The sequence below is a fragment of the Streptomyces sp. NPDC001868 genome (genome assembly GCF_040297125.1).
Taxonomy (GTDB): Bacteria; Actinomycetota; Actinomycetes; order Streptomycetales; family Streptomycetaceae; genus Streptomyces.
Genome location: NZ_JBEOYO010000009.1, coordinates 1 through 57,671, shown reverse-complemented (window position 1 = coordinate 57,671; position 57,671 = coordinate 1). Strand labels below are relative to the sequence as shown.

The 57,671-nt window shown below is 72.2% G+C and carries 48 protein-coding genes (1 of these 48 running past the window's edge); 22 read left to right on the top strand and 26 right to left on the bottom strand.

Translation table 11 applies throughout. The features are described 5' to 3' along the window. Positions 1-64, top strand: partial view of an acyl-CoA dehydrogenase family protein gene (locus ABT147_RS13635; RefSeq protein ID WP_351405614.1) — the end only. Its footprint begins 1,109 nt before the window's first position; 64 of the gene's 1,173 nt are visible here — the last part of the coding sequence; its start codon lies off the left edge, out of view; it ends in the stop codon at positions 62-64. Here the strand turns inward: ABT147_RS13635 and ABT147_RS13630 are convergent. Both ABT147_RS13630 and ABT147_RS13625 read right to left on the bottom strand, forming a co-directional pair. Next, positions 27-326, bottom strand: coding sequence for a hypothetical protein (locus tag ABT147_RS13630; RefSeq protein ID WP_351405305.1), 300 nt, complete (start codon positions 324-326; stop codon positions 27-29). The genes ABT147_RS13635 and ABT147_RS13630 overlap by 38 nt on opposite strands. Before the next feature lie 137 nt (positions 327-463). Beyond that, the gene (locus tag ABT147_RS13625) at positions 464-907 is read right to left on the bottom strand and encodes a hypothetical protein (protein ID WP_351405302.1); all 444 of its coding nucleotides are present in this window, start codon (positions 905-907) and stop codon (positions 464-466) included. A 269-nt stretch (positions 908-1,176) separates the two neighbouring features. Between ABT147_RS13625 and ABT147_RS13620 the strand changes: the two genes are divergently transcribed. The 4 genes from ABT147_RS13620 (at position 1,177) to fxsA (ending at position 5,365) form a co-directional block, all read left to right on the top strand. Next, on the top strand, positions 1,177-1,617 hold the full coding sequence (locus ABT147_RS13620) for an Lrp/AsnC family transcriptional regulator (RefSeq protein ID WP_033532524.1): 441 nt from the start codon (positions 1,177-1,179) through the stop codon (positions 1,615-1,617). Between the two features lie 90 nt (positions 1,618-1,707). After that, on the top strand, positions 1,708-3,312 hold the full coding sequence (locus ABT147_RS13615) for an amidohydrolase (RefSeq protein WP_351405299.1): 1,605 nt from the start codon (positions 1,708-1,710) through the stop codon (positions 3,310-3,312). A gap of 594 nt (positions 3,313-3,906) precedes the next feature. Beyond that, positions 3,907-4,722 carry a polyprenol monophosphomannose synthase gene (locus ABT147_RS13610; RefSeq protein ID WP_351405297.1) on the top strand — a complete coding sequence of 272 codons (816 nt, stop codon included), beginning with the start codon at positions 3,907-3,909 and terminating at the stop codon, positions 4,720-4,722. Positions 4,723-4,780: 58 nt separating this feature from the next. After that, positions 4,781-5,365: an FxsA family membrane protein gene (gene fxsA / locus ABT147_RS13605; RefSeq protein WP_351405295.1), complete on the top strand. Its 585-nt coding sequence runs from the start codon at positions 4,781-4,783 to the stop codon at positions 5,363-5,365. A 361-nt stretch (positions 5,366-5,726) separates the two neighbouring features. Here fxsA and ABT147_RS13600 read toward each other — a convergent pair whose 3' ends face one another. The 4 genes from ABT147_RS13600 to yczE form a co-directional block, all read right to left on the bottom strand. Next, the gene (locus ABT147_RS13600) at positions 5,727-6,101 is read right to left on the bottom strand and encodes an RNA polymerase-binding protein RbpA (protein ID WP_003977404.1); all 375 of its coding nucleotides are present in this window, start codon (positions 6,099-6,101) and stop codon (positions 5,727-5,729) included. 266 nt (positions 6,102-6,367) lie between these two features. Next, the gene (locus tag ABT147_RS13595; RefSeq protein ID WP_351405292.1) at positions 6,368-7,723 is read right to left on the bottom strand and encodes an MFS transporter; all 1,356 of its coding nucleotides are present in this window, start codon (positions 7,721-7,723) and stop codon (positions 6,368-6,370) included. Positions 7,724-7,764: 41 nt separating this feature from the next. Then, positions 7,765-8,532 carry a glycerophosphodiester phosphodiesterase family protein gene (locus ABT147_RS13590; RefSeq protein ID WP_351405290.1) on the bottom strand — a complete coding sequence of 256 codons (768 nt, stop codon included), beginning with the start codon at positions 8,530-8,532 and terminating at the stop codon, positions 7,765-7,767. After that, positions 8,529-9,266: a membrane protein YczE gene (gene yczE / locus ABT147_RS13585; protein WP_502983086.1), complete on the bottom strand. Its 738-nt coding sequence runs from the start codon at positions 9,264-9,266 to the stop codon at positions 8,529-8,531. Before yczE ends, ABT147_RS13590 begins: the two co-directional genes overlap by 4 nt. A 99-nt stretch (positions 9,267-9,365) precedes the next feature. Between yczE and ABT147_RS13580 the strand changes: the two genes are divergently transcribed. After that, positions 9,366-10,862, top strand: a complete 1,497-nt coding sequence (locus tag ABT147_RS13580) for an SCO1417 family PLP biosynthesis transcription factor (RefSeq protein WP_351405287.1) — start codon at positions 9,366-9,368, stop codon at positions 10,860-10,862. Between the two features lie 204 nt (positions 10,863-11,066). Here the strand turns inward: ABT147_RS13580 and ABT147_RS13575 are convergent, their stop codons facing one another. Next, positions 11,067-12,617, bottom strand: coding sequence for a hypothetical protein (locus ABT147_RS13575; RefSeq protein ID WP_351405286.1), 1,551 nt, complete (start codon positions 12,615-12,617; stop codon positions 11,067-11,069). A gap of 38 nt (positions 12,618-12,655) precedes the next feature. Continuing rightward, positions 12,656-12,850, bottom strand: a complete 195-nt coding sequence (locus tag ABT147_RS13570; RefSeq protein WP_351405611.1) for a hypothetical protein — start codon at positions 12,848-12,850, stop codon at positions 12,656-12,658. Positions 12,851-13,120: 270 nt separating this feature from the next. Between ABT147_RS13570 and ABT147_RS13565 the strand changes: the two genes are divergently transcribed. The 5 genes from ABT147_RS13565 to ABT147_RS13545 all read left to right on the top strand — a co-directional run bounded on the left by ABT147_RS13565 (position 13,121) and on the right by ABT147_RS13545 (position 18,509). After that, a complete protein-coding gene (locus tag ABT147_RS13565) occupies positions 13,121-13,513 on the top strand; it encodes an ankyrin repeat domain-containing protein (protein WP_351405284.1) in 393 nt (130 codons plus the stop codon). 302 nt (positions 13,514-13,815) lie between these two features. Further along, entirely contained in the window at positions 13,816-15,234 is a 1,419-nt protein-coding gene (locus tag ABT147_RS13560; RefSeq protein WP_351405282.1) for a HEAT repeat domain-containing protein, read from the top strand. Between the two features lie 139 nt (positions 15,235-15,373). Beyond that, on the top strand, positions 15,374-16,504 hold the full coding sequence (locus tag ABT147_RS13555) for a glycosyltransferase family 4 protein (RefSeq protein WP_351405280.1): 1,131 nt from the start codon (positions 15,374-15,376) through the stop codon (positions 16,502-16,504). Then, positions 16,501-17,661 carry a glycosyltransferase gene (locus tag ABT147_RS13550; RefSeq protein WP_351405277.1) on the top strand — a complete coding sequence of 387 codons (1,161 nt, stop codon included), beginning with the start codon at positions 16,501-16,503 and terminating at the stop codon, positions 17,659-17,661. Before ABT147_RS13555 ends, ABT147_RS13550 begins: the two co-directional genes overlap by 4 nt. Then, positions 17,658-18,509: an SGNH/GDSL hydrolase family protein gene (locus ABT147_RS13545; protein ID WP_351405275.1), complete on the top strand. Its 852-nt coding sequence runs from the start codon at positions 17,658-17,660 to the stop codon at positions 18,507-18,509. Before ABT147_RS13550 ends, ABT147_RS13545 begins: the two co-directional genes overlap by 4 nt. Positions 18,510-18,534: 25 nt before the next feature. Here the strand turns inward: ABT147_RS13545 and ABT147_RS13540 are convergent, their stop codons facing one another. From ABT147_RS13540 to ABT147_RS13520, 5 genes are read right to left on the bottom strand one after another with little or no spacing between them, the layout of a single operon-like run. After that, a complete protein-coding gene (locus ABT147_RS13540) occupies positions 18,535-19,407 on the bottom strand; it encodes a 5-oxoprolinase subunit C family protein (protein ID WP_351405273.1) in 873 nt (290 codons plus the stop codon). Further along, positions 19,404-20,015 carry a 5-oxoprolinase subunit B family protein gene (locus ABT147_RS13535; protein ID WP_351405271.1) on the bottom strand — a complete coding sequence of 204 codons (612 nt, stop codon included), beginning with the start codon at positions 20,013-20,015 and terminating at the stop codon, positions 19,404-19,406. The genes ABT147_RS13540 and ABT147_RS13535 overlap by 4 nt, the downstream gene beginning before the upstream one ends. After that, positions 20,012-20,770: a LamB/YcsF family protein gene (locus tag ABT147_RS13530; RefSeq protein ID WP_351405268.1), complete on the bottom strand. Its 759-nt coding sequence runs from the start codon at positions 20,768-20,770 to the stop codon at positions 20,012-20,014. Before ABT147_RS13530 ends, ABT147_RS13535 begins: the two co-directional genes overlap by 4 nt. Before the next feature lie 46 nt (positions 20,771-20,816). Beyond that, positions 20,817-21,671 carry a putative hydro-lyase gene (locus ABT147_RS13525; RefSeq protein WP_502983085.1) on the bottom strand — a complete coding sequence of 285 codons (855 nt, stop codon included), beginning with the start codon at positions 21,669-21,671 and terminating at the stop codon, positions 20,817-20,819. Next, positions 21,668-22,987 carry an MFS transporter gene (locus ABT147_RS13520; protein ID WP_351405266.1) on the bottom strand — a complete coding sequence of 440 codons (1,320 nt, stop codon included), beginning with the start codon at positions 22,985-22,987 and terminating at the stop codon, positions 21,668-21,670. Before ABT147_RS13520 ends, ABT147_RS13525 begins: the two co-directional genes overlap by 4 nt. A gap of 130 nt (positions 22,988-23,117) precedes the next feature. Here ABT147_RS13520 and ABT147_RS13515 point away from each other — a divergent pair, with 130 nt between their 5' ends. From ABT147_RS13515 to ABT147_RS13500, 4 genes are all read left to right on the top strand, one after another. Next, a complete protein-coding gene (locus ABT147_RS13515) occupies positions 23,118-23,813 on the top strand; it encodes a GntR family transcriptional regulator (RefSeq protein WP_351405264.1) in 696 nt (231 codons plus the stop codon). A gap of 120 nt (positions 23,814-23,933) precedes the next feature. After that, positions 23,934-25,457: a hypothetical protein gene (locus ABT147_RS13510; protein ID WP_351405262.1), complete on the top strand. Its 1,524-nt coding sequence runs from the start codon at positions 23,934-23,936 to the stop codon at positions 25,455-25,457. 121 nt (positions 25,458-25,578) lie between these two features. After that, positions 25,579-26,457, top strand: a complete 879-nt coding sequence (locus ABT147_RS13505) for a hypothetical protein (RefSeq protein ID WP_351405260.1) — start codon at positions 25,579-25,581, stop codon at positions 26,455-26,457. Between the two features lie 124 nt (positions 26,458-26,581). Further along, on the top strand, positions 26,582-31,432 hold the full coding sequence (locus tag ABT147_RS13500; protein ID WP_351405258.1) for a hypothetical protein: 4,851 nt from the start codon (positions 26,582-26,584) through the stop codon (positions 31,430-31,432). Between the two features lie 89 nt (positions 31,433-31,521). Here ABT147_RS13500 and ABT147_RS13495 read toward each other — a convergent pair whose 3' ends face one another. The 4 genes from ABT147_RS13495 to ABT147_RS13480 all read right to left on the bottom strand — a co-directional run bounded on the left by ABT147_RS13495 (position 31,522) and on the right by ABT147_RS13480 (position 37,264). Continuing rightward, entirely contained in the window at positions 31,522-33,072 is a 1,551-nt protein-coding gene (locus ABT147_RS13495) for a GMC family oxidoreductase (RefSeq protein WP_351405255.1), read from the bottom strand. 84 nt (positions 33,073-33,156) lie between these two features. Beyond that, complete coding sequence (locus tag ABT147_RS13490; RefSeq protein ID WP_351405253.1) at positions 33,157-34,749, bottom strand: APC family permease; 1,593 nt, start codon at positions 34,747-34,749, stop codon at positions 33,157-33,159. A gap of 161 nt (positions 34,750-34,910) precedes the next feature. After that, the gene (locus ABT147_RS13485; RefSeq protein WP_351405251.1) at positions 34,911-36,377 is read right to left on the bottom strand and encodes an aldehyde dehydrogenase family protein; all 1,467 of its coding nucleotides are present in this window, start codon (positions 36,375-36,377) and stop codon (positions 34,911-34,913) included. Positions 36,378-36,703: 326 nt separating this feature from the next. Further along, positions 36,704-37,264, bottom strand: coding sequence for a hypothetical protein (locus ABT147_RS13480; RefSeq protein ID WP_351405608.1), 561 nt, complete (start codon positions 37,262-37,264; stop codon positions 36,704-36,706). A 420-nt stretch (positions 37,265-37,684) separates the two neighbouring features. Here ABT147_RS13480 and ABT147_RS13475 point away from each other — a divergent pair, with 420 nt between their 5' ends. The 4 genes from ABT147_RS13475 (at position 37,685) to ABT147_RS13460 (ending at position 42,090) form a co-directional block, all read left to right on the top strand. Further along, positions 37,685-40,561 carry a sensor histidine kinase gene (locus tag ABT147_RS13475; RefSeq protein WP_351405249.1) on the top strand — a complete coding sequence of 959 codons (2,877 nt, stop codon included), beginning with the start codon at positions 37,685-37,687 and terminating at the stop codon, positions 40,559-40,561. Next, a complete protein-coding gene (locus ABT147_RS13470; protein WP_351405247.1) occupies positions 40,558-40,995 on the top strand; it encodes a roadblock/LC7 domain-containing protein in 438 nt (145 codons plus the stop codon). The genes ABT147_RS13475 and ABT147_RS13470 overlap by 4 nt, the downstream gene beginning before the upstream one ends. Positions 40,996-41,004: 9 nt before the next feature. Beyond that, entirely contained in the window at positions 41,005-41,400 is a 396-nt protein-coding gene (locus ABT147_RS13465; RefSeq protein ID WP_351405245.1) for a DUF742 domain-containing protein, read from the top strand. An 87-nt stretch (positions 41,401-41,487) separates the two neighbouring features. Beyond that, positions 41,488-42,090 (top strand): GTP-binding protein, encoded by a 603-nt coding sequence (locus ABT147_RS13460; RefSeq protein WP_351405242.1) that lies wholly within the window; start codon positions 41,488-41,490, stop codon positions 42,088-42,090. 155 nt (positions 42,091-42,245) lie between these two features. On the opposite strand, the gene glpK is transcribed toward ABT147_RS13460, so the two are convergent. The 5 genes from glpK to ABT147_RS13435 form a co-directional block, all read right to left on the bottom strand. Further along, positions 42,246-43,766, bottom strand: a complete 1,521-nt coding sequence (glpK, locus tag ABT147_RS13455; RefSeq protein WP_351405240.1) for a glycerol kinase GlpK — start codon at positions 43,764-43,766, stop codon at positions 42,246-42,248. A 99-nt stretch (positions 43,767-43,865) separates the two neighbouring features. After that, entirely contained in the window at positions 43,866-44,651 is a 786-nt protein-coding gene (locus ABT147_RS13450) for an MIP/aquaporin family protein (RefSeq protein ID WP_351405238.1), read from the bottom strand. A gap of 553 nt (positions 44,652-45,204) precedes the next feature. Then, positions 45,205-46,821, bottom strand: coding sequence for an EAL domain-containing protein (locus ABT147_RS13445; RefSeq protein ID WP_351405235.1), 1,617 nt, complete (start codon positions 46,819-46,821; stop codon positions 45,205-45,207). Positions 46,822-46,936: 115 nt separating this feature from the next. After that, positions 46,937-48,127 carry a lipid-transfer protein gene (locus tag ABT147_RS13440; RefSeq protein WP_351405233.1) on the bottom strand — a complete coding sequence of 397 codons (1,191 nt, stop codon included), beginning with the start codon at positions 48,125-48,127 and terminating at the stop codon, positions 46,937-46,939. Next, positions 48,124-48,549 carry a Zn-ribbon domain-containing OB-fold protein gene (locus tag ABT147_RS13435; protein ID WP_351405607.1) on the bottom strand — a complete coding sequence of 142 codons (426 nt, stop codon included), beginning with the start codon at positions 48,547-48,549 and terminating at the stop codon, positions 48,124-48,126. The genes ABT147_RS13440 and ABT147_RS13435 overlap by 4 nt, the downstream gene beginning before the upstream one ends. Before the next feature lie 343 nt (positions 48,550-48,892). Between ABT147_RS13435 and ABT147_RS13430 the strand changes: the two genes are divergently transcribed. After that, entirely contained in the window at positions 48,893-49,429 is a 537-nt protein-coding gene (locus ABT147_RS13430; RefSeq protein WP_351405231.1) for an NUDIX domain-containing protein, read from the top strand. Between the two features lie 29 nt (positions 49,430-49,458). Here ABT147_RS13430 and ABT147_RS13425 read toward each other — a convergent pair whose 3' ends face one another. Next, entirely contained in the window at positions 49,459-51,825 is a 2,367-nt protein-coding gene (locus tag ABT147_RS13425) for a glycoside hydrolase family 31 protein (protein ID WP_351405229.1), read from the bottom strand. A gap of 216 nt (positions 51,826-52,041) precedes the next feature. Between ABT147_RS13425 and ABT147_RS13420 the strand changes: the two genes are divergently transcribed. Together ABT147_RS13420 and ABT147_RS13415 are read left to right on the top strand one after the other, a co-directional pair. Further along, on the top strand, positions 52,042-54,009 hold the full coding sequence (locus tag ABT147_RS13420; RefSeq protein WP_351405226.1) for an acetoacetate--CoA ligase: 1,968 nt from the start codon (positions 52,042-52,044) through the stop codon (positions 54,007-54,009). A gap of 81 nt (positions 54,010-54,090) precedes the next feature. Further along, positions 54,091-54,999, top strand: a complete 909-nt coding sequence (locus tag ABT147_RS13415) for a DUF8829 domain-containing protein (protein ID WP_351405224.1) — start codon at positions 54,091-54,093, stop codon at positions 54,997-54,999. Positions 55,000-55,062: 63 nt separating this feature from the next. On the opposite strand, the gene ptsP is transcribed toward ABT147_RS13415, so the two are convergent. The 3 genes from ptsP to ABT147_RS13400 all read right to left on the bottom strand — a co-directional run. Beyond that, positions 55,063-56,733, bottom strand: a complete 1,671-nt coding sequence (gene ptsP, locus ABT147_RS13410; protein WP_351405222.1) for a phosphoenolpyruvate--protein phosphotransferase — start codon at positions 56,731-56,733, stop codon at positions 55,063-55,065. 79 nt (positions 56,734-56,812) lie between these two features. Continuing rightward, positions 56,813-57,262, bottom strand: coding sequence for a PTS sugar transporter subunit IIA (locus ABT147_RS13405; RefSeq protein ID WP_351405220.1), 450 nt, complete (start codon positions 57,260-57,262; stop codon positions 56,813-56,815). Positions 57,263-57,449: 187 nt separating this feature from the next. Beyond that, on the bottom strand, positions 57,450-57,671 hold a 222-nt coding region (locus ABT147_RS13400), incomplete at its 5' end, for a hypothetical protein (protein ID WP_351405218.1).

Sequence of the window (57,671 nt, the reverse complement as noted above, 5' to 3'; positions counted from 1 at the left end):
GGGCACCAATCAGATCCAGCGGATGGTCATCGCCCGTCACCTCGCGGGGCCCGAGTCACGCTGAAGGAGCCACGGAAGAAGTCGGGTGCGGCGAAGGGATCCGCGGTGGAGCCGAACTGGTCGAGGCCGCCCGGCGGCGTCGTCAGCCGCACCCACTCCGGATCGTGCCGCCCCGGCAGGGTGCGGCCCCGGTCGGCCCAGGTGCGCATCAGGGCGCGGTAGATAGGCGGGTCCTGATGCTGGGCCGACCCTTGCGGAAGCGATTCTGCCGAAGCCGGCACGAAGATGTGACGCCGACTCCCGGTCACCGAAAAAGTTGGGGTCATACCGGGCCCAACGCCTTCGTGGGCGAGCCGGTCACCGCTCCCGGGAATCGTGTCTGAGTTCGCGCCGGAACCGAACGGGGCAGGACGAGTCCTGCCCGCCGGGCGCGCGGACGGCGTGGGTCGAACGGGCCCTGGAATCAGGCGGCTTGGCGCTGGTCGGGCTGCTGACGCCGCATCACCGGCACGCGAATCGGGCGCGAGCCCGGGCCGCCGACGTGCGAGAAGGGCTGGGTCCGCCAGTCGAGGCCCTGCGGGAGCGTCAACAGAAGGGCGGTGTCCTGCTCCTGCGGCTCGAAGGACTCGTCCGCGGGCCGGGCGTCGCCGGCCGGACGGCCCGTACCGGCGCAGACCGTGAGCCCGAACGGGTTCCACGGCGACACGACCAGCGCGTGCTCGGGCAGGTTGTCCTCGTCGGACAGCAGGGCGATGGGCTGGGCGCAGTCCGGGCAGATCACCCGGTACATCTCGAAGGTGTCGTACGCGTCGAACTCGTCGTCCGGTTCGACGCCCTCCGGCTCGGGCTCGACGACCGCCTGGAGTCGCTTGGGTGCGGTACGACCAGGGCGCTTAAGACTCTGCATGGGATTCTCCCCCTCGGGCTGGGCCGTGAAGGCGCTGCGGCCTCCGACCACAGCAAGCACTTCCCGCCCCGTCTCGGCGGTAATCACGAGATCATCACGAAGCCTGTTCGGGTGCTGTGGTCTTCGTCACATGCCGCTCGCAGATGCCCGATACGGTGACGCTGTCACCCGTATGGCGCACAGGTGGCTCTCAGGCACATCACGAACCGGGCATGACCTGCGCCGCTCAGGTATCGGAGGAGATCAACCGCCCTGTAGGTTCTTGCGCCATGGAGGAGCTGGACCGACAGATCGTGCAGCTGCTCGTCGCGGACGGGCGGATGAGCTACACCGACCTGGGCAAGGCCACGGGCCTGTCCACGTCGGCGGTGCATCAGCGTGTGCGGCGACTTGAGCAGCGTGGCGTCATCCGGGGCTATGCCGCGGTCGTCGACCCGGAGGCCGTCGGGCTGCCGATGACCGCGTTCATCTCGGTCAAACCCTTCGACCCCAGCGCCCCCGACGACATCGCCGAACGCCTCGCCGGCGTCCCGGAGATCGAGGCCTGCCACAGCGTCGCCGGCGACGAGAACTACATCCTCAAGGTCCGCGTGGCGACCCCCCACGAGCTGGAGGAGTTGCTGGCGAGGCTGCGCTCCCTGGCGGGCGTCTCGACCCGCACGACGGTGGTCCTGTCCACTCCGTACGAGGCGCGGCCACCGAGGATCTGAGGGGGAGGGTGGGCACGGCCGACAGTGCCGGGTGCCTTGAAGACGCTGCCCTGGTGCACCGCGGCAACCCGCACACGCGAAACTGTCCCCATGAGTGATCGCACCGCCCCACCGAAAACCGTGTTGCTCCGCGGTGGAGAAGTCCACAGCCCCGCCGACCCGTTCGCCACCGCGATGGTCGTGGAACACGGCCAGATCGCCTGGGTCGGCTCCGAGGGCGCCGCCGACGCCTTCGCGTCCGGCGTCGACGAGGTGATCGACCTCGAAGGCGCCCTGGTCACCCCGGCGTTCACCGACGCCCACGTACACACCACGGCCACCGGCCTCGCCCTCACCGGCCTCGACCTGACCGCCGCCCCCACCCTGGACGCCGCCCTCGTTCTCGTACGGGAATTCGCGGCCGCCCGCCCGGCCGACCGCGTCCTCCTCGGCCATGGCTGGGACGCCGCCCGCTGGCCCGGCGGCCGCCCGCCGACCCGCGCCGAACTCGACGAGGCCACCGGCGGACGCCCGCTCTATCTGAGCCGGATCGACGTCCACTCCGCGGTCGCCACCACGGCCCTGCTCGACCTGGTCCCGGGCGCCGACGCCTTCGAGGACGGCCCGCTCACCCGCGACGCCCACCACGCCGTGCGCGCCACCGCCCTCGGCGCCATCACCCCCGTCCAGCGCACCGAGGCCCAGCGGGCGGCCCTCGCCCACGCCGTCTCCCTCGGCATCGGCTCGGTCCACGAGTGCGCGGGCCCCGAGATCTCCTCCGAGGACGACTTCACGGGGCTGCTCCGGCTCGCCGCCGAGGAGCCCGGCCCGCGCGTGGTCGGCTACTGGGCGGAGCGCGACGTGGAGAAGGCGCGCGCCCTCGGAGCGCTCGGAGCCGCGGGTGACCTCTTCGTCGACGGCGCCCTCGGCTCGCACACGGCCTGTCTGCACGAGCCGTACGCCGACGCCGAGCACACCGGCACCGCCTACCTGGACGCGGCGGCTGTCGCCGCCCATGTGGTCGCCTGCACCGAGGCGGGCCTCCAGGCGGGCTTCCACGCCATCGGGGACGCCGCGGTGGCCTCGGTCGTCGAGGGAGTGCGGGAGGCCGCAGAGAAGGTCGGCCTGTCCCGGGTGCGCGCCGCCCGGCACCGTGTCGAGCACGCCGAGATGCTCACCCCCGAGACCGTCGCCGCCTTCGCCGAACTCGGCCTCACCGCCTCCGTCCAGCCCGCCTTCGACGCGCTGTGGGGCGGCGACGAGGGCATGTACGCCCAGCGGCTGGGCGCGGACCGTGCCCGCACCCTGAACCCGTTCGCGGCCCTGCTGCGCGCCGGCGTACCCCTGGCCTTCGGCTCCGACAGTCCGGTCACCCCCCTCGACCCGTGGGGCACCGTCCGCGCGGCGGCCTTCCATCGCACGCCGGAGCACCGGGTGTCCGTGCGCGCCGCGTTCACGGCGCACACACGGGGCGGCTGGCGGGCGGTCGGACGGGACGACGCGGGCGTCCTCGTACCGGGCGCTCCCGCGGACTACGCGGTGTGGCGCACCGGCGAACTCGTCGTCCAGGCCCCCGACGACCGCGTCGCCCGCTGGTCCACCGACCCCCGCTCCGGCACGCCCGGTCTGCCGGACCTGAGCCCCGGCGCCGACCTGCCCGTCTGTCTGCGGACCGTGGTGGCCGGGCGAACGGTCTTCGTGCGGCCGGGCGAGTGATCTCCCGGGACGGCGCGGAACCGATCATGGCCCGTCGGCGCGCCGCGCGACCTGCGGATCCTCCCCTCCGACCAGGCACATGAGGGAAATTCCGCAGGTCACACGGCGGTTGACAGTTGGCCGCAGGAGACGGGTAGGTTCTGCCGGGTCCACCACCGGACGTCCGACCGGGGAACTTCCGCGCGGTCGTCGGAGCGCCGCTGGGTCAGGGGTGGTGCGCCGCACCGGCGTACCGCCACTGGCAGCCAGGCCCAGGGTTCGCGCTCCGGCGAGGGAACGTTCCGGCCCGGTCGGGTAGGTGTGACCCGGGTGGGGCCCGGACGCTCAGTAGACAACGGCTTTCGGTCGATCCGCAGCCAGCGGGTCCCAGGTCGGCCCGAAGGGTGTCGCGGGCCCCCATCCGCAGCGGACGACATCTGTACTCCGCCCGGGATCGGCACGAGAGTTGTGCTGTGGCGGCGCACGAACTACTCAGAGCGCGCTCCCGCACACCCCCTGTTGAATCGACACCCCTCTGGACACCGGACGACACTCCATCGCAGGCCGTGGCCACTATGGTGGTCCTCTGCGTACGGAGGACTTGAAGGGGCAGCAGTGAACGACGGCGACGGGACCCTCGCGGCGGAAGGCCAGGAGAGGCGGTTCGGCCCGCTCGGCACGGCCTTGGTGATCATCCCGACCTACAACGAGGCGGAGAACATCAAGGCGATCGTGGGCCGGGTGCGGAAGGCTGTTCCCGACGCGCACGTCCTGGTGGCCGACGACAACAGCCCCGACGGCACCGGCAAGCTCGCCGACGAAGTGGCCGCCGAGGACGACCGGGTCCAGGTGCTGCACCGCAAGGGCAAGGAAGGGCTCGGCGCCGCCTATCTCGCGGGCTTCCGCTGGGGCATGGAGCACGGCTACGGCGTCCTCGTCGAGATGGACGCCGACGGCTCCCACCAGCCCGAGGAACTGCCCCGGCTGCTGACCGCGCTCAAGGGCGCCGACCTCGTCCTCGGCTCCCGCTGGGTGCCGGGCGGGCGCGTGGTCAACTGGCCCAAGTCCCGTGAACTGATCTCCCGCGGCGGCAGCCTCTACTCCCGGGTCCTGCTCGACGTCCCCGTCCGTGATGTCACCGGCGGCTACCGGGCCTTCCGCCGCGAGACCCTCGAAGGGCTCGGTCTCGACGAGGTCGCCTCCCAGGGCTACTGCTTCCAGGTCGACCTCGCCCGCCGTGCGATCAAGGCCGGCTACCACGTCGTCGAGGTGCCCATCACCTTCGTCGAGCGCGAGCTCGGCGACTCCAAGATGAGCCGGGACATCCTCGTCGAGGCGCTGTGGCGGGTCACGGCGTGGGGCGTGGGGGAGCGGGTCGGCAAGGTCCTCGGGCGGGACGGCAAAGGGGCCGGGGAAGCCAAGCAGGGCTGACGCGGGGGTGATCATCCCCCTTATCCCGTGCTGAGCCCGGACCAGGCACACTGGGAGCATGACGACTGGCGCTCCGCCCCCGACGTATCCCGCCCGGCCCAGGCGCTCCCGGCTGCGCACGTTTCTGCCGTTGGGTGTCGCCGCGTGGCTGGTGCTGGAGATCTGGCTGCTCACGGTGGTCGCGAGCGCGGCCAGTGGCTTCACGGTCTTCCTGCTTCTCGTCGCCGGATTCCTCGTCGGGTCCGCGGTGGTCAAGCGAGCCGGGCGGCGGGCGTTCCGGGTGCTGTCCGAGACGCTGCAACAGCAGCAGGCGGGCGGTGCGGGGGCCTCCGGCGGGGGTGCGGGCAAGAGCGAGGGCAATGGGTTCCTGATGCTCGGTGGTCTGCTGCTGATGCTGCCGGGGCTGGTGTCCGACGCGGTGGGGCTGGTGTTGTTGGTTCCGCCGGTTCAGAGGGCGTTGGGGCGTTATGCGGAGCGGGCCTTCGAGCGGAAGATTCGGGAGGCGGGGGGTGGGGCGTTCGGGGACGCGTTTCAGCAGGCGCGTATGCGTCGGCCCGACGGCAAGGTGGTGCAGGGTGAGGTGATTCGGGACGATGCGGGTTCCGACGATGCCTCGGGGCCGCGTCCGCCGCTGAACCGCTGAGGCATTTGTCTCGCCCCCGCCGCCCCTACCCGTCCCATCCTCAAGGGGCTGCGCCCCTTTGACCCCCTTCGCGCTCCGCGCGGGGTGGGTGGGTGGGTGAGTGCGGGTTCGGTGGGGGCTGGTCGCGCAGTTCCCCGCGCCCCTGGAAAAAGCAGGGGCTGCGCCCCCGTGCTTTTTTCAACGGCCCGCAGGGGCCGTTGCTCTTTCAGGGGCGCGGGGAACTGCGCGAGAAGTCCCACGCACCCGCAGCCGACAACGCACCCCCCGGCCCACCAAAGACCGCAGGCGCCGTACATGTGCGTACGGCGCCTGCGGTCATCTGTTGGGCTGTGGTGCTCCGCTCAACCCCCGTGGGGGCGGGTCAGGCGGATTTGCGGCTGTCTCGCGGATGTACCGCGATGTTCATCGCGCCGGAGCGGAGAACCGCGAGGCGCTCTTCGAGGACCTCTTCGAGTTCCTCACGGGTGCGCCGCTCCATCAGCATGTCCCAATGCGTACGCGCGGGCTTGGCCTTCTTTTCCTCAGGGCCGTCGCCGTCCACGAGGAGTGCCTGGGCCCCGCAGACCTTGCACTCCCACTCCGGCGGAATCTCCGCCTCGACCGAGAAGGGCATCTCGAAGCGGTGCCCCTTCTCGCATGCGTACTCCACGGCCTGGCGCGGAGCCAAGTCGATGCCGCGGTCCGTCTCGTAGCTGGTCACCACGAGGCGCGTGCCGCGAAGAGCTCGCTCACTCATGAATCGTGCCTCCCGGGCTTGTCGCCCACAGGACAGGTGTCGCTGTCGTCGTCATCCGGTCAACGTCCGGTCGGCGGTAAAGATTCCCGTTGCGTGTCCCGTTCCGGGTCATGCGTCGCCGTCGTAGCCGCCCTTGTTGTACCCACCCGCGCCCGGTTTGTCACATCTGACAGCAGATGTCACCCAGCGTTTCGGCATCTTTGACGCGCAGTAACGGTACGCCTGGCAGGCCAAACGCGTACACTACAGCCCTTTCGCTCCCGGCGCTAAATCCTGTCCGGTACGGGGTTGCCCGCGTCGCTGATCGCCCGGCGCACCGGAACCCTCGCGAGCAGGGCGAATCCCAGGACGAAGAAGGCGACCAGGGAGATGATCGCGTCCCGATAACTTCCGGTCAGCTGGTATGTCACACCGAACAGCAGCGGGCCCAGCCAGCTCATGCCCCGGTCGCTCATCTCGTACGCGGAGAAGTACTCGGCCTCCTTGCCGGGCGGGATGAGGTGGGAGAAGAGGGAACGGGAGAGGGCCTGGCTGCCGCCGAGGACCAGACCGATGCCCGACGCGAGGACGAAGAACCACAGCGGGGCGCCCGCCGGGAGGAAGTAGCCGGCGGCGAGGATCAGCGTCCAGGCGACCAGGGAACCGAGGATCGTGCGCTTGGCGCCGTAGCGGCGGGAGAGCCGGCCCATGCCGAGGGCGCCGCCCACCGCCAGGATCTGCACCAGGAGCACCGCGACGATGAGCGTGGACTGTTCCAGGTCGAGTTCCTCGGAGCCGTACACCGAGGCCTGGGAGATCACCGTCTGGATGCCGTCGTTGTAGACGAGGTAGGCGAGGAGGAAGCCGAGGGTGAGCGGGTGGCGGCGCATGTCGCGGACGGTCTCCGCGAGACGGCGCAGACCGGGGGCGGTGGCTTCCCCGCTCTCGCCCGCCGGATTGCGGCGGTCGCGCAGGCGGCTGAGCGGGACCAGGGTGAAGGCGCCCCACCACAGGCCGGCCGAGGCCAGGCAGATGCGGACGGCCATGCCCTCGGAGATCCCGAAGGAATCGTGGGCGGTGAACAGGATCAGGTTCGCGACGAGGACCAGGGAGCCCGCCGCGTAGCCGAACGCCCAGCCCCGGGAGGAGACGGCGTCGCGTTCCTCCGGTGGCGCGATCTGGGGGAGATAGGAGTTGTAGAGCATCATCGCCACGGACTGCGCCGCGTTCGCGACGATCAGCAGGACGCCGCCGAGGAGGTAGCGGTCGCCGTCCAGGAAGAACATGCCCGCGGTCGCGGCGGCGCCCACATAGGCGGCCGCGCCCAGGAGGGGCTTCTTGCGTCCCGTACGGTCGGCCGCCGCGCCCACCAGCGGCATGATCACGACGGCGAGGATCACCGACAGGGACACCGAGTACGCGAAGAAGGAGCCCGCGCGGACCGGTATGCCCAGCGGGTGCACGTAACCGTCCGCGTCGGCGGCGGACTTGGCGACCTCGGTCAGATAGGGGCCGAGGAACACGGTCAGGACGCTGGTCGAATAGACGGAGCAGGCCCAGTCGTAGACGTACCAGCCCCGCTGTTCACGCCGCCTGTCCGCGGCCTCGTCGGCCTCGTCCGTCCGCACGGTGTCGGTGCCCACCCGTGCCCCTCGCTTCCCCGTGAACGGGCCGCGTGAGGGCGTCAGACCCAGGTCCCCCGGTCCTCAAGCACCTTGCGCAGCGTGTCGATGTGATCGGTCATGATGCCATCGACGCCGAGGTCCAGGAGCCGGTGCATACGTTGCGGTTCGTTCACGGTCCAGACGTGGACGTGCAGCCCGCGCGCGTGGGCGGCACGCACGAACCGGTGGTCGACCACGGGCACTCCCGACTGGGACTCCGGCACCTGCGCGGCGACCGGGGAGCGGCGCACCGTGGCGGGGATGCCCCAGGACCGCAGCCGCAGCCCCAGGACGCCGCTCGTGCCGTACGAGGTGGCCAGGCGCGGGCCGGCGAGGCGCTGGGCGCGGGCGACCCGGGACTCGGAGAAGGAGCCGACGCAGACGCGGTCCCACGACTCGGTGCGGGCGATCAGGTTGAGGAGCGGGTGGAGCGCGGGCTCCGCCTTGATGTCGACGTTCCAGCGGACCTCGGGGAAGGCTTCGAGGAGATCCGCGAAGAGGGGGACGGGCTCGACGCCCGCCACGCGCGCGTGCTGGATCTCCTTCCACGGCAGGTCGGCTATGCGGCCCGCCCCGTCGGTCACCCGGTCCAGGGTCGAGTCGTGGAAGGCGACGAGCTTGCCGTCGAGCGTGGCGTGGACATCGGTCTCGATGTAGCGATAGCCCGACTCCACCGCCCGCCGGAACTGGGCCATGGTGTTCTCCAGGCCGTCGGCCGCTCCGCCCCGGTGGGCGAAGGCGATCGGGCCCGGATGGTCGAGGTAGGGGTGGCGTATCGGGGCGGTCACCTGGGCAGTATGGCTCGCTTCGATGGACCGGTGGCAACGACCGTGCTGCCGGATTCCGAGGGGACGGCGAACACGCGCAGGAACAGCTGGGCGAGCGGGCCGATGGACAGGGCGTAGAGGAGCGTGCCCACGCCGACCGTGCCGCCGAGGGCGAAGCCGGTCGCCAGCACCGCCACCTCCACGGCCGTCCGCATCAGCCGGATCGAGCGTCCCGTACGGCGGTGCAGTCCCGTCATCAGGCCGTCGCGTGGGCCCGGGCCGAACCGGGCCGCGATGTAGAGACCGGTCGCCACGCCGTTGAGCACGATCCCGCCGACGAGGAGGGGAATCCGTACGGCCAGGGTGTGCGTCTCGGGCACCAGGGCCAGGGTGGCGTCCATCGCGATGCCGACCACGAAGACATTGGAGACCGTGCCGAGGCCCGGGCGCTGGCGGAGCGGGATCCACAGGAGCAGCACCATCGCGCCCACGATGATCGACACCACGCCGATGGTCAGGCCGGTCAGCTCCGCCAGGCCCTGGTGCAGCACGCCCCAGGGCTCCAGGCCGAGGCCCGCCTCCACGAGGAGCGCGGCGCTGGCGCCGAACAGCGCGAGGCCGGTGTAGAGCTGGGTGAGCCGTCGGCCCAGGCGGCGTGGTGGATGGTCCTCCGGGGCGGGTTGGGGGTCGTCCTGCTGCGGATTCCGCTGCGGGTCCTGCTGTGGTTCGCGCGGCGGCTCGTGCTGTGCGGGCAAGGCTTCCCCCTGGTGGTGCCGGTGGCCTGTCGCATGACACTCTGTGGCTTGGAAAGCGGAGCCATCCATGGCCAATTCGATGAAGGTGGACTGGAAATCATGGCGCAGTGGACTTCGGCGGTCGGAGCGGCTCAGCTCGCGCGGCTGCTCACCTCGCAGCAGGAGCGCCCCGCCGGCCCCGGCACCCGTCGCCCGCCCGCCTACCGTGCGCTCGCCGACGGCATCCGGCTGCTGGTGCTGGAGGGTCGGGTGCCTGTGGCCGCCCGGCTGCCCGCCGAGCGCGAGCTGGCCCTGTCCCTCTCCGTCAGCCGTACGACCGTCGCGGCGGCCTACGAGGCGTTGCGCGCGGAAGGGTTCCTGGAGTCCCGGCGGGGGGCCGGAAGCTGGACCGCCGTGCCGGCCGGGAAGCCGCTTCCCGCGCGCGGACTGGAACCGCTGCCGCCCGAGGCGCTCGGCTCGATGATCGACCTGGGCTGCGCGGCCCTGCCCGCCCCCGAGCCCTGGCTCACCCGGGCCGTGCAGGGCGCCCTCGAGGAACTGCCGCCCTACGCCCACACGCACGGCGACTACCCGGCCGGGCTGCCCGCGCTCCGCTCCATGCTCGCCGACCGCTACACCGCGCGCGGGATCCCGACGATGCCCGAGCAGATCATGGTGACCACGGGTGCCATGGGGGCCATGGACGCCATCTGCCACCTCTTCGCGGGGCGCGGTGAGCGGATCGCGGTGGAGTCGCCGTCGTACGCCAACATCCTGCAGCTGATGCGGGAGGCGGGGGCGCGGCTGGTGCCGGTCGCCATGGCCGACGGGCTCGCCGGGTGGGACATGGACCGCTGGCGGCAGGTCCTGCGGGACGCGGCGCCGCGGCTCGCGTACGTCGTCGCCGACTTCCACAATCCGACCGGCGCGCTCGCCGACGAGGACCGGCGGCGGGGGCTCGTCGACGCGGCGCGGGGCGCCGGGACGGTGCTCGTCGCCGACGAGACGATGAGTGAGCTGTGGCTCGACGACGTGGAGATGCCTCGGCCCGTGTGCGCGTTCGATCCGGCGGGGTCCACGGTGATCACCGTCGGGTCGGCGAGCAAGGCGTTCTGGGCCGGGATGCGGATCGGGTGGGTGCGGGCGGCGCCGGATGTGATCCGGAGTCTCGTCGCGGCGCGGGCGTACGCGGATCTGGGGACGCCCGTGTTGGAGCAGCTCGCCGTGAACTGGCTGATGAGTACGGGGGGTTGGGCGCAGGCCGTGGGGATCCGGCGGGAGCAGGCGCGGGGGAACCGGGACGCGTTGGTGGCCGCGGTGCGGCGGGAGCTGCCGGACTGGGAGTTCTCGGAGCCTCGGGGTGGGCTGACCCTGTGGGTGCGTACGGGGGGTCTGTCGGGGTCGCGGCTCGCCGAGGTGGGGGAGCGGGTGGGGGTGCGGGTGCCGTCGGGGCCTCGGTTCGGGGTCGACGGGGCGTTCGAGGGGTATGTGCGGTTGCCGTTCACCGTGGGGGGTGCGGTTGCCGAGGAGGCGGCGGTGCGGTTGGCGGCTGCGGCGCGGCTGGTGCGGGACGGGGCGTCGGGTGGGGGTGAGGGGCCGCGGACGTTTGTGGCGTGAGGGGTGGTCGGCGGGTGCGTGGACGTTCGGGTGCGCGGTGGTTGGGGCTGGGCGGGGGCGGGGTTTCGCTCACCGGCGCTTGCCGGGTGCCGCCTGCGTCCACCCGTGCCGCCCCAGCGGCACGATTGCCCGCAGTTATGGAGCCCCGTCGTCCCTGGCGGCACGTCTGCCCGCAGCTATGGCGTGTGTTGCCCGGCCGAGTGCTCAGGTCTCCGCCGCCGCTGTCTTCGTCAGGGTGTCCGGTGGGGTGGTGTGGGGTGGGAGGAGGGAGAGGACTGCCTGGCGGTGGGGTTCGGGGGTGTTGTCGTCGTAGGGGTCCGGGGTGGTGGGGACCTGGAGGCGGAGGGTGGGGGCGGAGCCCAGGCGGGCGTAGCCGCGGCCCGGGGGGACGTCCGGGGTGGGGGTGGTCGGGGGTGCGGTGCCCAGGACCGTTTCGACCTGGTCGGCGGAGGCGGGGCCCAGGACCACGCGGGCGCGGGTGTGCTGCCGTACCGCGTCGGTGAGGGCGTCCAGGTGGTCGAACTGTTCGGTGACGACCACGGTCACGTCGACCGCGCGGCCGTGGCGCAGGGGCACCTGGAGGAGGGACTGCGGATCGCGCCGGCCGTCGGCGGCGGCGAGGTGGGTCAGGACGCTCGGGCGGTCGAGGAGGAGCCAGAGGGGGCGGCGGACGTCGTCCGGGGTGGGATGGCCCGCCTGGCGGGCGCGGTTGGTGGCGATGAGGCGGCGTTCCGTCTCCTGGGACGCCCACTCCAGGCTCGCCAGGGCCCCGGAGAGGCCGCACTCCACGGCCAGCACCCCGTCGCGGCCGGTGAGGCAGGCGTACTCGCCGCTGCCGCCGCCCTCGACGATGACGACGTCACCGTGCTGGAGGGCCTGGAGGGCGATCGAGCGCAGGAGGGTCGTCGTGCCGCTGCCCGGTTCGCCCACCGCCAGCAGGTGCGGCTCGGTGGAGCCGGCGCCGGTGCGCCAGACGACCGGGGGCACGTCGCGTTGCTCCTCCCCGGAGGACAGGGGGAGGGTGCGCTGGACGTGGGTGGCGTCGGTGAAGCCGAGGACCGTCTCGCCCGGTGCCGTCACGAAGCGCTGGGCGGCGATGTCGGTGGCGAGCGGGGAGAGGACGGCGACGGTGAGTTCGTTGCCCTCCTCGTCCCAGGTGAAGCGGTACTCACGGCCGCGGCCCGCCTTGGCGTGCAGCACCTGCTCGATGCGCGCGCGGGCTTCGGCCTCGCCGTCGGTGAAGTACGCGGGATAGCGGATCAGCAGATGGCTGACGCGGCCGGTGCCGTCGAACGCGTAGGTGGGGAAGGCCTTGTCCCAGGCGCCCCCGTACGCATAGAGGGGCTCGGGATCCTCGGCGGCCGAGAAGTACGGGACCAGGGCCTCGTACAGGGAGCGCAGCCGCTGGGACTGGGACTCGTCGGGGCCGGCGGGCTCGGGGACGGCGCCGGCGCGGCCCGCCCAGGCTGCCGCCGCCATCAGGGCGATGACGGCGAGCAGCGGGCCGTACGGCACCAGGGTCACGACCAGGATGACCGAGGCCGCCAGGAAGAGCAGTGACCCGCGACGGTCCTTCGGGGTCTCCGCCCATCGCCGGCGCCCGGCGGCGACCAGCCGGCGCAGTCCACGCGTGATCGTGATCAACGGGTGGAGGACGTCGGTGGCGCCGTCGGCCGCCGTCCGGGCCAGCTCCCGACTCCTGGCGAGGTGCGCGCCGCCGGTGCTCAGAATGCGAGGGAGGGGGACCCTGGCCACGGCTGTCTCCTGGGGGGTGCGTGCGGATGGGGACGGGGTCAGAACTTGATCCCACCGAGGAGGCTCGCGAGGCTCTCGCCGCCCGCCGTGATGCTCGGGGCGATGCCCGTGCTGGCGAGGTAGAACCCGAAGAGGGTGACGACGATGCAGTGCGAGGCCTTCAGGCCGTCCTTGCGGAAGAACAGGAAGACGATGATGGCGAGCACGACGACGCACGAGATGTTCAAGAACATGTGGGTCTCCTGGTTGATGGGGACAGTCACCATGAGTTCTTCCAGGGTCACAGCATGTATCCATACGATAAAAGGTGCAAATGAGTGAAATTCCTGGCATTTCGCCCGCATGGCCGTATCGGCGTTGGGCCGTCCGAGCTGGGCTGTTGCGCGCGACGGGACTCGGTGTGATCTTTGCCTCGGCTCTGTCCGCTGATGTGCGCGCCGAGCCAGTACTCTGGCGATTCACCCGTTCGGCTCGAAGCGCGTTTGCGAGAGGTGGTCCCGTCGATGAGCGAAGCCCCCGACCCCGAGGTCGTGGAGCTGGCGACCAAGATCTTCGATCTGGCCCGCCGGGGCGAGACCGAGGCGCTCGTGGCGTACGTCGACGCGGGCGTTCCGGCCAACCTCACCAATGACCGCGGCGACTCGCTCGTGATGCTCGCCGCGTACCACGGTCACGCCGACGCGGTACGGGCCCTGCTGGCCCGTGGCGGTGAGGCCGACCGTGTCAACGACCGAGGCCAGACTCCCCTCGCCGGGGCGGTTTTCAAGGGTGAGGAAGCCGTCATCCGGGTCCTCCTGGACGCCGGGGCCGATCCGCTCGGGGGCACCCCGAACGCGGTCGACACCGCCCGGATGTTCGGCAGGACGGAACTGCTCGAACTGTTCGCAGCACACTGATCCACATGTTCTGACCAGGCAAAACACAAAAGACGGGGGAGGCGGTACGGGGCCGCCGGATATTTCGGTCGCGGCAGGAAGAACCGCCGGGTCATCATGACGTCGTGATTCACGGACATGATGGCTGGGCAGGTGTTGCCGCACCGCGTGGGCCGTGATGCGGTCCGCATGGGCCACCGACGAGAGGCAGAGGAAGATGGTCTACAGCAAGCAAGAGACGGCGGGCGCCCCGACGTGTTGTCACGCGGCCAGGTAAAGCAAGATTCCCGGTTGCGTCGACGCTTGATGTGAGGCTGTTTCCCATGTTCGAACCGGTCATAGCGCCCAGCGGTACGCTGCTCGGCCTGCTGCAGCGGGGCCGCGGCGACGGCACCCTGCACGCGCTCACCGCCCCGCGGGCCGAGGCGCTCGCGGCACTGAACCACTGTGTGCTGAGCGACCCCCGCCACGACTGGCAGGTGGAGAACCGCTCCCTGTACTACGCCCGTCTCTACCTCGATCTGAGCGGCGAGCTCGACGAGATCGAGCGGCACCTCTTCGACGCCGAGGACGTACTCGACACCGACGAGTCACGCACCGGACTGGCCCTCGCCGTCCTCGGGCACCTAGCCTCCTACGGCAGGCGGGACGCGCTCGAACTGCTGCGCGCCTACGCCGCCGTGGGCACCAGCTGGGCCTGGGCCCTGGACGAACTGGCCCTGCGGGACGACGACGAAGGGCTGCGCGCCCTCGCCGAACCCGTCCTGGCCCGCTTCACCACCGATCCCGAGGGCGAGGCCGAGCTGGCCGCCGTCGTCCGCGACGCCTTCGAACCCCGGCCCTGGCGGCTGTGGGCCGACGATCCCCGCGAAGCCGTCGCCACCCGCGTACGGGCCGCCCAGGAGACCGGCTGTTTCGACCGCTGGCAGCGGCAGATGCGACCGAGCGGGCCCCGGCCCGGCTGGAGCGTCAAGGCCGTGTTCGAGTGGGCCCAACAGGGCATCGAACGCGGAGCCGTCCTCCATGTGCCGGCCGCCCGGTGTCTGACGGCCGTCGCCGGTCCCGAGGACCGGCCCGAGATCCTCGCCGCCGCCCGCTCCGGTGACGACGGCGCCCGCTGTACCGCCCTGCGCTACCTCGCCGACGGCAACGATCCCGACGCCCTCGCACTGATCGAGGGCGCCGTGACCGACGGGACGACGATGGTCGTGGAGGCCGCCGTCGACTCCTTCGAACGGATGCGCAGTATGGCCGCCGTCGACCGGGCCCGCGGCTGGGTCCACCGGCCCGACCCGCTGGGCGCCGCCGCCGGGCGCATGCTCGCCTGTCTCGGCGGAGCCAAGGACAGCGACCTGGTGCTGGGCGCGCTGCGGGAGGCCGTACGGGGCGAGGGGCCCGACGCGCCGACCCTGTGGACGCTCGTCGACGGCACCGGCCGCCTGGGCATCGCCTGCGCCGCCCCCGTCCTGCGCCATATCTACCGCGAGACCGCCTCCTCCCACCTCCGTGGCCGCGCCGCCCGCGCGCTCGCCGCCACCGACCCCTCCTTCCCGGCCGGCTTCGCCGTCGAGTGCCTCTGGGACTGCGAGGAGACCACCCGCGAGATCGCCGCCCGGTACGCCGAGACGGGTGACACGCGCGTCGTCGACCAACTCCGCCGACTGGCCGCCGACCCGGCCGAGGAGGCCGAGGTCCAGACAGCCGTACGCAGCCGAATCGGTCCTGACATGCCCGCAGTGTGAACATCGGGTGACTCGGAAGTCAGGAGGGCATGGACGTGGTCTGACCTGGACATGTGTGCAGCGCAACGCTCATGGGACGTTTCCCGCCCGGAAAGATCCACGTTGACGCGGCCACGTCCAGCCCGACGACAACACGGGTATGCGTGTCGTCATAGTGACCGAGTCCTTTCCCCCCGATGTGAACGGCGTGGCCCACTGCGCCCTGCAGACCGCGCGCCACCTTGTCGCGCGGGGGCACGCCCCGCTCGTCGTGGCCCCGGCCACCGCCCAGGGAGCCGGAGCCGGAGCCGACCTCCAGGCGCCGTGCCCCGTCGTCCGCGTCCCCTCCCTTCCGCTCCCCGGCTACCCCCAGGTCCGGGTCGCCTTGCCCAGCCGCCGGGTCGCCGCGGCGATCGTCGAACACCGGGCCGACATCGTCCACCTGGCCAGCCCCTTCGTCCTCGGCGTGCGCGGGATGGCGGCCGCCGCCCGCCTCGGTGTCCCCGCCGTCGCCATCTACCAGACCGACCTCGCCGGATACGCCCGTACCTACGTCCACGCCGGCGAGTCGGCGGCCTGGCGGCGCATCCGCTCCGTGCACGCCGCCGCCGACCGCACCCTCGCCCCGTCCAGCGCGGCCCTGCGCGACCTGGAGGCACACGGCGTGCCCCGGGTCAGCCTGTGGCCGCGCGGGGTGGACACCGTCCGGTTCCGCCCCGAGCTGAGAGACGAGGCGCTGCGCCGCGAACTGGCGCCCAACGGTGAGCTGATCGTCGGCTACGTCGGCCGCCTCGCCCCCGAGAAGCAGATCGAACTGCTCGCCGGGGTCTGCGGTCTGAACGGCGTGAAGGTCGTCGTCGTGGGCGACGGGCCCAGCGAGCCCGGACTGCGCGAGACCCTGCCCGGGGCCGTCTTTCTCGGCCGCCGCACCGGCGACGAACTCGCCCGGATCTTCGCCTCGTTCGACATCTTCGCCCACACCGGCCCCTTCGAGACCTTCTGCCAGACCGTGCAGGAGGCCATGGCCAGCGGGGTGCCCGTGGTGGCGCCCGCCGCCGGAGGCCCGCTGGACCTCGTCGCCCACGGGCGCACGGGGCTCCTGGTCCCGCCGCGCGACGCGGCCGCAGTACGCGACGCCGTATGGTCCCTGGCCGCCGATCCGGCGCTCCGGGCCGCGTACGGGGCCGCCGGACGGGCCATGGTCGAGGGGCGCACCTGGGCGGCCGTCGGCGATCAGCTGATCGGGCACTACGCCGATGTGCTGGCGGCGCGGACGGTGGTGGCCGCATGAGCGGGACCGCTTCCCAGAAGCTGCGGATCGTACGGCTCGCCAACTTCGTCGCGCCCTCCTCGGGCGGTCTGCGGACCGCGCTGCGGGAGCTGGGCAAGGGGTTCGAGGCGGCCGGGCACGAGGCCGTGCTCGTCGTCCCCGGCGAGCGGTACACCGACAGCGCGACCGAACAGGGGCGGGTCATCACCCTGCCCGGGCCGCTGCTGCCGGGGACCGGCGGCTACCGCGTCCTCGTGGACAAGCGGCGGGTGGCAGGCCTGCTGGAGTCGCTGGCGCCCGACCGGCTGGAGGTGTCCGACCGGACCACGCTGCGCTGGACGGGGAAGTGGGCCCGGCGAGCCCGGGTGCGCGCGGTGATGGTGTCGCACGAGACCGCCGACGGGGTGCTGCGGACCTGGGGCCTCTCCGAGTCGATGGCCCGGCGGGCCTCAGACTCCCTCAACGTCCGTACGGCCCACACCTACTCGAAGGTGGTCTGCACGACCGAGTTCGCGGAACGGGAGTTCGTGCGGATCGGTGCCCGGAACGTCGTCCGGGCGCCGCTGGGCGTCGACCTCGTGGGACGGCACCCCGCGCTGCGGGACCCGGCGCTGCGCGAGCGGCACGCGCGCGAGGACGAGGTCCTGCTGGTGATGTGCTCCCGGCTGTCGGTGGAGAAGCGGCCCGCGACGGCGCTCGACGCGCTGGAGGCGCTGCTGCGGCGCGGGCGGCGGGCCGTCCTGGTCGTCGCCGGGGACGGGCCGCTGCGCGGCAGGCTCGAACAGCGGGCGAAGGGGCTGCCGGTGACCTTCCTGGGGCATGTCGGCGACCGCGGCACGCTGGGCGCCCTCCAGGCCTCCGCCGACGTGGCCCTGGCCCCCGGGCCCGCCGAAACGTTCGGCCTCGCCGCGCTGGAGGCGATGGCCTGCGGGACGCCCGTGGTGGCCAGCTCGTCGTCCGCGCTGTCGGAGGTCGTCGGGTCGGCCGGGGCCACGGCCCCCGACAACGGGGAGTCCTTCGCGGACGCCGTCGAACTGCTGCTGGACCGCCCGGAGGACGACCGCCGGGAGGCGGCACGCGCGCGTGCCGAGTGCTTCGGCTGGCAGACGGCGGTGGACGCGTTCCTCGCCGCGCACGACGCCACCGTCGGGCGCACGGTGCGGGAGGGCGTCGGATGAGAGCCCCACGGTTCGTGGCCCTCGGCGACTCCCTCACCGAGGGCGTGGGGGACCCCGTCGAGGACGGCCGCCGGCGGGGCTGGGCCGCGCTGCTCGCCGACGGGCTCGGACCGGGGGCGGAGTTCACCAACCTGGCCGTCAGCGGCTCCCAGACGCGCGATGTCCTGGACCGGCAGCTGTCCGCCGCGCTCGCGCTCCGCCCGGACATCGCCTCCGTCGTCATCGGCGTCAACGACACCCTGCGCTGCACCTTCGACATCCACGCCGTCGCCGCCCGCCTCGACGCGATCTACGGGGCCTTCCGGGAGCGGGGCGTGGTACTGCTCACCGCCTGTCTGCCCGACCCCGGGGCGATGCTCGGCCTGCCCGGGGCGCTCGCCCGGCCCCTCGCCCGGCGGCAACGGGCCGTCAACACCGTCGTGCACGCCCTGTCCGAGCGTCACGGGGCGGTCCATCTGCACGCCTCCGAGGGCGCCTGGCTGACGGACCGCGCGATGTGGAGCGCGGACCGGCTGCACCCCGGCGAGCGGGGGCACCGGCAGCTCGCCGTCCGCTTCCACGCCCTGCTCACGGAGGCGGGGATCGCCACGGGGCCCGCTCCTTCCGCGGAGCCCGAGTTCCCGGTGCCCACGCGCAGTGCCAGCCTGTGGTGGCTGGCCACCGCGGGAACGGGCTGGGTGGCCCGGCGCTGCACCGATCTGCTGCCGCAGCTCCTCACCCTCGCCGCCGCCGAGGTCCGCCACAAGGCCCGCGGCACCAGCGCCCGGCTCGACCTGTCCGCCTCCCACGCGGTCGCGGCGGCCCTGGCGGCGCTGTCCGTGCCCGAGCAGCGGCCGGAGGTGGCGTGAGGCGGCGACAGGGGAACGGCGCCGGTCAACCGCGGTGTCGTACGGCGATGAACCGCACCGGTGTGCCCGGCGTGGCCTGGGCCGCGCCGGGCAGGTCCGCCGGGTGGACCACCGCGATCACCGGATAGCCCCCGGTGGTCGGATGGTCGGCGAGGAAGACGACCGGGCGGCCGTCCGGCGGCACCTGGACGGCACCCAGCACCATTCCCTCGCTGGGGAGTTCGCCCGCCCGGGAGCGCTCCAGGGCCGGCCCCTCCGTACGCAGCCCGATGCGGTTGCTCGCCGAGGAGACGGCGTAGGGGCGACTGACGAGGGTGCGGAGCGCCGCGTCCGTGAACCAGTCGTCGCGCGGGCCCAGGGTGACGCGCAGAACCAGCTCCGACGGGGGCGCCGGGTGCGGCACGACGTCCACGCGCGCGTGGAGGTGGCTCGGGCGGCCCAGCGGGAGCACCGTGCCGTTCGTCAGTGGAGGCGGGCCGAGGCCCGACAGCAGATCGGTGGAGCGGCTGCCGAGGACCGGCTCCACGGTCACACCGCCGGAGAAGGCCACATAGCCGCGCACACCGGAACGGGCCGCGCCGATGTCGAGGAGCGCCCCGCCCGGAACCCGTACCGGTGCTCCCCAAGGGGCCGGGCGGCCGTCCACGGTGACCGGGCAGGGGGCGCCCCCGACCGCCACGGTGACCGTCGAGCGAGACCGCACGGAGCAGCCGTTGAGGGTGGTTTCCAGGAGGGCGGCCTCCGGGGGATTGCCGACCAGACGATTGGTCAACGCCGCCGCCGGCGCGTCCAGTGCCCCCGAGCGCGGTACGCCGAGATGGGCGTGACCGGGCCGGCCCTGGTCCTGGACGGTGGTCAGAGCACCGGCACGCACCACCACGAGGGCACGGTCCGTCACAGGGACTCCAGGGGCTTGAAGCGGACCCGGGTGCCCGGCACCAGCAGGGCGGCCGGCACGCGCGCGTGGTCCCACAGCACGGCGTCCGTCGTACCGATCAGCTGCCAGCCGCCCGGGGAGGAGCGCGGGTACACGCCGGTGTACGGGCCGGCCAGGGCGACCGACCCCGCGGGGACGGCCGTACGCGGGGTCGCCCGGCGCGGGACCTCGCGGGGCAGTCCGGTGAGGTAGCCGAAGCCGGGGGCGAAGCCGCAGAAGGCCACGCGGTACTCGGCCGCAGCGTGGACACGGGCCACCTCCGCCACGTCGACACCCCAGTGGGCGGCGACGTCCGCCAGATCGGGGCCGTCGTACCGTACGGGAATCTCGACGACGTCCTCCGCGCGCGCGGGGACGGGCGGGATGTCCCAGGAGGCGAGGCGCTCGGCGAGGCGGGACGGGGCGTCGAGGCCGTCCAGGAGGACCGTACGGGCGGCGGGGACGATCTCGGCCGCCACCAGGTCGCCCGTCGCTCGGCGGCGCAGCAGCTCGGCGTGCAGGGCCTCGGCCTCCTCGCCCGTGCCCACCTCGATCAGCAGCGCGCGGTCCCCGACCGGGAGCGCCCTCATGAGAACGCCTCCACCCGCACACCCGCCGCCGTCAGTTCGGCCCGAACCCGCCGGGCCAGCTCCACCGCGCCCGGTGTGTCGCCGTGCAGGCAGAGGGAGCGGGCCCGGACGGCGATGCGTACGCCGGAGTGGGACGTGACGGCTCCTTCGCCGGCGAGGCTCAGCGACCGGGCCACCACCGCGTCGGCGTCCGTGATCACGGCACCGTCCTGACCGCGAGGCACCAGCGTGCCCCGGTCGGTGTACGCCCGGTCGGCGAACGCCTCGGTGACGGCGGGCAGCCCGGCCCCCTCGGCCAGCGCGAGGAGGCGTGAGCCGGGCAGGCCGAGGACGGGCAGCGAGGTGTCCGCGAGGCGTACCCCGTCGACCACCGCCGCCGCCTGCTCCTCGTCGTGCACGACCCGGTTGTAGAGCGCGCCGTGCGGCTTCACGTACGACACGCGCGTGCCCGCCGCGCGGGCGAAGACCTCCAGGGCACCGATCTGGTACGCCACCTCGGCCGCCAGTTCGGCGGGCGGCACGTCCATCGCGCGCCGCCCGAACCCCGCCAGGTCGCGGTACGAGACCTGGGCGCCGACCCGTACACCGCGCTCGGCCGCCAGCTCGCAGACGCGTCGCATGGTGACCGCGTCCCCGGCGTGGAAGCCGCAGGCCACGTTGGCGCTGGTGACGACGGACAGCAGTCGCTCGTCGTCGGTCAGCGTCCAGCGGCCGAAGCCCTCGCCGAGATCGGCGTTGAGGTCGATGGAGCTCATGGATCCCATTCTCCCGCTCGTTGGTCAGGACATGCGGTCTTGTTCCTCAGAGCACGCGGTACTGCTCGTCGCGGGCGTCGGTCAGGAACATCTGGCCCGGTGCGTGGGTGATCGCGAACGGCGGGCGCGAGGCCGTCACCGCGGCCTGGGGTGTCACCCCGCAGGCCCAGAACACCGGGATGTCGTCCGGTTCGGCGGCCACCGGGTCGCCGAAGTCCGGGCGGGACAGGTCCGCGATGCCGAGGCCCGCCGGCTCGCCACAGTGCACCGGGCCGCCGTGCACGGCCGGGAGCAGGCTGCTCTCCCGGATCGCGGCGGCCAGGTGTTCGGGAGGCACCGGACGCATGGACACCACCATCGGGCCGCGCACCCGCCCGGCGGGTCGGCACGCGCGCGTGGTGACGTACATGGAGACGTTGCGGCCCTGCTCGATGTGGCGCATCGGGACGCCCGCCCCGGTCAGCGCCCACTCGAAGGTGAAGCTGCACCCGATCAGGAACGACACCAGGTCCTCCCGCCAGAGGTCCACCACGTCCGTGGGCTCGGCCACCAGCTCGCCGTGCTCCCAGACCCGGTAGCGCGGCAGGTCGGTGCGCAGGTCCGCGCCCTCCGCGAGGGGTGTCGTCCACGAGCCGGCGTCCGTGACGTCGAGCACGGGACACGGCTTGGGGTTGCGCTGGCAGAACAGCAGCATGTCGTACGCCCAGTCGGCGGGCACCGAGATCAGGTTCGCCTGGGTGTGTCCGGCGGCGACCCCGGCGGTGGGGCCCGCGACACCCGAACGGAACCGGGCGCGCGCCTTCTCGGGGGTCCACGCGTGCGCGTGCGGGTCGACGAGGGTGAAGGGGCGGTCGTGCGCGGCATCGGCCGGACGACGGCCCCGCGTGGTCACGTGGTTCACACGAGTTCCTTTCCGCGTGTCTCCGGCAGTCCGAGCAGGGCCAGCGCCGCCAGGCCGTAGCCGAGCGCGCCGAAGACCAGGGCGCCGCCGACGCCCCAGCTGTCGGCCAGGAAGCCCACCGTGGTGGGGAAGACGGCGCCCACCGCACGCCCGGTGTTGTACGTGAAGCCCTGCCCGGTGCCCCGGACGGCCGACGGGTACAGCTCGCTCAGGAACGAGCCGAAGCCGCTGAAGATCGCCGACATGCAGAACCCGAGCGGGAAACCGAGGACGAGGAGCAGGGTGTCGGCGCCGCTCGGGATGTTCGCGTACGCCAGGATGCACAGCGCCGAGAGCACGGCGAAGAGCCAGATGTTCCGCCGGCGCCCCAGCCGGTCGGTGAGATAGCCGCCGGTGAGGTAGCCGATGAAGGCGCCGGAGATCAGGAACGTGAGATATCCGCCGGTGCCGACGACCGAGAGACCCCGCTCCGTCTTCAGGTAGGTGGGCACCCAGGTCGCCAGGGTGTAGTAGCCGCCCTGGACGCCGGTGGAGAGCAGCACCGCGAACAGGGTGGTGCGCAGCAGCCCCGGCGCGGTGGCCGTGCCCGGCCGGAAGATCGCGGCGAACGAGCCCTTCTCGGCGCTCCTCTCGCGCTCGGCCGCGGCCTGCGGGGCGTCCTCGACCGAGCGGCGCACCCAGATCACGAGCAGCGCGGGCAGTGCGCCGGTCCAGAACATGACCCGCCAGGCCAGGTCGTCGTCGAGGAAGGAGAAGACCATCGTGTAGACGATCACGGCCAGTCCCCAGCCCACGGCCCAGGAGCTCTGGATCGCGCCGAGCGTACGCCCCCGGTGCTTGGCGCTCGCGTACTCGGCGACCAGGATCGCGCCGACCGCCCACTCACCGCCGAAGCCCAGCCCCTGGAGGGCGCGGAAGACCAGCAGGGTCTCGTAGTTGGGCGCGAAGCCGCAGGCCACGGTGAACACCGCGTAGGTGATCACGGTGATCATCAGCGCCTTCACCCGGCCGATCCGGTCCGCGAGCACGCCCGCCCCGGCGCCGCCGATGGCCGAGACGACCAGCGTGACCGTGGTGAACAGCCCGGTCTGGCCGTTGTCGAGGCCGAAGTAGGCCGTGAGCGCGACCATGCTCAGCGGCAGCGTGAAGTAGTCGTACGAGTCGAGCGCGTAGCCGCCGAACGCGCCGCCGAAGGCGCGTCGGCCACGCGGGCCGAGGGCGCGCAGCCAGCCGAACGGGCCGTCGTCGGGGGCGGGTTCGCCCGGGCCGGGCTTGGTGGTGGCGGTCAGGGCGTGGGAGGGAGGGTTCGTACTCATGGGCACCTCGCAGTGAGGGGGAGAGTGCGTGAGGACTGAGCCGTGCCGTGTCCAGCAAGGTAGAGGATCGTTGAACGATCCTTCAATACCCATGTTGTTTCGTTCTTGTGTCTGCGGTTGAATTCCGGGCATGGCCGCCGAACTGACCGGACTTGCCGACGACCGCGCCCTCCTGGGCCGTACCAGCACCGCCGAGCGGGTTTCGGACATCCTCCGGAGCCGGATCGCCGAGGGCTTCTTCCCACCCGGGACACGGCTGTCGGAAGACAGCATCGGCGGCGCCCTCGGCGTCTCCCGCAACACCCTCCGCGAGGCGTTCCGCCTGCTCACCCATGAACGGCTCCTCGTCCACGAGCTCAACCGCGGCGTCTTCGTACGGGTGCTGACCGTCGAGGACGTCGAGGACATCTACCGCACCCGCCGCCTCGTCGAGTGCGCCGTCGTACGCGGCCTCGCGGCCCCGCCGTACGGCCTCGACGGGCTCGCCGAAGCCGTCGCGGAAGGGCAGCGGGAGGCCCACGAAGGTGACTGGAAAGGGGTGTCCACCGCCAACATCCACTTCCACCGCGAACTGGTCGCCCTCGCCGGCAGCGCCCGCACCGACGAGCTGATGCGCAGCGTCTTCGCCGAACTCCGGCTCGCGTTCCATGTGGTGGACAATCCGCGCAAGCTGTACGAGCCCTATCTGGCGCGAAACCTGCTCATCCTGCGGACACTTCAGCGCGGCGAGCGGGACGAGGCCGAGCGCATGCTGGCGGAGTATCTCGACGACTCGCTGACGAACCTGGTGGAGGTGTACGGGCGACGGGTCGCCGACGTCACCTGAGGCACCGTGGCCGCGGGACCGCCTCCGCGTGGGGTGGCGTGCCCGCGGGGGGCCCGCACCCGGCCCCGCCCGGCGGAACGATTTGGGTCGTTGTCAGACCCAGGACCTAGTCTGTGCACCGTGACTTCACCCGCATCGACGGACAGCGTTCCGCCCCAGTTCAGCGCGGGGCCGCGCCCCGTGCTGGGCCCGGCCGCCGACGAGGGACTGGCGCGGCGGCTGCGCGCGCTCGCCTGCACCGCGCCGCTGCACGACCTGGACGCGCGCAAGGCGAACCTCGCCGGTGAGTACTCGGTGTACGGCATGGCCGAGGTAGCCCTCGCCGCCATCGACCTGGTCACACTGAACATGGACTTCGACACGGGCGCGGACCACGACCAGATCGTCGCCCGCCTCATCCCGCGCATCGCCGCCCAGGCCCCCCGGCGGCCCGTCGAGGAGCACGAGCGGGTGGCCCGCTGGGTCCTGGAGAACCTGATCAACGTCGGCAGCGTCGACCGCGGCTTCCGGGCCGTCTACGGGACCTTCGCACCCGACGGCACCTATGTCCGCCGCGACTACGACTTCAAGCTGATCGAGGAGGTCCCCGGCTTCGGGGGCGGTGTCTACCTCCGGACGACCGACGAGGCCGTCAACGTCCTCGTGGGCGCCCTCGACACCGATGTCACCAGCGCCCAGATCGCCGCCGAGGTCAAGCTGGAGGTCCTGATCAGCCGGGGCCGCCTCGCCGACGCCCAGCTCGCCGCCGAACAGGCGCGCTACCGGACCGTGCAGTACTCCGAGACCCTGCGCAAGGCACTGGACGCCACCCGGCGCAACGTCCGCGCGGTCGACTGGCTCCAGACCGTGCCCGACATGATCGCCGAGGCGCTCGACCACGTCGCCGACCGCTACCGCCACGAGAACGCGATCCTCACCAACATCCGCAAGGCCCGCGACGAGTCCGAGGACCCCGAGCAGAAGCGGCGCGCCGCGGAGCTGGTCGACATCGTCAAGGACTGCATCCGGCGGCACACACAGCTCCAGTCCCGGCTGCTGGAGGCCGGACCGCTGTTCCGCGCGGAGCAGGACCGGCAGGCCTTCGCCACACCGATGACGACCTCGGGGATAGATCTCTACGGGCATCTCGTCGCGCCGTTGCTCCCGCTTCCCGTGGAGCAGGGCCGGCGGGTGACCGACGCGTTCTTCGCCCGCGGCACGGGGTTGCGTACGCCGGTGTCCGTGCGGGTGGGGGACCTCGTCGAGCTGCTGTTCACACCGCCGGTGGAGCGGGAGCATCTCGGGGCGGAGATGCCGGAGCCGGATCTGATCGCCACGCCCGACGACAGCCGGTTCAGTGAGGAGCAGTTGGCGGCGGCGAAGGTGCTGCTGGATCTGCCCGCGGACGCGCCCCGGCGGTTGTCCGGGCTGCTGGCGGAGGCGCGGCTGCAGGATCCCGAACTGCCTTATCTGGTCGCTCTGTTGGCCGTGCACGCGGCGAGCCCGCCGGTCGGTACGGCGTATCGGCAGGGGGAGGCGAAGCTGTTGTTCGCCGTGGACGACGGGGTGGAGCTGGACGATCCCGAGTTCGGTGGGGCCGATCTGATCGTGGGGATGGCCTTGTTGGATTCGGCGGGGATGGCGGCGGACAGGGAGGCGGTGTGAGGGCGCCGTCGGGGTTCCGGTCGTCGATCGGGTGCGGGTGGGGCGTGGCTGGTCGCGTAGTTCCCCGCGCCCCTGACCTTGTTGCACCTCCCTCTTCTCATGAGATCAAGGAGTTCCTGTCGTGAGCGAGACCGTCGAGTGGAGTGAGCCGGAGACGGCTGCCGCTCCGGTGCCTGCTGCCCTCACTCCCGCCGACGCCGCCGACGCCGCTCGGCTCGTCGCGTTCGGGCTTCAGCCCAAGCTTCAGCCTGCCCGTGATCAGGAGTACGGGGAGTTGCTGCGGCGGTATCGGGAGGAGCCGGCGTTCGCCCGGCTCGCCGATGCCGTGGTCGCCGGGCTCGGGCTGGTCGTGCTGGAGGTGTCGCCGCGGGCGGGGATGGCGGTGACGGCGGCCGAGGACTCGGTGTTCGCGGTGCGGATGGGGGACTACGCGCGGCGGACGGCGGCGGACTCGGTGGACCGGTTCCTGCACGGTCTGGCGCATCTCGCGGTGGCCGCGATGGCGTTTCCGCGGCCGGAGGACCTCGCGGACGACGGATACATCGGGCGGGTCTCGGTCAACGGGGTCGACGCCTTCGTCCGGCAGGCCTGTCGGAGGCTGGAGGAGCGGGCCGAGGAGCAGGGGGAGAACACCGACCCGGCGACCGACGCGCCGGGCCTGGAGGCGGCCTGGCGGATCTGGGCGAGACGCAGCTCCACCGGAGCCACCAAGGACGCCCGCCGGCTCGCCGGATCCACCACCGGCATCATCGGCAAGGCCGTCGGCTTCCTGACCGACTCCGGGTTCCTGCAGCGCACGGGGGACGACAACGGCGGTACGTATCGGACGACCGCGCGTTATCAGCTCCAGGTGCGGGACATGGCGGGCAGCGCCGCGATGGCCGAGCTGCTGGAGCTGGGCATCGTCCCGGTCACCGACGGCACGGCCACGCTGCTGGCCGCCGAGGACACCGAGGATCTGGAGCTGGTGGCCGACGCCGGGCTGCCGTTCCACTCCTGACCGCCACGAGAACACGAACACACCGATTATCCGTATACCCGTATACCCGTACGACCGCATTCGGCGGTCCGCCCCTACGACCGCCCCGCACGATCCACCGTCACGACCGCGAAAGTCCGCCGCCATGTACGAGCTGTCCCGGGTCCGCCTCTACTCCATCGGGCCGGCCGGTGCGCGTTACGCCGACACCGTGCTGGACCTGAGGGGTGTGGGCGCGTACGTGCCCGACCCCGCGCCGCAGCAGGCGGAGTTCTTCGAGGAGGAGCCGACCGGGCCGCCGCGCAGGCCGGCGCCGGCCGGTGTGCTCTTCCTGGAGAACGGCGGAGGCAAGTCCGTCCTGCTCAAACTGATCTTCTCGGTGATGCTGCCGGGCCACCGGAACACCCTCGGTGGTGCCAGCTCGGGTGTGCTGCGGAAGTTCCTGCTGGCCGACGACTGCGGGCATGTCGCGCTGGAGTGGCAGCACACGCTGACCGGTGAGTGCGTCGTCGTGGGCAAGGTGAGCGAGTGGCGGGGACGGCAGGTCTCCAACGACCCGCGGAAGTTCGCCGAGGCCTGGTACTCCTTCCGGCCCGGCCCGGGGCTGAGCCTCGACAACCTGCCCGTCGCCGAGGCCACCGCCGTACGGCCGCCCGTGGAGGGCGCGTCCGGTGCGCAGGGGCGGCGGCGGACCATGAAGGGCTTCCGGGACGCCATCACCGAGGCGGGCAAGGCGTATCCGCACCTCGAAGTGCACTGGGAGGAGATCCACGACCGCTGGAACGAGCACCTGACGGACCTCGGTCTCGACCCCGAGCTCTTCCGCTACCAGCGCGAGATGAACGCCGACGAGGGCGAGGCCGCCGGCCTCTTCGCGGTGAAGAAGGACTCCGACTTCACCGATCTGCTGCTGCGGGCCGTCACCGACACCCGGGACACGGACGGGCTCGCCGACCTGGTCGGCGGGTTCGGCAACAAGCTCGGGCGGCGGGCCGAGCTGATCGCCGAGCGGGACTTCACGGCCGGGTCCGTGGACCTGCTGGGCCGGATCGTCGAGGCCGCCGAGGGGCGTGCGCGGGCCCGGGACATCCACGCGGGCGCCGAGCGGCGCACCCGCACCCTGGCCCGGCGGCTGTCCGCGCGAGCCGCGCGGGAGCGGCTGCGGGGCACCGATCTCGCCCAGCGGGTCACCGCCGCCGCGTACGCGGTCACGCACTCCGAGGCCGCCCGCGACCGCAGCGCACTGATCGCGGCCGAACTCGCCTACCGCCACGCCTCGTTGGCGCTCGCCGCCGCCGAGAAGACGGCCGCCGCGCAGAAGCGGGAGCTGGCCGACGCCCGCACCCTGCACTCCGCCTGGCAGGCTGCCGAGGCCGTGCTCAGGCACCGGGCCGCCGCCGACCGGGTCGCCAGGGTGGCCACCGCCATCCAGGAGGCCGAGCGGGACGCCGCCCCGGCGCTCGCCGCCCGCACCAAGGCCGCCGTCGACCTCGTACGCGCCCTGGCCGCCGCCGCCGAGAGCGCCGAGGAACTGGCGAACGAGGGCGAGGAGAAGTCGGCCGCGCTGCAGGAGGTCGGCGAGGCCGCCCACCGGGACGCGACCGTCGCGGCCACCGAGGCGCAGCGCGCCCGCAGCGAGGTCGGACATCTGAAGCAGCGGCTCAGCGAGGTCGAGCAGGAGACCGCCGAGGCGGTCCGCGCGGGCTGGCTCGACGACAGCGCGCCCGACGCCGACCCGGCCCGGGCCGCCCTCGCTGCCAGCGACGCCGAGAAGACGGCCGTCGCCGCCTGGGACACCGCGCGCGAGGCCTCGCGCCGCGCCTCCGAGCACGCCAGGGAGGCGGCCTCCGCCGAGTCCCGCGCGGAGCTGACCGCCGCCCGCGCCGCCGACGCGGCGACCGCGGCCGAGCGCGCGTACGACGGGGAGCGGCGGACGGCGGAGGCCCTGGCGGGGGAGGAGCGGCTGGCGGAGCTGCTGAGCCTGCCGGGTGCCGCCGGCAAGGGTGCGGGCGGGGTACCGGGGCCTCGCCGGGGCGGGGTCGACGCCGACGGCGGACATGGTGCCGGGGACGGCTCGCGGAGGGCTCTTCATCTCGGCAATGGACCAGGCGGATCGGGTGGCTCAGGCGGGTCGGATGGCTCGGGCGGCGAGGGTGATCCCGTGGCCGCCGGCCCGGCCGGCTCCGCGACCGGCGGTGGCAGGAGAGGCGCCCAGGACCCCGCCCGAGCCCGGCGCGCCGCCGGAGCCGAGGACGCGTCACCCGATCTCGCCGACGGCCCCCTCACCCCCGAGGAACTGGACCGCTTCGCCGACGAACTGCGCGAACTGCTCGACGAGAACGTGTCGTCCGCGGAGCGCCACCTCTTCGAGCTGCGCACCGCCGCGGCCGACGACTCCCGCATCCTGGGCGCCCTCGGCGACGGCGGACTGCTGCCGCCGGGCCCGGACGTCCTGGCGACCGTCGAGTTCCTCGGCGAGCACGGCATCCCGGCCCTCCCCGGCTGGCGGTATCTCGCCCAGGCCGTGGACCCCGTCGACCACGCGCGCGTGCTGGCCGCCCGCCCGGAGCTGGTCGACGGCGTCATCATCACCGACCCCGCCTCGCACGCCCGGGCCCGCGAGGCACTGAGTGACGCGGCCCTGCTCCCGAGGTCCGCCGTGGCCGTCGGCACGGCCGCCGCCCTGCTGGCACCGACACCGCCCACGGAGGCAGCTGACGGCGACGTGTTCCTCGTGCCGCCGAACCCGGCCATGCACGACGAGCACGCCGCCGACGAGGAGCGCCAGGCGCTGCGCGCCCGGGCCACCGAGCGGGACGAGGAGATCCGGGAGCTGGCCGCCCGGCTCGGCAAGGACCGGGAGCTGGCGGCCCGGCTCTCCTCGTGGCGCACGGGGTGCCCGGCGGGCAGACTCACCGAGCTGGCCGCCGCCGCGCGGGAGACGCGCGCCTTCGCCGAGGAGTCCGAGGCGGAGCTGTCGGAGGCCCGGATCGTGCGCGCCGAGGCCGAGGAGGCGGCGGCCGAGGCCGCCCAGGTACGGGACGAGCGGCAGGAGGCCGCGCAGAAGGCCCGCCGCGCCGCCGACGCCCTCGCCGGACTCGCCTTCCGGCTGCGCGAGCGCGCCGGCTGGCAGGTCAAGCTCCGCGAACTCGCCGACGAGGCCGCCGAGTCCGAGGCCCGCGCCCAGTCCTGCCTGGAGCGGGCCCGCGCCGCCGACGAGGACCGCCGCGCCACCCAGCGCGGCGCCGACGACGCCCGCCGCACCGCGCGTGCGCTGCGCGCCGAGCGCGCGGAGATCGCGGGTGCCCCCGACGACGTACCGGAGACGGACTCCGACGCGCCCAGGCACCCCCTCGCGGCCCTCCGCGAGGCCTACCGCGCCGCCTCCCAGGTGTACGAGAAGGTCGGCGTCGGCGCCGATCTGCGTGCCGAGCAGGCGCGGGCCGAGAGCGACGAGAGCGCCGCGATCGCCGACCTGGACCGGTTGACCAACAAGGTCCGCAACCGCGCCGAGCAACTGCTCCAGTCACCCGACGGCTCCGACGGGCCGTCCCGGCAGGCGGCGGGCGCACGCGCCGAGGAACTCGTCCAGCTCCTCGAAACCCGGGTGTCCACCGCGAGCGAGCAGCTCGGGCGGCTGCGCGGCGAGGCCGAGCGGCACGCACCCGAGGACGGCACGGCCCACACCGAGCTGCCCGAGGAACTGCTCCCGCGCGACGCCGACCACGCCCAGGCCCTGCTGCGCACCTGCACCGCCGAGCTGGCGTCCCGCGCCGAGGCGCTGACGCAGGCCCGCGAGGCCCACGCCGAGCTGCTGGCGTCCCACCGCGCCGCCGAGGACGCGGCCGGCGGCTTCGACGAGACCGCCGCCCTGCTCCGGGACCTCCTGCGCGACCACTCCGCGGACGACGACCAGGAGGAGCCCGAGCCCTACCCCGGAGGCCCCGAAGAGGCCCGGCACGCCGCCGCCGAGGCCCGCCGCTCCCTGCGCGGCTGCGCCGCCGACCTCTCCGCCGCCGAGGGCGCCGTACGCGAGGCGAGCGACGTCCTCGTACGCCACGCCAACTCCACGCGCTACGAGCAGGTCCGCACGCCCGCCCGTCAGCAGATCCGCGAGCTGCCCGCGTCCACGCTCCCCGAGCACGCCCAGAAGTGGGCCGACGCGTTCGCACCCCGGCTCCGGGTCCTCACCGACGAACTGGCCCAGCTGGAACGCAACCGGGACTCGATCGTCGACCGGCTGCGGGGCCTCGTGGAATCGGCCCTCGCGACCCTCCGCTCCGCCCAGCGGCTGTCCAGGCTCCCCGAGGGTCTGGGGGAGTGGTCGGGGCAGGAGTTCCTGCGCATCCGCTTCGAGGAGCCCGACCAGGCCACGCTCGCCGAGCGGCTCGGCGAGGTCGTGGACGAGGCGACCCGCGCCGCGGTGAAGAAGAACTCCGACATGCGCCGCGACGGTATGTCCCTGCTGCTCCGGGGTGTCAGTGCCGCGCTCCAGCCCAAGGGCGTCGCCGTCGAGATCCTCAAGCCGGACGCCGTGCTGAGGGCCGAGCGTGTCCCCGTCGGGCAGATGGGCGACGTCTTCTCGGGCGGCCAGCTGCTCACCGCCGCCATCGCCCTCTACTGCACGATGGCCGCCCTGCGCAGCAACGACCGGGGCCGCGACAAGCACCGCCACGCCGGCACCCTGTTCCTCGACAACCCCATCGGCCGCGCCAACGCGACCTACCTGCTGGAACTCCAGCGCGCGGTCTCGGACGCCCTCGGCGTCCAACTCCTCTACACCACAGGCCTGTTCGACACGACCGCCCTGGCGGAGTTCCCCCTGGTCATCCGCCTCCGCAACGACGCCGACCTACGAGCGGGCCTGAAATACATCAGCGTCGAGGAACACCTCCGCCCGGGCCTACCTCTGCAACCCCAGCCGGGCGAAACAGCACACACGGAGATCACGGCGACACGCATGTACAAGAGGCCGACGTCCGGCAGCACCCTGTAGAAGGGGCTCCGCCCCCTGAAGGGGCGCGGGGAACTGCGCGACCAGCCACAACGGACCCGCAGTTCCCCACTGCCTTGCCGGCGCGGCGACTACGCGTCGGCCTTCAAAAGATCCGCACACTTCTCGCCGATCATCATCGTCGTGATACACGGATTCACGGTCACCAGATCCGGCATCACCGACCCGTCCGCCACCCGCAACCCCTCGACCCCCTTCACCCGCAGCCGCGCGTCCAGCGGCGCCGACGCGTCGTCGTCCGCGCCCATCTTCACGGTGCAGGCCGGGTGGTAGACGGTGTTGTGGGTCTTGCGGATGTAGTCGAGCAGTTCCTCGTTGGTCTGCACATCGGGCCCGGGCGCCAGCTCGGCCCCGGCCCACCCGCTCAGCGCGGGCTGCGCCGCGATCTGCCGGGCGAGACGAAGCCCGTACGTCATCACGCGCACATCGTGCTCGTGCGTGAAGTAGCGCGGGTCGACCTTCGGCTTGTCCCGGTAGTCCCGGGTGCGCAGCCGCACGGTGCCCCGGGACTTCGCCCGAGTGACGTTCGGTGTCAGACAGAACGCGTTCTCGGAGGTGGGGTAGCCGTGCCGGGCCGTGTTCATGTCGAACGGGACGGACCCGTAGTGGAACATCAGGTCGGGCCGGTCGAGGCCCGGCTCGGTGTCGTAGAAGATGCCCGCCTCCCACCACTGGTTGGACTCGGTGGGCATCGGCTGCGCGGCCTCCCACATGATGACGCCCTCGGGGTGGTCCTGGAGGTTCTCGCCGACGCCCGCCGAGTCCACGACCACGTCCACGCCGACCTCGCGCAGCTGTTCGGCGGGGCCGATGCCCGAGAGCATCAGGATCTTCGGGGTGTCGATGGCGCCGCAGGAGACGATGACCTCACGCCGGGCGCGCACCGTCCGGGTGTGGATGAGGTCCGGGTCCAGATACTCGGCGCCGACGCAGCGCCGCCCTTCCAGCACCAGCTTCTTGGCGCGGACCCCGGTGCGTACGTCCAGGTTCGGCCGCCTGCCCATGATCGGGTGCAGATACGCCACCGACGAGGACTGCCGGATGTTGTTCTCGTCGGAGTTGATCTGGAACCAGTTGGCACCCCGGACCACCGTCGCGCCCGTGTTGAACGGCGTTGTCGGGATACCCGCCTGGGCACACGCCTTCAGCAGGGCGTTGCCGCACGGGTCCTCGCTCTTGATGGTGCGCAGCTTCACCGGCCCGGTGCGGCCGTGGTGGTCGCCGGGCGCGTCGTTGGTCTCCAGCCGCTGGTACAGCGGGAAGAGGTCGGCCGCGGACCAGCCCGTACAGCCTCCGGCCGCCCAGTCGTCGAGGTCCTCCGCCGGTGCCCAGAAGGCGATACAGGAGTTGTGGGACGAACAGCCGCCGAGGACCTTCGCCCGCGCGTGCCGCATGAAGCTGTTGCCGTGGGCCTGTGGCTCGACCGGGTAGTCCCAGTCGTAGCCGGACTCCAGCAGGCCCATCCAGCGTTCCAGTTTCAGGACGTCGTCGTCGCCGACGTCGCTGGGGCCCGCCTCCAGGACGCACACCGTGACCGACGGATCCTCCGAGAGCCGGGCCGCGACCACGTTTCCCGCGGTGCCTCCGCCGACCACGACGTAGTCGAACTCGTCTTCCTTCATGGGGAGTTGACCTCCTGGGTGCTGTGCTCTTGAGCAGCTGTGCTGTGGTGCTCTGCGATGCTGTGTCGGATGCTCGGGAGTCGGCTAGCGGTCGGCCGTCGGGGAGATGACGGGCGCGGCGGGCGGCGCCGGCGGCACCGTCCCGGTCTCGGCGGCCGCGCGGTGCTCGGCGAGCACGCCTGTCTTGTGCCGCTGGATGAACCAGTAGTAGGCGAAGCCGCCGCCGGCGATGATCCCGACGAAGAGGACCGCGCCCCACTGCAGATACCAGTGGAACGGGGCGGCCGCGTTGTAGACCGCGGCCCGCGGCCAGATCAGGTTGAGGGCCATGCCCCCGCCCCACAGCACGGCGAGGATGTTCACGGCGAGACCCCAGCGGCCCAGCGAGAACCGGCCGTCCCCGGCGGGCTGCCACTTGCCGCGCAGCCGGGCCACCAGCATCGGCACGGTGACGCCCAGGTAGGCCAGGTAGATCATGATGATGCCGATGCTGGTCACCACGGTGAAGATCTGCGGCTGACGGATGTTGACGACCAGGATGCCCAGGGCCAGGACCCCGATGATCACGGTCGGCAGTACCGGCGTCTGGAACTTCGGGTGGCACTTGGCCAGCTTCGAGGAGGCGGGCAGATTGTTGTCGCGGGCCATCGCGAACGCCAGCCGGACCGCCGCGGTGTGCACGGCCAGGGCGCAGACGGTCACCGCGATCAGGACGCACCACAGCATCGCCTTGCCGGCCGTCGGGCCGAGCACATTGAGCACGACGTACTGCAGCCCGTCCGTGGACAGCTGCTCGCCCTTCAGGCTGGAGACGCTCATCAGCGCCAGCAGCAGGATCAGGCCACCGAGGACGAAGGAGGCGACGATCGCCCGGATGATCGCGCGCGGCGCGTTCCGGGTCGGGTCCAGCGACTCCTCACCGAGCGAGGCGGCCGTGTCGAAGCCGTACATGACGTACGCCGACGCCAGCGAGGCCACGAGGAACGCGCCCAGGTATCCGTTGCCGTAGGAGGCGCCGGTGCCGTTGGTGTCGAGGACCACCTGCGGGCCGCGTGTGATGTGCACGGCGAACAGCACGATCAGTACGACGGTCGCGATCAGCTCGATGAACACGCCCGCCGTGTTGATCCGGGCCATCAGCTTGACGCCGAAGGCGTTCACCAGGGTGGTGAACAGGATCAGTACCGCGGCCAGGATGACCGCGTTGGTCGCCACGTCGTACTTGCCGGTGCCGTCCCCGACGATCTGGAACACGTCGGAGATCTGGGGCAGCGTCAGCTGGTAGGCCAGCGCGACCGCCGCGATCGACACGATGGAGGCGGTCAGCATCATCCAGCCGGCGAGCCAGCCCAGATGCGGATTGCCTATCTTCTTCGACCAGTTGTAGACCGAGCCCGCGACCGGGTAGCGGGCCGCCAGCTCGGCGAAGCAGAGCGCGACCATGAACTGGCCGACGAACACCATCGGCCACGACCACCAGTAGGCGGGGCCGCCACTGGCGAAGCCGAAGTAGAACAGCTGGAAGGTGCCGGTCAGGATCGAGATGTAGCTGATCCCGGCGGCGAAGGTGTGGAAGTTGCCCAGCGTGCGCTTGAGCTCGGGTTTGTAGCCGAACTCGGTGAGTTCGGTGTCGTCGGAGGTGTTCTTCGGTCCGGTGGGTTGCTCGATGGTCGTCATGAGCGGACTCCTGAGGGGCCTTGGGGAGGAGGGGAGCGGCTCTTGCGGGTGCCGGGACACGGGCGCCGGGGCGCGGGTGCCGAGACATGGTGCCGAGACTTCGTGCCGGGAGTGGTGAGGGAGATATGACTACGCCTCATATGGCCCGCGTCACAAGGACGCTAGGCGAACCAACCCTGCGGTGAGGGGTCCGTGTTCCGCCAGATGTGCTTCGCCTCGCGGTACTCGGCGAGCCCCGCCGGCCCGAGCTCACGGCCGAAGCCGGACTGCTTGACGCCGCCCCACTCGGCCTGCGGCACATACGGGTGGTAGTCGTTGATCCACACCGTGCCGATCCGCAGCCGGGCCGCGACCCGCTGGGCCCTGGCCTCGTCCGTCGTCCATACGGCACCGGCCAGACCGTAGATCGTGTCGTTGGCCAGCCGGACCGCCTCGTCCTCGGTGCTGAACCGTTCCACCGTCAGCACCGGCCCGAACGACTCGTCCTGGACCACGGACATCGTGCTCACGCACTCGTCCAGGACGGTCGGCAGATAGTAGAAGCCCTTGTCGTACGCGTCGCCGCCCGGCCGCTCGCCGCCGCAGCGCAGCACCGCGCCCTCGGCGATGCCCCGGGCGACGTACTCCTCGACCTTCGAGCGATGGGCCGCCGAGATCAGCGGCCCGGTCTGCGCCCGCTCGTCGAACGGGCCGCCGAGCCGGATCTCCTTGGCCCGGCGGACGACCTCGTCGACGAAACGGTCGTGCAGCGAGTCCTCCACCAGCAGGCGGGCGCCCGCCGAGCACACCTGCCCCGAGTGCAGGAAGACCGCGGTCAGCGCCATGTCGACGGCCGTGTCGAAGTCGGCGTCGGCGAAGACGATGTTCGGGTTCTTGCCGCCCAGCTCCAGGGCGACCTTCTTCACGCTCGCGGCGGCGTTGGCCATGAGCCGGCGACCGGTCTGCAGACCGCCGGTGAAGGACACCAGGTCCACGTCCGGGTGGTCGGAGAGCGGGGCGCCCGCCTCGGGGCCGGCACCGAGGACCAGGTTGGCCACGCCCGCAGGCACCCCGGCCTCCTCCAGGAGGCGCATCAGATGGATCGCGGTGTGCGGGGTCAGCTCGCTCGGCTTGAGCACGAAGGTGTTGCCTGCCGCGAGGGCCGGGGCGACCTTCCAGGCCGTCTGGAGGAGGGGGTAGTTCCACGGAGTGATCAGCGCGCACACCCCGACCGGCTCGTACACGACCCGGCTGTCGACGCCCGCCTGGCCGGTGTCGACGACCCGGCCCGTCTCGGCCGTGGCCGCCCGCCCGAAGTAGCGGAAGCAGTTCGCGATGTCGTCGATGTCGTACTCGCTCTCCACCAGCCGCTTGCCGGTGTCGAGGGACTCGGCGCGCGCGAGCGCGTCCTTGTCGCGTACGAGGAGGTCGGCCACCCGGAGCAGCAGGTCCCCGCGGTCGGCGGGCGAGGTGGTGGGCCAGGGGCCCTCGTCGAAGGCGCGGCGGGCGGCCGTGATCGCCTCCACGGTGTCCTTGCCGCCGGCCTCGTCGACGACCGCGACCAGGCTGCCGTCGGCGGGACAGCGGATCTCGCGGGTCCGCCCATCGAGCGCGGATCGCCATGCTCCGCCGATGAAAAGTTCGGGCATGTCTCTCGTTCCTCCTGGTCAGCGCCGTACGGCCGGCGCCCTCGCGGCTGGGCGCCTAACCGGAAGACCGCGTTCTATGCCAAAAAGGAGGCCGAATGTGACGGTCGACACGCCTGGTCGGAAGCCTGGACAACGAGGGAACCGCCCTCACCTGCTGCGGGAGCCACTCGCGAAAGATCCCGATGTGGTGCCCGGTGGACACCAGCACACCACCCTTCCGGTGCACCCGCGACGCCATGGCCCCCTGCGTACGTTCACAGGGGGGCGGGCGCCTGCGGGATGCTCGAGGGGCGGGCCATGGGTCATGAAGGCCCGCCCCCGGTGTCCTACGGGTGCGACAGCTGCCCGGCGCCGCCCCTGCGGCGTATCCGCTCCTGCGTGCGCTCCGCCGCCCGTACCTCGCGGCGGGCCCGGCGCCGTTCACGGCGCAGCGAGCGCGCCGTGCTGCTGGGGGCCGAGATCACGCCGTTGCGCTGGTTCCACACCTGGCGGGTCACCCAGACGTCCAGCGCGCCCCATGTCGCCGCGACCGTGCTCGCCACGCTGCTCAGCACCATGGGGAACGCCAGCCAGGAACCCGCCAGGGTGCACAGCAACGCCACCATCGCCTGAATCAGCGTCACCGCGATGATGAGGACCGCGCGCACCGCCGCCGTCCGCACCGGGTCGGGCAGCCGTCGCCTGCGCGCCGGCTCCTCGATCCACAACGGCCGGTAATACACCAGCTCTTCGTCGCCACGGGTGAAGATCTTCCGTTCTTTCACCTCTGCCACCACGACGCTTTCCCCCGTCAGGAGGCCGCGATCCCGTGCCTGAGCGCTCCGCGCCGCCACCTCGGGCGTCGCCGCTCCGTCCCCGGGCGCTACGCGCCGCTCCGCCGTGCCCATCAACTCGTCACTCCCCACCGCCGGTGGACCAACAGTCACCGGATCCTGAGACCCGGCCCCCCACTGGTGCCCGACTTCCTCCGGTTCACGCCGCCTGAAAGCGGCTTGCGGGACCTGTGGCCGATTCCGCCCCCAATTCCCGTACAGAAAGACGATCGACGTGCGTCGAAGATTCCCGCGGAACGAAAAAATCCGGCCAACTGGTCGACTTCGCCGACGGGATGCCATGGGTTCAAGTGCCTGACAGGGGGGGAGCAATCTCCCCCAAAGGGCGGACAACTCCCCATGTCCGGTTCGCCTCTGCCGGAGAGAGCGTCCGGTCGGCTCTTCGAGATACGTGTGAGTCGGTAGTAGGCTCACGCCGTTTGTTGACGCACATGTGTGCCCCCGGGCCTGGCGGGGGTCGAGCTGGGGGAGGCCATGCGCTTTCGCGGGAAATCGATCCGTCGGAAGATCGTGGCGCTCTTGCTCGTGCCCCTGGTGGCTCTGACGGGTGTCTGGACGTTCGCCACGGTGCTGACGGGCCGTGAGGCCGGCGACCTCTTCAGGGTGGCGGACATCGTCGAGCAGGTCGGCTTCCCCACCGAGGACACCATCCGTGTCCTCCAGCAGGAACGCCGCCAGACCCTCGTCTACCTCGCCGACCCCCGGGCCTCCGACGCGGTCGAGGCACTCGACCGCAGCCGCTCCGCCACGGACACCGCCGTCGAGGAGTTCCGCCGGCACGCCCAGGACTCCGAACTGCGGGACGAGATGGGCGAGGCCACCTCACTGCATCTCACCGCGATCCTGGACGCCCTCGACACCCTGCCCTCCCTGCGTGCGAGCGTCGAGAACGGCACCGTCACCGTCCCCCAGACCCTCGGCCACTACAACGAGCTCGTCGACCCCTGCTTCACCCTGCTGAGCAACCTCCCCGCGCTCGACAACGTGGAGATGGACAAGCAGGGCCGCGCCCTGGTCAACGTCAGCCGCGCCCGCGAACTCCTCTCCCGCGAGGACGCCCTGCTCAGCTCGGTGCTCGTGGCGAACCGGATCAGCCAGGAGGAGATCCGCGACTTCTCCGACCTCGTCGCCCAGCGCACCCTGATGTACGAGATCAGCCTGCCGCAGCTGCCCTCCGCCGAGCGCGACCGCTTCGACGGCTACTGGAAGAACGCGAGCTCCGCGCCCCTGCGTTCGGTCGAACAGGCCGTCATCGCCTCCGACCCCGGCAGGCCCACCGGGGTCACCGCGAAGAGCTGGGACACCTCGGTCGAGCCCGTGCTCGCCGACCTCCGCGACCTCAACGTCGAGGCGGGCGACCGCTATCAGGACCGAGTCCGCCCGCTGGCCACCAACGTCATCCTGAAGGCCGCCGTCGCCGGTGTCCTCGGCCTCTTCGCCCTGCTCGTCTCGCTCTTCATGTCCGTCCGCATCGGCCGCGTCCTCATCCGCGACCTGCGCCGCCTGCGCCAGGAGGCCCACGAGACCGCCGGCGTGCGGCTGCCGAGCGTGATGCGCAGGCTCGCCGCGGGCGAACAGGTCGACGTGGAGACCGAGGTGCCGCGCCTGGAGTACGACAAGAACGAGATCGGCGAGGTCAGCCAGGCCCTCAACACACTGCAGCGGGCGGCCGTCGAGGCCGCCGTCAAGCAGTCCGAACTGCGCAGCGGCATCTCCGAGGTGTTCGTCAACCTCGCCCGCCGCAGCCAGGTCCTGCTGCACAAGCAGCTCACCCTCCTCGACACCATGGAACGCCGGACCGAGGACACCGACGAACTCGCCGACCTGTTCCGCCTGGACCACCTGACGACCCGTATGCGGCGGCACGCCGAGGGCCTCGTCATCCTGTCCGGCGCGGCCCCGTCCCGGCAGTGGCGCAAGCCCATCCAGCTCATGGACGTCGTCCGCGCGGCCGTCGCCGAGGTCGAGGACTACGAGCGCATCGAGGTCCGCCGGCTGCCCCGGGTCGCCGTGACCGGCCCCGCGGTAGCCGACCTCACCCACCTCGTGGCCGAACTCCTGGAGAACGCCACGGTGTTCTCGCCCCCGCACACCGCCGTGCAGGTGCTCGGCGAGCGTGTCGCCAACGGCTTCACCCTGGAGATCCACGACCGGGGCCTCGGCATGTCGGCGGAGGCGCTCCTCGACGCCAACCTCAAGCTCGCCGAGACCCCCGACTTCGAGCTCTCCGACACCGACCGGCTCGGCCTCTTCGTGGTCAGCCGGCTCGCCCAGCGGCAGAAGGTCCGCGTCTCCCTCCAGCCCTCCCCGTACGGCGGCACCACCGCCGTGCTGTTCATCCCCGACGCCCTGCTCACCGACGACGTCCCCGACACCAACGGCATCGGCTTCCGCCTCGACCGCGCCCACCCCACCCGGGAGGCCCAGCTGGAGGACGAACGCAACGCGGCGCTCTCCCAGGTACCGGTCCGGCTCCCGGGGCTCTCCGCCGCCATCCTGGACGGCCCGGTGGAACTGGAGGCACCCGTCGACCTGGAGCGGCTGGACGGCTTCCCCGCCACCCTCGCCGACGAGGACGCCGAGCGGGGCGGACTGTTCCGGCCCCACCGCTCCCTCACCGGTGTCACCGACGAACAGCAGCGGCCGGCACACGACGGCGAAGGCAGGCAGGCCCCCCTCACCGACCCCGACCCGACGCTCGGGCCCGTACCGCTGCCGCAGCGCCGTACCCCGCATCTCGTCAGCTCGCACGGCCGTTCGGTGACCGGGGGAAGGGCGGGGCACACGGAGGACGAGCCCGAGCAGGGCCGTACGGCGGGCTCCGAAGGGGGCGCCGGCACCCGGCCGTTCACCGCCCTGCGCGGCGACCGGGCCGAAGCGCCGGCCCCCTCCGGAACGGACCGCACCGGCCCCGCCCCCCTCCCCGGGACGCACCGCGCCGGAGCCCTGCCCCTCGGCGGGTCCGAGGGCCCCTCCCTGCCCCAGCGCCGCCGTACGACCCCTGCGGGCGGCGCGGCCCCGACGACCTCGCAGTACGGGGCGGGCGAGCCCACCCCGCGCACGGACACGACGACCGACCAGGCAGAATCGGCTCCGAGCCCGCTGCCCCGCCGTGTCCGACAGGCCAACCTGGCACCGCAGTTGAAGGACGGCCCCGACCGGCGCGCCGAACGTGAGAGGTCCCGCCCCGAGGGGCGCCCGGACCTCGGCGAACGCGACGCCGACGAGGTACGCAGCCGTATGGCCTCGCTCCAACGGGGTTGGCGGCGCGGCCGCGAGGAGAACGCCGAGGGCGACGACGCCCCGGACGTCTCAGCACCACGAGCAACGATGGAGGGGGACGGTCGATGACCGCACCGAAGGCCGAAGGGCCCACCGCGACCGGCACGTCCGGGGAGCTGAACTGGCTCCTGGACGACCTGGTGCAGCGCGTCGCCAGCATCCGCAAGGCACTCGTGCTCTCCAGCGACGGACTGCCCACGGGCGTCTCCGAGGACCTCACCAGAGAGGACAGCGAGCACCTGGCCGCCGTCTCCTCCGGGTTCCACAGCCTCGCCAAGGGGGTCGGCCGTCACTTCGAGGCGGGCAGCGTCCGGCAGACCGTCGTCGAACTCGACGAGGCCTTCCTCTTCGTCACGGCCGCGGGCGACGGCAGCTGCCTGGCCGTCCTCGCCGACGCCGACGCCGACATCGGCCAGGTCGCCTACGAGATGACCCTCCTCGTCAAGCGGGTCGGCGTACATCTGGGCTCCGCCCCGCGCACCGATGTCCCCCACGGCGGGTAGTGGGATGGCATGAGCCGAGACGGTCAGGGAAGAAGCCACTGGTTCGACGACGAGGCCGGACCAGTGGTGCGTCCGTACGCGATGACACGCGGCCGGACCAACCACGCGATCCAGCACCGCCTCGACCTGATCGCCGTGGTCGTCACGGAACCGCACGTCGACGACCCGGAGGAGGATCACTCCCTCTCCCCTGAGCACGTCCGGATCGTCGAGTTCTGCCGTGACACCCCCCAGTCGGTGGCCGAACTGGCCGCCGACCTGGATCTGCCCGTCGGCGTCGTCCGTGTCCTCGTCGGAGACCTCGTCGACGAGGAACTCGTCCATGTGACGCGCCCCGTCCCGCCCGCCGAGCTGGTGGACGAGAGCATCCTGCGCGACGTGATCAACGGCCTCCGGGCGCTCTGAGCGGCACGGAGAGGTCATCGAAACCCCGGGCGGCGGACGGCTACGGCCCACCGTCGCGCGACAACCATCCAGCAGGAGAAGAGACCGATGATCCTCGGGCGCTCTGAGCGCGGCAAACCCCCGGTCGAGCCCGTCACGCTCAAGATCCTCGTGGCCGGCGGCTTCGGCGTGGGCAAGACGACCTGCGTCGGCGCGGTCAGCGAGATCAAGCCGCTGCGCACCGAGGAGGTGCTCACCGAGGCGGGCCGCCCGGTGGACGACATCAGCGGTGTGGAGAACAAGACGACCACCACCGTCGCCATGGACTTCGGGCGCATCACCCTGCGCGAGGACCTGGTGCTGTATCTGTTCGGCACTCCCGGACAGGACCGCTTCTGGTTCCTCTGGGACGAACTGGCCTCCGGCGCCCTGGGCGCCGTGGTGCTCGTCGACACCCGTCGTCTGGAGGACTGCTTCGCCGCCATCGACTACTTCGAGCGGCGCTCCATCCCCTTCGTGATCGGCGTCAACTGCTTCGACCACGCCGCACGTTACCCGGCCGAGACCATCCGCGGCGCCCTCGACCTCGACCCCGACGTGCCGGTCGTACTGTGCGACGCGCGCCAGCGGGACTCGGTCAAGGACGTCCTGGTCGCCGTCGTCCGGCACGCGATGGCGCACGCGGCGCGCCAGCCCGCCACCACCACCTGAGGCACGACCCGTACCCCCGCCGACAGGGGTACGAGCCGTGGCTTCATGACACGCGCGCGTGGGGGCTCGCCGTTCCACGTCCCCGTCCCACGTTCTCCGTGGACGGACGGATGGACGGACGGCCGGCCGGACGGACGCGCGCGTGGGCCCCGATCTCAGCTCGCGTCGTCCTCGTGCCAGCCGAGGCTCTTCTCCACCGCCTTGCGCCAGTTGCGGTACTCGCGGTCACGGACGGACGCCTCCATGGACGGCGTCCACTCGACGTCCTTGCGCCAGTGCGACTTCAGCTCGTCCAGGTCGTTCCACACCCCGGTCGCGAGCCCGGCCGCGTACGCGGCGCCCAGGCAGGTCGTCTCCGAGACCTGGGGCCGGATCACCGGCACGTCCAGGACGTCCGCCTGGTGCTGCATCAGCAGGTTGTTCTTCGTCATGCCGCCGTCGACCTTGAGGGTCGTGATCCGCACCCCGGAGTCCTGGAACATGGCGTCGACGACCTCACGCGTCTGCCAGCTCGTCGCCTCCAGCACCGCGCGCGCGAGATGCGCCTTGGTGACGTACCGCGTCAGCCCCGTGACGACCCCACGCGCGTCCGAGCGCCAGTAGGGGGCGAAAAGACCCGAGAACGCGGGCACGATGTACGCACCGCCGTTGTCCTCGACGCTCGCCGCCAGGGGCTCGATCTCGTCGGCGGTACGGATGATGCCGAGCTGGTCGCGGAACCACTGCACCAGGGCCCCCGTGATCGCGATCGACCCCTCCAGGCAGTACACCGGCGCCTCGCCGCCGATCTTGTACCCCATGGTCGTGAGCAGCCCGCTCTTCGACGGCACGGGCCGGCTTCCGGTGTTGAGCAGCAGGAAGCTGCCGGTGCCGTACGTGTTCTTCGCCGTGCCCACGTCGTAGCAGGCCTGGCCGAACACCGCCGCCTGCTGGTCGCCGAGCGCCGACGCGACGGGCACCCCGGCGAGCGGGCCCACGGCGGTGCCGTACACCTCGGCGGAGGACCTGATCTCCGGGAGGATCGCCTCCGGGACGTTCATCGCGGCGAGGATCGAGGCGTCCCACTGGAGGGTCTCCAGGTTCATCAGCATGGTGCGCCCGGCGTTGGTGACGTCGGTGACGTGCCGGCCGCCGTCCGTGCCGCCGGTCAGGTTCCAGATCAGCCAGGAGTCGATCGTGCCGAACGCGATCTCGCCGCGCTCGGCACGGGTCCTGAGGCCGGGCACGTTGTCGAGCAGCCAGGTGGCCTTCGGGCCGGAGAAGTAGCTGGCCAGCGGCAGACCGGTCTGCTCACGGAACCGATCCTGTCCGTCCGCGCCGCCGAGTTCGTTGCAGAGCGCCGAGGTACGGGTGTCCTGCCAGACGATCGCGTTGTGCACGGGCTTGCCGGTGGCGCGGTCCCACAGGACCGTCGTCTCGCGCTGGTTGGTGATGCCGAGCGCGCTGATCTGGTCCGCGCGCAGGCCCGCCTTGGCGATCGCCCCGGCGACCACCGCCTGCACCTTCGACCAGATCTCGGTGGCGTCGTGCTCCACCCACCCCGGCTTGGGGAAGATCTGGCGGTGCTCCCGCTGGTCGACCGCGACGATGGCGCCGCCGTGGTCGAAGACGATGCAGCGGCTCGAAGTGGTGCCCTGGTCGATGGCGGCGACGTACTTCTGGGCGTTGTCCGGCATGACATCCCCTCACGTCTTACGTCGATTCACGTGTTGCGTCGGTCGCGTCGTCGGCAGGCCGTTTCAGAAGGCCGCAGAAGGCCGCGTCAGAAGGCTGAGTCAGAAGGCCGCGCCGTAGACGAGGCCCGCGAGGGCGCCGCCCACCAGGGGGCCGACGACCGGGATCCAGGCGTAACCCCAGTCCGAGGTGCCCTTGTTCGGGATCGGCAGGAAGGTGTGCACGATGCGCGGGCCGAGGTCACGGGCCGGGTTGATCGCGTAGCCGGTGGGCCCGCCGAGGGAGAGACCGATGCCGACGACCAGGAAGGACACCAGCAGGACCGAGATGCCGGAGCCGTAGATCCCGGCCTCTTCGCCGGGGATCTGGCCGATGCCGATGCCCGTGTTCCGCCCGAAGGCGAGGATCGGCAGGACCAGGGCGATCGTCGCGACGATCTCCGTGATCAGATTGGCGACCGGGTTCCGGATCTCCGGGATGGTGGAGAAGATCCCGAGGGTCGGCGTCGGCTCGTGCGCCGTGCCCTCGGTGATGCCCTCCTCGCGGACGTTCGCCCGGAACTGCGCGAGATACACCAGGTAGGCGAGGACGGCGCCGAGCATCGCGCCGACCATCTGGCCGAGCAGATACACCCACACGGTGTCCCAGGTCTCCGTGTCGACCGCGATCCCTATCGTCACCGCCGGATTGAGGTGCCCGCCCGAGAGGGGAGCGGCGGTGTAGGCCCCCGCCAGTACGGCGAAGCCCCAGCCGAACGCGATGACGATCCAGCCCGATGCCCTCGCCTTCGAGAACCTGAGAGTGACGGCGGCGCACACACCGGCGCCGAAGAGAATCAGGATCGCCGTACCGATGACCTCACCGACGAATATGTCTCCGTTGCTCATGGCGGCTCCTTGGCCCCGGCCCGGAGCGATCGACCCCGGACCTTGCGTGCAGGGTGCGTTCCCATGGCTACGTCAGCCGAGGGCAGGGAGGTCCCGCGCCCCGCCCGGCGTCCGTGACGAGCGTGCCGTCGCAGCCGAATCGCCCGTGGTGGATGGCCCGTTGCGCGGGCGGGAAGCCCGAGCGGCGCTGTGCGCAAAGACGCCCGAATGCGGCGATGCCGACCGACACCGGAAGTGTTCACCGGCACCCAGGGGGCGTCAAGAACAAGGACGACAACGGTTGAGGGCGGCTACGGGGCGCACACACCCGCGCGGACCACACGTCCCCTTCGTCCGCGCCGGGCTGACCGCACGTCCCCTTCGCCCGGACGGGGCCGGCCGCCCCCTCCGCCCAGGCCGCTCCGCCCAGACCTCCCCGCCCTGCCCTTGCCTCCCCGGGCCTCGGCTCCTCCGCCCCGCGCCAGCGCCGCGCCGCGCTCCCGCCCTGCCTCGTCCACCGTCGCGGTGCCGGCTCCCCGCCCTACCCCGCCACCGCCGCGGTGCCGCTCCCGCCCTACCCCGCCGCCACGGCGTCCGTTCCTCGCCGGACCTCGTGCCCCGGGGCTCCGGCCCGTCCCAGCACCCAACTGGCCCCGCCCAGTGCCTTGGCCGCCTTCTTCAGCGGCGCCAGACACGCAGCTGCCTGCCGGTGGTCGGTGACGCTGCCGGGCACGCACACGACCGTGGCCAGCGACAGCGTCACGGCGAGCCCGTCGGCGGACCAGGGCGTGTCGAGCATCGCCTCGGCCAGCGGATCGAGCCCCTCCGGTTCGGCGAGGAACAGGAAGTCGTCACCGCCGATGTGCCCCACCCGGGTCGCACCCGTCGCGGTGTGCTGCAACACCCGCCCCACCGAACGGATCAGCTCGTCCCCGGCCGCGAACCCCGCCCCGTCGTTGACCTTTTTGAAGTGATCGACGTCCAGCCAGCTCAGCGCGAACACCCGGCCGTCCGCGATCCACCGGTCCACCTCCCCGGTCACGGCGTCCGAACCGGGCAGCCGCGTCAGCGGATTGAGCCCCGCCGCCTCCTCGACCCGGCTCTCCGCGAGCGCCCGCAGCAGATCCGCCAGCCGTACGACACCCACGCACCGCCCGCGCCGGTCGACGACCGCGACATCGTCGGACGTACGGTCCCGGTCCCCGACCGCCACCACGTCGAGCACCTCCCACGCCGTGGCGTCGACCCCGACCGTACGCGGCGGATCACCGAGCCTGGCGGCCGGCCGGTCGGCGTACAGCGCGTGCCCGTAGCGGGCCGACAGCGACAGCAGGAACCGCGACCGGTGCACCGACCGCACCGGCCGCCCCGAGCCGTCCACGAGCAGCACCCCGGAGACCTCGGGCGCGCCGGTGAGCAACGCCCGGACCTCGCCCGCCGAAGCCGTCACCGGCAGCAGCGCGGCCGGCCGCAGGAACTGCCGCACCGAAGGCCCCGAGGCGGGAGCCGAGACCCCGGGGGAGAGCGGCGGAACGTACACCTCGGCCGTGGGCAGCCGCGCGGGCGGCGCGAACAACTCGCCCTGCGCCAACTGCGCGCCCGCCGCCACCGCGGCCGCGCACTGCGTCTCCGTCTCGACCCCCTCGACCGACAGCAGCGCGCCCACCTGATCGCACAGCGTCCGCATCGCCCGTACGGCCGCGGGCCGCGCCAGCAGCGACGCGTCCAGCTTCACCAGGTCGGGCCCCAGATCCACCAGCAACCGCAGGGGCACGTCACCGTCGCCGACCCCGTCCGCACAGATCCCGAAGCCTTCGCCCCGGAGCACGGCGACCGCCTCCAGCAGCGCCGGTCGCGGCACATGCGTGTACGGCGGCACGACGTCGACGGTCACCTCCCACGGCAGGCGGCCCGCCTCCCGTACGGCGTCCCGCAGCGCGGCCAGCCCGCCCAGGTCGGCGAGGGTCGCGGCGAAGACGTTCACATGCAGCGGCAGCAGCGTCTCGCGGCGGGCCGCCGCCCGGATCGCCGACGCGGCCAGCCTGCCGTCGAGTTCGGGGTCACGGCGGGCCTCCGCCAGGACGTCACCGGCCTCCGGACGCGCGAGTATCTCCAGTGCCGCGACCCCTCCGGTCGTCAGGTTGACGACCGGCTGGAAGGCGAAGCGAAGCGTGTCCGACCAGGAGTGCACGGGAGCATGATGGCGCCGCCGAGGCGACCCGGAACGCGATTCATGAGCTGTTCACGCAGCATTCCGAGGCCGTCACAGGGCGTGCGCACACCTGCCCGAGAACACCGAACGCCGGTCATCGAACGGCGATCACCGCCGACCCGTGCCCGAACAGCCCCTGATTGGCGCTGATACCCACCCGCGCCCCCTCGACCTGCCGGTCGGTAGCCTCGCCCCGCAACTGCCACACCAACTCGCACACCTGGGCGATCGCCTGCGCCGGAACCGCCTCCCCGAAGGAGGCCAGGCCCCCGCTGGCGTTCACCGGTATGCGCCCGCCCAGCGCCGTCGCACCGTCCCGCAGCAGCTTCGCGGCCTCGCCCTCCCCGCACAGCCCGAGGTCCTCGTACCACTGCAGCTCCAGCGCCGTGGACAGGTCGTAGACCTCGGCGAACGAGAGCTCACCGGGCCCGACGCCCGCCTCCTCGTACGCCGCCCGCGCGATCGACGCCCGGAACGTCTCCTCCGGCGGCGCCACCGCGACCGCCGAATCCGTGGCGATGTCCGGCAGGTCCAGCACCGTGTTGGGATAGCGGGGCGTCACCGTCGACACCGCCCGTATCCGCACGGGGTCGGCCACGCCGTGCCGCCGCGCGAACTCCATGCTGGACAGCACCAGCGCCGCGCCCCCGTCCGAGGTCGCGCAGATGTCCAGCAGCCGCAGCGGATCGGCGACGACGGCGGAGGCCGCGACCTCCTCCGCGGTGACCCGCTTGCGGTAGCGCGCGTACGGATTGAGCGCCCCCAGCGCGGAGTTCTTCACCTTGACCCGCGCGAAGTCCTCCGGAGTGTCCCCGTGCACCGCCATCCGCCGCCGCGCGTACAGCCCGAAGTACGTCGGATTGGTGGCCCCGAGGACCCGGAAGCGCAGCCAGTCCGGATCGTCCGCCCGGTCCCCGCCGGCCGGCCGGAAGAACCCCTTCGGGGCCGAGTCCGCGCCCACGACGAGCACCACGTCCGCCAGGCCCGCGAGGATCTGGGCGCGCGCGGTGCCGACCGCCTGCGCCCCGGACGCGCACGCCGCGTACACGCTGGTGACCCGGGCCCCCTGCCAGCCCAGCGCCTTCGCGAAGGTCGCCCCCGCCACATAGCCCGGATAGCCGCCACGCACCGTGTCCGCGCCGACGACCGAGCCGACCTCCCGCCAGTCGACCCCCGCGTCGGCCAGCGCCGCGCGCGCAGCCGCCGTCCCGTACTCGACGAAACTCCGTCCCCACTTGCCCCACGGATGCATGCCCGCGCCCAGTACCGCCACCTCGCCCGTCATGCCCTCACCCCCGTCGGCCGCCAGTGCCAGGTCGTCCAGGTCGTCTCCGCGTCCTCGTTCAGCACACCGGGGACGACCTCCACCTCCATGCCCACCGCCAGATCGGCGACGGTGACCCCGGGAACCGCCTGTCCCAGCACCACAAGGCGCTCCGCGGGCAGTTCCACAGCGATCAACGCGTACGGCTCCCACGGAAGTTCCGGATCGGACACGTAGGGTGACGGAGGCCGGTACCGGCCGTCGGTGTACGACCACACACGGCCCCGGCGCGACAGCGGCACCTCGCGCAGCTCACCACCCGGACAGCCCGGGTTGCGGCAGAGGGCGTCCTCACGCGGGAAGAACACCGAGGCGCACGCCGAACAGCGTGTACCGAGCAGCCGGAACGCCTCGCCCTCCCCGGTGAACCAGCCGGCGACCACAGGTGTGCGACTTCGCGACAAAGTCCCTCCCGGGGAGCAGATCCGATGCGCGGCCGACGCGTATGCGACGCGTATGCGGTGCGTATGCGATGTGGATCCGACGCGGACCGGCTACGAATCTGATGGATCGTCAGTTGTCGGAAGTCTCCCACGGACATTCCGAATTGGGCAGGCCGCGGGAGAACCAGCCAGCCCCTTTCGGCGTCGCAGTATCGGGAGGGCCGGCCGGGGCCCACGGGGGTGGTTCCGGCCGGCCCTCCCGCGTACCCGCCGGCTCGGGCGGCATGGCGCAATGAGCCGCCCCGGCAGGACGACGAGCAGATGATCGGATACAGTCCGCCGCGTGTCCGTAAATCAACACCCACCCGCCAACTCCGCACCGGACTCGCATTGTTCGAGATGCGGAGCGCCCTACGGAGAGGGCGTTTCCGGCTGGCCCCGCACCTGCGAGGCCTGCCGCACAGTGGCCTACCGCAATCCGCTCCCCGTCGCGGTTGCCCTCCAGCCCGTGTACGACACCAAGGGCACAGCCCTCGTCGTGATCACACGGACCATCGCCCCCGCGCGCGGGGGCACCGCCCTCCCCGGCGGCTTCATCGACCACCGGGAGGACTGGAAGCACGCCGTCGCCCGTGAACTCAAGGAGGAGACGGGTATCTGCGTGGCTGACCGCGACGTACGCCTCGCCGACGCCATGAGCTCACCCGACGGCCATCTGCTGCTGTTCGGACTGCTCCCTGAGCGACCGGCCGCGACCCTGCCGGAGTCCGTCGGCACGGACGAGACGGAGGGCTGGCACCTGCTGCGCAGACCCACCGAACTCGCCTTCCCCCTGCACACCCTGGCCGTCCAGGCGTTCTTCGAAGGCCGCTACATCTGAGCCGAAACCCCGTCCGAGCCGAACCCGGCTCACTCCCGGTCGAGCCCGCGCACCCTCACGGGATACGAAGGCTCGACCGGACCGTCGTCCCCGTCCCGCTCCACGACCACACGCGGCCCCTCCCAGCGCGCCGTGTACCGCTCGACCTCAGGCTCGTCCCAGCCGTCGCCCGCGTCCGGCACCACGAGCCCGCCCCCCGCCCGCCCGCGCGCGGGTGCCCACACCTCCAGCTCCAGGCCGCCGTCGGCGCCCCGGACCGGCAACACGGCACCCGCGCGCGCGAGCACCGGGATACGCGACAGAGGCGCCTCCAGCAGCACCTGCCCCGGCCCCTCGTACGCCTGTCCGGTCACCGTGTCGTACCAGCGCCCCCGCGGCAGCTGCACCGCGCGCCGGTCCGCGCCCGGGTCCAGCACCGGCGCCACCAGCAGACAGTCACCCAGCAGGAACGCGTCCTCGCAGTCGCGCAGCGTCCGGTCCTCGGGCGCGCCCCACCACAGCGGACGCACATAGGGCGCCCCCGTACGACGCGCCAGATGGGCCAGCGTCATGAAGTACGGCAGCAGCCGCCGCCGCTCGACGAGCGCCACGCGCGCGTGCCCGACGATCTCCTCCCCGAACTCCCACGGCTCCCGGCGCCCCGCCCGCAGACTCGCGTGCGTACGGAACAGCGGCAGATACGCGCCGAGCTGGAACCACCGCAGATACAGCTCCGGCGACGGACTCCCGTCGAACCCGCCCACATCCGGCCCCGAGTACGGCACCCCGCACAGCCCCAGCCCCAGCACCAGCGCGAGCGACGCCCGCAGCCCGGGCCAGCCCGTCGCCACGTCCCCGGACCACGTGCCCCCGTAGCGCTGCATACCGGCCCACCCGGAGCGCGAGAACACGAACGGCCGCTCCTCGGGCACCAGCCCGCGCAGCCCCTCGTACCCGGCGCGGGCCATGCACAGCGCGTACACGTTGTGCGCCTCGCGATGATCGCCGCCCCGGCCCTCCAGATCGTGCCGCACCGACCGGGGCAGCGTGTTCTCGCCGAACGCCGTGAACGACGTCGGCTCGTTCATGTCGTGCCAGAACCCGGCGAAGCCCTGCGCCAGCCGCTCCTCGTACAGACCGCCCCACCACGCGCGCGTACGCGCACGCGTGAAGTCCGGGAAGACCGACTCCCCGGGCCACACGAGGCCCTCCACGACCTCCCCGGCGGCGTCCCGCACGAACGCGTCCTCGGCCGTCCCGCTGTCGAACACCGCGTCGCCCGGCTCCGCTTTGACCGCCGCGTCCACGATCGACACCATCCGGATCCCGTCCCGCCGCAACTCGTCCGCGAGATCGGGCAGCTTCGGGAAGTTCCGCGTGTCCACCGTGAACACCCGATGGGCGTCGTAGTGGTCGATGTCCAGGTGGACCGCGTCGAGCGGCAGACCGTGCTCCCGGTAGCCCGCGACGATCCGCCGCACCTCCCGCTCACTGCCGAAGCCCCACCGCGCGTGATGATGCCCCAGTGCCCACGCGGGCGGCAGCGCCGGAGCGCCCGTGAGCGCGGCCCAGGCGTGCAGCACGCGCGCGGGGGTGCCCACGATCACCCAGCAGCGCAGCGGCCCGCCGTCCATCCGCACCTCGGACGTCCCCGCCCGGTCGTGCCCCGACCCGGCCCCCTCCTCGCCCTCCCGCAGCGTCACCGAGCCGTCCCACGTGGTGTCGTGGAACACCAGATGCGTGGCCGCGTCCGCCACCACCATCTGCACCGGCATCGTGATGTACAGCGGATCGTCGCCGGGCGCGAACGTGTGCCCGGGATCCGTGTTCCACAGCCGATACGTTCCGCCACGCAACCGGGGCCCGGCCGCCCGGCCGCCCAGACCGAAGAACCGCGCGTCCGCCGGCACCTCGGAACGCTGCACCCACCGCGCCTCGCCCCCACCGACCGGCTCCCACCACCGGGGTGGCAGATCACGCCGCAGGGTCACTCCACCGGGCGTACGCACCTCCACGGCGCCATGCCGCGACACGACCACCGTCACCCGCTCGGCCACGACCCGCCAGCCGCCGTCCTTGTCCGGCTCCAGAAGGGCCCGCGGATCCGGCTCCGGGCACCGGCCCGCGAGCGCGTACGACGGCTGCGGCCCGGCCCCGTCCCAGCCCCAGAAGACCGCCCCGTTCACATCCACGGTGACCCGCAGCGCGGACCGGCCGAACCGGACGATCCCGCCCCCGGGGGCCGGCTCCACATCCACCACCGGCCCGGGCACCCGGGCCCGCTCCGCGCCCCGCGCCGGCAACCCGGCGGCGTCGGCACGCCTCCTGCGCCACGCGGCCCGTACGGTGCGCAGCCCCTGAGCCGCCCCCGCCGAACCGAACGCCTTCACCGAACGCACCAGGTCACGACCGTCCATGGCGCTCACCCTGCCATTGACCGGGCCATTCGTGTGAGCCGTTCAACTTCCGTTCACCCGTGGTGACAGCACATCTTCACGTCGCCGTCCATCTGCGGCTCACCCTGGTGCGGAAGTCGATCACATGGCATCGTCCGTGTCAGCCGCGTCACGCGCACACCCCTGCCCGTGCGCGCGCCCGACGCACACCACGCGCACAGTCCCGGGAGCCGCCCCATGACCCCAGCGAACCCCTCGCCGCTCTGGCAGCCCGACGCGGAACGCGTCGCCCGGGCCCAGGTCACCAAGTTCCAGGCCTGGGCCGCGCAGCACCACGGAGCCCCCGCCGAGGGCGGATACCCGGCCCTGCACCGCTGGTCCGTCGACGAACTCGAGACGTTCTGGAAGGCCGTCACGGAGTGGTTCGACGTACGGTTCTCCACCCCCTACGCGCGCGTGCTCGGCGACCGCGCCATGCCCGGCGCCCAGTGGTTCCCCGGAGCCACCCTCAACTACGCCGAACACGCCCTCCGCGCCGCCGACACCCGCGCCGACGAACCGGCCCTGCTCCACGTCGACGAGACCCACGAACAGCGCCCCGTCACCTGGTCCGAACTGCGCCGCCAGGTCGGCTCCCTCGCCGCCGAACTGCGCGCCCTCGGCGTACGCCCCGGCGACCGCGTCAGCGGCTACCTCCCGAACATCCCCCAGGCCGTCGTCGCCCTCCTCGCCACGGCCGCCGTCGGCGGCGTCTGGACCTCCTGCGCCCCGGACTTCGGCGCCCGCAGCGTCCTCGACCGCTTCCAACAGGTCGAACCCGTAGTCCTGTTCACCGTCGACGGCTACCGCTACGGCGGCAAGGAACACGACCGCCGCGACATCGTCGCCGAACTCCGCCGCGAACTGCCCACCCTGCGCGCCGTCGTCCACATCCCCGTCCTCGGCACCGAACCCCCCGAGGGCGCCCTGGAGTGGTCCGCCCTGACCTCCGCGGACGTCGCACCGACCTTCGAACAGGTCCCGTTCGACCACCCGCTGTGGGTGCTCTACTCCTCCGGCACCACCGGCCTCCCCAAGGCCATCGTCCAGTCCCAGGGCGGCATCCTCGTCGAACACCTCAAACAACTCGGCCTGCACTGCGACCTCGGCCCCGAGGACCGTTTCTTCTGGTACACCTCCACCGGCTGGATGATGTGGAACTTCCTCGTCTCCGGCCTCCTCACCGGCACCACGGTCGTCCTGTACGACGGCAGCCCGGGCTACCCCGACACCGGCGCCCAGTGGGCCGTCGCCGAACGCACCGGCGCCACCCTCTTCGGCACCTCCGCCGCCTACGTCATGGCCTGCCGCAAGGCCGACATCCACCCCGGCCGCGACTACGACCTCTCCCGCGTCCAGTGCGTCGGAACCACCGGCTCCCCGCTCCCGCCCGACGGCTTCCGCTGGCTCCACGACGAAGTCCGCGAGGACCTCTGGATCGCCTCCGTCAGCGGCGGCACCGACGTGTGCTCCTGCTTCGCCGGAGCCGTCCCCACGCTGCCGGTCCACATCGGCGAACTCCAGGCCCCCAGCCTCGGCACCGACCTCCAGTCCTGGGACCCCAGCGGCAAACCCCTCGTCGACGAGGTCGGCGAACTCGTCGTCACCAACCCCATGCCGTCCATGCCGATCCACTTCTGGAACGACCCCGACGGCACCCGCTACCACGACAGTTACTTCGACACCTACCCCGGCGTCTGGCGCCACGGCGACTGGATCACCCTCACCTCCCGAGGATCCGTCGTGATCCACGGCCGCTCCGACTCCACGCTCAACCGCCAGGGCGTCCGCATGGGTTCGGCCGACATCTACGAAGCCGTCGAACGCCTCCCCGAGATCAAGGAATCCCTCGTCATCGGCATCGAACAGCCCGACGGCGGCTACTGGATGCCCCTCTTCGTCCAACTCGCCCCGGGCGCCACCCTCGACGAGGCCCTCCTCGACCGCATCAAGCGGACCATCCGCGAGAACCTGTCACCACGCCACGTCCCCGACGAGGTCATCGAGGTCCCCGGCGTCCCCCACACCCTCACCGGCAAACGCATCGAAGTCCCCGTCAAACGCCTCCTCCAGGGCACTCCCCTGGAAAAGGCGGTCAACCCCGGCTCCATCGACAACCTCGACCTCCTGCGCTTCTACGAGGCCCTGGCCCGCGACCGCGCCTGACCACCCTCGGCCGAAGGGCGTTGTCAGTGGTGCCGGTTACTGTGAGTGAGCATTGATCGACTGCTCGCACAGGGGGAAGACATGGCACACACCAGCCACCAGAGCATGCGAAGGGTCCTGCGCCGCGAGATCGCGGGCACCATCGGCCTGCTGGCCGACGAGCACGACTTCACCGCGATGCGGCGCTACCGCACCTTCACCTTCGACGACCACACGACCTACCTCCGCCAAGTGGAAGCCCTGCTCAGCACCCTCGCCGCGCAGGGCAACCACACCACGGTCGCCCTCTTCGACCCGGAGGAGTACGCCGAGTTCTGCGCCGACACCGGCCTCGAACCGGACACCCCGTCCAGCCGCACCCGCTTCACCGCCGAACTGTCCGCCACGGGAGCCGCCGTGCCGTACGAGGGCCAGCCCCTCGCCGAGCTCGTCCCCGAACTGATCGACGAAGCCGTCCGCCTCGCCACCTGGGAGTACGCCACCACACTCCTCGCCCAGATCGGCGAGTGCGCCTCCTGCGGCGAGGACATCGGACGCGCCGCCTTCGCCCGCGCCATGCATCTGCTCAGGCGCATCCTCGACACCGCGGCCCCCGGCGAACGCCACCTCGTGTGCAGCGTCTCGGCCAAGCCCCAAGCACTGTCCGCCGTCCTCCACGCCGACCAGAACGACGAAGGCGCCACCCGGCTCGACGAGTCCGAAGCCCTGGAGTTCGCCACGGTCCTGGCCCTCGGCCTCGCCACCCGAAGCCCCGGCGGACTCGTCATGCGCACCACCACCCCGGACACGACCGACCGCGTCTACGGCTGGCGCCTGCGCGGCGACGGCCTCGCCCCCCTCACCGCGGGCGAGGTCTTCGACGCCTACTGCACCGACATGGAATCCGGAGACCTCGTCTCCCCGGAGTCCGGCGTCGACTACTGCACCCCACCCGACCTCGGGGACGACATCGAGGGGGCGGGCCCGGCCACGGACGGACACACCCACTGAACGGGCGAGGGGCGCCCCACCCGGAAGTGGAGCGCCCCTCGACGCCGACCGATCGCCGCGCGACTACTCGCCCGACAACACCGCCTGCGCCGCGCCACGAGCCTCCTCGGCCGTGTCCGCCGCACGCGCGGCGGCCGCGGCACGCTCGCACTGCGCCAGCGTGTACTTCGCCAATGTCCCCCGCACATACGGAATCGACGCCGCACCCATCGAGAGGGAGGTGACACCCAGACCGGTCAGCACACACGCGAGCAGCGGATCCGACGCCGCCTCGCCGCAGACCCCACAGCTCTTGCCCTCGGCCTTCGCCGCCTCGGCGGACAGCGCGACCAGGTCGAGCAGCGCGGGCTGCCACGGGTCCTGCAGCCGGGACACCGCACCCACCTGCCGGTCGGCCGCGAACGTGTACTGCGCGAGGTCGTTGGTCCCCAGCGACAGGAACTCGACCTCCTGCAGGATCGACCGCGCCCGCAGCGCCGCCGACGGAATCTCCACCATGGCACCGAACTTGGCCCGCAACCCCGCCTCACGACACGCGTCGGCGAACGCCTTGGCGTCCGTGCGGTCCGCGACCATCGGCGCCATGACCTCGAGGTGGACCGGCAGCCCCTCGGCGGCCTTGGCGAGCGCCGTCAGCTGTGTCCGCAGCACCTCGGGGTGGTCGAGCAGCGTCCGCAGCCCCCGCACACCGAGCGCCGGGTTCGGCTCGTCGGCCGGGCTCAGGAACTCCAGCGGCTTGTCGGCGCCGGCGTCGAGCACCCGCACGACCACCCGCCCCTCGGGGAAGGCCTCCAGCACCTGCCGGTACGCCTCGATCTGCTTCTCCTCGGAAGGCGCCGACTTGCTGTCGTCCAGGAAGAGGAACTCGGTACGGAACAGCCCGACACCCTCGGCCCCGGCCTCCACGGCCGCCGGCAGGTCGGCGGGACCGCCCACATTGGCCAGCAGCGGAACCTTGTGCCCGTCGGAGGTCGCCCCCGGCCCGCTCGAAGCCGCGAGCGCGGCCTTCCGCGCCGCCGCGGCGGCTTCCAGCTCCGCCTTCTTCTCCGCACTCGGGTTCACGAAGATCTCACCGGTACTGCCGTCCACGGCGATGACCGTGCCCTCGGCGATCTCCTGGGCCCCCGGCAGCGCCACCACGGCCGGCACCCCGAGCGCCCGCGCCAGAATCGCGCTGTGACTGGTCGGCCCGCCCTCCTCGGTGACGAAACCGAGCACGAGCGTCGGGTCGAGCAGCGCGGTGTCCGCGGGCGCCAGATCACGGGCGATGAGGACATACGGCTCGTCGCTGTCCGGCACACCCGGCATGGGAACCCCGAGCAGCCGGGCGACGATACGATTCCGCACATCGTCGAGGTCGGCCACGCGACCGGCGAGGTACTCGCCGGCTCCCGCCAGCAGCGCGCGGTACGCGGCGAAGGCGTCGTAGACGGCACGCTCCGCCGTGCTCCCCACGGCGATACGGCGCTCGACATCCGCCATCAGTTCGGGGTCCTGGGCCATCAGGGCCTGGGCCTCCAGCACGGCCTGGGCCTCGCCGCCGGCGAGGTTGCCGCGCGCGGTCAGATCGGCGGCCACCGCGTCCACGGCCTTACGGGCGCGACCCTGTTCACGCTCCGCGTCCTCCGCCGGGATCTGCTTGGCGGGCGGCTCCAGCACCGCCGTTCCCATGTGCCGAACCTCGCCGATCGCCACACCGTGGCTCACACCGACGCCTCGCAGCGTTGTCTCCATCTCACCTGTCTCCGAACTAGTGCGGCGGGTCCCGCCGCCGCGGTGGTTGTGGAACGTGCCGTCCGGTACGGCCCTGAGGTCACTGCCAGCCGAAGAGCGTCTCGCCGGTCTTCACTTCGCCGTCCTCGCGGAGCTCGGAGAGGGAGTCGGCCGTGGCCTCCAGGGCCACGACGGGGCAGACCGGGGACTTGCCGGCGGCCTCGACGGCAGCGGGGTTCCAGCGCACGACGGCCTGACCTCGCTGCACGGTGTCACCCTTGTTGACGAGCAGCTCGAAGCCCTCGCCGTTCAGCTGCACGGTGTCGATACCGAGGTGGGTCAGCACCCCGTGGCCCTCACCGTCGACCACGACGAACGCGTGCGGGTGCAGGGAGACGATGACTCCGTCGACCGGGGCGACGGCTTCCCCTGCCTCACGCACGGGGTCGATCGCCGTGCCGGGGCCGACCATCGCCCCCGAGAAGACGGGGTCCGGTACGGCGGCCAGTCCGATGGCGCGTCCTGCAAGAGGGGACGTCACGGTGGTCATGTGGGAAGCCTCCAGGGTGGAGAGTCAGATGAAGTACCCGTTCCGCACGATAGCTCCGCATTAGAGGTCTAGACCACCCCGGCAAGCGATTTGCACCGGCTCCGCGGCCCGCTGTACAGTCGTACTCCTGCCTGGGGGTCAGCGGCACCTTGTGTCCGAGCCCGGCAGCATCAAACTCGCTCAGATCCTATCTCGGGGTCACCTTCTGCATGCCTGCAGGGTGGTGGTCAGGGGGCCGGAAAATCACTGATAGAGTTTGGAACACCGAAGGGAAGCGCCCGGAGGAAAGCCCAAGGAAATCTTGGGTGAGTACGAAGGAAGCGTCCGTTCCTTGAGAACTCAACAGCGTGCCAAAAATCAACGCCAGATATGTTGATACCCCGTTCCCGGCCGGGTCATCCGGTTTGGG

Bases quoted from the DNA above. Each gene is read 5' to 3' on its own strand.
- ABT147_RS13480 (WP_351405608.1), bottom strand. From the start codon at position 37,264: ATGGGCACGGCGGAGCGGCGCGTAGCGCCCGGGGACGGAGCGGCGACG.
- ABT147_RS13490 (WP_351405253.1), bottom strand. From the start codon at position 34,749: ATGACGACCATCGAGCAACCCACCGGACCGAAGAACACCTCCGACGAC.
- ABT147_RS13405 (WP_351405220.1), bottom strand. From the start codon at position 57,262: ATGACCACCGTGACGTCCCCTCTTGCAGGACGCGCCATCGGACTGGCC.
- ABT147_RS13495 (WP_351405255.1), bottom strand. From the start codon at position 33,072: ATGAAGGAAGACGAGTTCGACTACGTCGTGGTCGGCGGAGGCACCGCG.
- ABT147_RS13565 (WP_351405284.1), top strand. From the start codon at position 13,121: ATGAGCGAAGCCCCCGACCCCGAGGTCGTGGAGCTGGCGACCAAGATC.
- ABT147_RS13470 (WP_351405247.1), top strand. From the start codon at position 40,558: ATGACCGCACCGAAGGCCGAAGGGCCCACCGCGACCGGCACGTCCGGG.
- ABT147_RS13560 (WP_351405282.1), top strand. From the start codon at position 13,816: ATGTTCGAACCGGTCATAGCGCCCAGCGGTACGCTGCTCGGCCTGCTG.
- fxsA (WP_351405295.1), top strand. From the start codon at position 4,781: ATGACGACTGGCGCTCCGCCCCCGACGTATCCCGCCCGGCCCAGGCGC.
- glpK (WP_351405240.1), bottom strand. From the start codon at position 43,766: ATGCCGGACAACGCCCAGAAGTACGTCGCCGCCATCGACCAGGGCACC.
- ABT147_RS13475 (WP_351405249.1), top strand. From the start codon at position 37,685: ATGCGCTTTCGCGGGAAATCGATCCGTCGGAAGATCGTGGCGCTCTTG.
- ABT147_RS13440 (WP_351405233.1), bottom strand. From the start codon at position 48,127: ATGACGGGCGAGGTGGCGGTACTGGGCGCGGGCATGCATCCGTGGGGC.
- ABT147_RS13520 (WP_351405266.1), bottom strand. From the start codon at position 22,987: ATGAGTACGAACCCTCCCTCCCACGCCCTGACCGCCACCACCAAGCCC.
- ABT147_RS13545 (WP_351405275.1), top strand. From the start codon at position 17,658: ATGAGAGCCCCACGGTTCGTGGCCCTCGGCGACTCCCTCACCGAGGGC.
- ABT147_RS13615 (WP_351405299.1), top strand. From the start codon at position 1,708: ATGAGTGATCGCACCGCCCCACCGAAAACCGTGTTGCTCCGCGGTGGA.
- ABT147_RS13500 (WP_351405258.1), top strand. From the start codon at position 26,582: ATGTACGAGCTGTCCCGGGTCCGCCTCTACTCCATCGGGCCGGCCGGT.
- ABT147_RS13620 (WP_033532524.1), top strand. From the start codon at position 1,177: ATGGAGGAGCTGGACCGACAGATCGTGCAGCTGCTCGTCGCGGACGGG.
- ABT147_RS13465 (WP_351405245.1), top strand. From the start codon at position 41,005: ATGAGCCGAGACGGTCAGGGAAGAAGCCACTGGTTCGACGACGAGGCC.
- ABT147_RS13420 (WP_351405226.1), top strand. From the start codon at position 52,042: ATGACCCCAGCGAACCCCTCGCCGCTCTGGCAGCCCGACGCGGAACGC.
- ABT147_RS13555 (WP_351405280.1), top strand. From the start codon at position 15,374: ATGCGTGTCGTCATAGTGACCGAGTCCTTTCCCCCCGATGTGAACGGC.
- ABT147_RS13600 (WP_003977404.1), bottom strand. From the start codon at position 6,101: ATGAGTGAGCGAGCTCTTCGCGGCACGCGCCTCGTGGTGACCAGCTAC.
- ABT147_RS13460 (WP_351405242.1), top strand. From the start codon at position 41,488: ATGATCCTCGGGCGCTCTGAGCGCGGCAAACCCCCGGTCGAGCCCGTC.
- ABT147_RS13550 (WP_351405277.1), top strand. From the start codon at position 16,501: ATGAGCGGGACCGCTTCCCAGAAGCTGCGGATCGTACGGCTCGCCAAC.
- ABT147_RS13515 (WP_351405264.1), top strand. From the start codon at position 23,118: ATGGCCGCCGAACTGACCGGACTTGCCGACGACCGCGCCCTCCTGGGC.
- ABT147_RS13415 (WP_351405224.1), top strand. From the start codon at position 54,091: ATGGCACACACCAGCCACCAGAGCATGCGAAGGGTCCTGCGCCGCGAG.
- ptsP (WP_351405222.1), bottom strand. From the start codon at position 56,733: ATGGAGACAACGCTGCGAGGCGTCGGTGTGAGCCACGGTGTGGCGATC.
- ABT147_RS13485 (WP_351405251.1), bottom strand. From the start codon at position 36,377: ATGCCCGAACTTTTCATCGGCGGAGCATGGCGATCCGCGCTCGATGGG.
- ABT147_RS13530 (WP_351405268.1), bottom strand. From the start codon at position 20,770: ATGAGCTCCATCGACCTCAACGCCGATCTCGGCGAGGGCTTCGGCCGC.
- ABT147_RS13580 (WP_351405287.1), top strand. From the start codon at position 9,366: ATGGCGCAGTGGACTTCGGCGGTCGGAGCGGCTCAGCTCGCGCGGCTG.
- ABT147_RS13450 (WP_351405238.1), bottom strand. From the start codon at position 44,651: ATGAGCAACGGAGACATATTCGTCGGTGAGGTCATCGGTACGGCGATC.
- ABT147_RS13570 (WP_351405611.1), bottom strand. From the start codon at position 12,850: ATGTTCTTGAACATCTCGTGCGTCGTCGTGCTCGCCATCATCGTCTTC.
- ABT147_RS13535 (WP_351405271.1), bottom strand. From the start codon at position 20,015: ATGAGGGCGCTCCCGGTCGGGGACCGCGCGCTGCTGATCGAGGTGGGC.
- ABT147_RS13625 (WP_351405302.1), bottom strand. From the start codon at position 907: ATGCAGAGTCTTAAGCGCCCTGGTCGTACCGCACCCAAGCGACTCCAG.
- ABT147_RS13630 (WP_351405305.1), bottom strand. From the start codon at position 326: ATGACCCCAACTTTTTCGGTGACCGGGAGTCGGCGTCACATCTTCGTG.
- ABT147_RS13425 (WP_351405229.1), bottom strand. From the start codon at position 51,825: ATGGACGGTCGTGACCTGGTGCGTTCGGTGAAGGCGTTCGGTTCGGCG.